The following is a 57,671-nucleotide window of genomic DNA, read 5'->3' on the forward strand; positions in this document are numbered from 1 at the left end:
GCTGGAGGCGCGCCCTACCGCCACACAGTGCATTGATTGCAAAACACTGGACGAAATAAAAGAAAAACAAGTGGGAGGCTAAGTTTACTTACACTCCCCATTTTATTCGCGGCAAGGTCAATAACCCAATGAATTTGCCGCGCTTAATTGTTGGTCTCTCAGCCATTGGATACCCCAAACATACCCAACACTTATCGCGGTCGTTTTGCCCCTTCTCCAACCGGGCCATTGCATTTTGGCTCTCTCGTTTCGGCTATCGCCAGTTATCTTGAAGCTCGCCATCACCACGGTCGTTGGTTGGTGAGAATAGAAGATCTCGACCCCCCCAGAGAACAACCCGGTGCAGCAGAAGCCATTATTTCAACACTCGAAGCCCATGGCCTAGTATCAGACGAAGCCGTTCTTTATCAATCTGAGCGCTATGAAATCTATAACAAGGCGCTTAGTATCCTTGAGCATCAGGGTGCGACCTACCCTTGCACGTGTACACGGCCAAGATTGAAATCGCTGGGCAATGTCTACGATGGTCATTGTGCAATACACCCCCCACAAGACAATGAACCTGCGGCCATTCGCTTAAGTGTCCAACAAGCAGACGCGTTCCTACTCTTCAACGACACCATTCAAGGAGAGCAATCTCAACCCTTAAAGCACGATGGGGATTTCATCATTCATCGCAAAGACGGCTTGTATGCTTATCAACTTGCCGTCGTGGTGGATGATATCGCTCAAAACATTACACACGTATTGCGAGGCAGCGATTTACTTCCTACCACCGCACGTCAATGGTGGGTATACCAACATCTATCTGCCAACGCTCCCCTTTTTGGGCACCTACCGGTTGTCACGAACCCCCTGGGCCAAAAACTCAGCAAACAAAATAAAGCTCCCGCCATTGATAGCAACCAAGCGAGTCTTAACTGGTGGCATGCGCTTACTTTTCTTGGACAAGCCCCACAAGAAAATCTCAAACAAAGCCCTTTAACAGAAATCATGACGTGGGCAAAACAGCATTGGCGAACGGAGCGTATCCCTCAGCAATTGGGATTGGGTTACACAGGGATTGCGACGCTACAAAGCAATTGAGTACCATCAACCTTGCTTGAAGCATGTACTTTGAGACACGGGTTTTGTGGCTCACGTTAGCAACACACAATGGGCAAATTTCAAGGTTAAATAACAACAAACTCATCGGTTATTGCGATTATTACCGCACTGACCGGCCATAGGGAGCTATACACTCCATGCAACCGAAAAATACCGTCAACACACAACGATTACTGATCCTGTTGCTACTCGTGGCCTACGTGTTCTCTCCAACCGTCTTCAACTGGATGGTCAGCCCTAATGGTGTGTGGTATCGCCCCTTTTTGGTGTGGCTATTGGTCATCGTTATCGCCTATTTATTCCAAGGTCGGAGTCAAAACGGACAATGAGTTTTGAAATTACCCACATTGCCTTACTTGTGGTGGGCTACCTATCCATCATGTTCGGCATTGCCTCAGCCACGGATCGTGGCTGGATTCCAAGTCGTATCACACGCCACCCGATTACTTATATTTTATCTCTTGGTGTGTTTGCCAGTACTTGGGCGTACTATGGCGTGGTGGATTTGGCCTTTCAATATGGTTACGGTGCCTTGGCCTATTACATGGGAACCGGCGCACTCTTTTTATTCGCCCCCGTTGCCTTAGCCCCTTTGGCAGAGTTGGTACGTCGCTTTCGCATCCCCTCACTGGCAGATCTACTGGTATTTCGCTATCACAGTCAACCCGTTGGAACAGTAGCCACCCTGTTTTTAGTGGCCGCCGTATTGCCATTATTTGCCATGCAAATACAAGCGGTTGCAGAAACCCTTCGCATTCTCACGATGCATACCAAAGCCGCTAATTCTCTCGTCAGTAGCAATATCAATTTTCGAGAAATACTTGCCATGGGTTTCTGCTGGGTCTTAGCGTTGTTCACTATTTTATTTGGAGCCAACCACGACAAACATCGCGGCCTTGTGACGGCAATGGCCTTCGAGTCACTCGTTAAGTTATCCGCACTTATGATTGTGGGATTGGTTGCCGTTTTTGGTGTGTTTGGTGGAATGGGCGAACTGGACGCTTGGCTGGCAGCTCACCCAGAAAACTTAGAACTCCTTCACAGCCCTATACAAGATACCTCTTCTCATACACTTTTACTGGTATTCATTGCCACGGGTGTGGCGATGCCACACATTTTTCATGCCTCTGTGGTAGATGTGCCCATTGCCCGATCCATGCGCATGGTGTCGTGGGCTTTTCCGTTGTTTTTGATGCTAATGGCCTTGCCGATTTTCCCGATTTTATGGGCTGGGCTAGAACAAGCTATTCCACTACCTGTGCAGTATTTTACGCTTGGCGTTCCCCTTATTTTAGGCAGTCCAACCGTTACGCTCATTGCTTTTATTGGCGGCCTTTCTGCGGCAACCGGCGCATTGGTGTCGATTACTCTTGCCATTACCACCATGATTATTAATCACTGGATATTGCCTCTCTCCCGATTAGGGGCAAAACGGGATTTGCAAACTCAGTTACTTCGCCTCAGACGTTTGGTCATCAGCGCTATTTTCTTAGCCGGTTATCTCTTTTACATCATCCTCGGCCATAACCAAAGTTTGACTGACTTGGCGCTCACGGCCTTTATCGAAACACTGCAATTTTTGCCTGGCATCTTTGCCATTGCCTATTGGTCTAAGGGGAATCGTTTTGGGCTGATTACCGGTATCGTCGCAGGCAGTCTGATTTGGGTAGTGGGATTACTGATTCCCATCATTACAGGGTGGCACGCCATTACATTGCCTTACGTGGGTTCAATAACATTGGGAATGGACGCATGGCATACCATCACACTGCTATCACTGGCTGTGAACAGTGCTGCGTTTGTGATTGTCTCACTGTTAACATCCCAAAATGCGGAAGAACTGTACAGCGCATCACTCTGCGCTGAAGATGAACTCAGTCACCCCATGCGCATGGTGTTAGATGTCCACAGTTGTGAAGAAATTATCGAACGACTCGGCCAAAGTCTCGGAGCTGCCCTCGCAGACCAACAGGTGAATCGAGCATTACAAGAACTGAATTTAAGCGTCTCAGAGCGCAGACCTTACGCCCTAAGACGACTGCGTGATCGATTAGAAGCCAATTTGTCTTCTTTGATGGGCAATGCGGTAGCCAGTGAAGTCATTAACCGACACCTGCCCTATCGTTTACCCGAAACCACACACACCACGGACATCAATTTGATGGAAGCCCGACTGGGCCGCTATCGCAATCGACTTACCGGAATGGCCGCCGAACTCAACAATCTGCGCCTTTATCATCGCAACACACTGGAAGAATTGCCCATGGCAGTGTGCTCATTAGGGCACGACTTGGAAGTACTTATGTGGAACCAAGCCATGGAGCGTTTAACCGGTATTGCCTCTTCTGACGTGACTGGCTCGTACCTCGGCGATGTCCCAGAGCCATGGAACCAACTCCTAAACGATTTCAGTGATAGCCAGTTGAGCCATTTACATTCCCAACAAATTGAACTCGCTGGCAAACCACATTGGGTCAGCTTACATAAATCGTCAATCACCAATCCGACCAGTGAATCTGCCGATGGACAGGTCATTTTGTTGGAAGATGTCACCGAAGTAAAAGTCCTCGAACAAGAACTGATCCACAGCGAACGACTCGCTTCAGTAGGCCGACTTGCTGCTGGAGTAGCACACGAAATTGGCAATCCCGTCACAGGGATCGCCTGCTTAGCCCAAAACTTGAAGTACGACGTCCATCACTCTGAATCGCTGGAAACGGCAGATCAAATTCTGTCACAAACAGATCGAATTAGCCGAATCGTACATTCTCTCGTCAGTTTCTCTCACGCTGGAGCCAAAAATGAGCCCAGCCATGAAACCGTCAACCTCACAACCTGCGTAGACGAAGCGATCCAATTACTTTCGCTGCAAAAAGACAAAACCCAAGTGGAATTTGTGAATTTGGTCGAAGAAGACGCCATTGTGGAAGGGGATAGTCAACGATTAATACAAGTATTTGTTAATCTATTGGCTAACGCACGAGATGCCAGTGAACAAGACGGCCACGTTTTTATTGAGTCACATGTATCTCAAACTTTAGACACCTCATCCAAAGAAGGCATATCAGAGTTAGCCTTCGATGGTTACGAAGTGACGGTCACAGATGAAGGTGAAGGAATAGATCCATCCCATCTTGATCAAATAATCGAGCCATTTTTTACGACAAAAGATCCAGGAGAAGGCACAGGGTTGGGCTTAGCGATGGTTTACAGTATCATCAGTGAGCATGGAGGCAGTATTGATGTTCAAAGTCCTGCTGATCCTGACACCCAAAAAGGTGCTCGTTTTATCATTCGACTACCCAGCCGGCTCAATTCGGATGCATTTCAGTCTCCACAAGAGAATGCTACGGAAACCATTTGAGCCCACAAACAGCTAATCGAGAGCCATGAGCAAAATACTGATTGTTGAAGATGAAGCCATTATTCGTACTGCCTTGCGTAAATTGTTAGAACGCAACAAATACGATGTTAGTGAAGCCACTTCGGTAAAAGACGCGCTATCCCGTTTTCAACTCAGTGATTTTAATCTCATTATTAGCGACCTACGCCTCCCAGGTGCTCCAGGAACAGACCTCATTAAATTATCTGGCGAAGTGCCAGTGCTTATCATGACAAGCTACGCCAGCCTCCGGTCTGCCGTAGATTCCATGCGTATGGGTGCGGTGGATTACATTGCCAAACCTTTTGATCACGATGAAATGGTCGCCGCTGTAAAACGTGTTATCGGTAAAGCAAACCAAGTACACCGAGCACAACAAGAAAGACGCAAAACACGCAGTAACAACAAAGCCATCCCCGGCATGATTGGAACCAGCGTGGTCATGCGGGCGCTCTATGATCGCATTCACAAAGTCTCGCCCACTAATGCCACCGTGCTCATTCACGGTGAAACCGGCACCGGGAAAGAATTGGTCGCCCGCTCTATCCATCAACAAAGCCCTCGCACAAATCAGCCTCTCATCTCAGTCAACTGTGCCGCCATTCCTGAAACATTAATTGAGTCCGAATTATTTGGTCACGAAAAAGGCGCCTTTACCGGTGCAGCCAGCACTCGAGAAGGCCTAGTTGCAGCGGCAGATAAGGGCACACTATTTCTCGACGAGATCGGCGAACTTCCCCTAGAAGCTCAGGCTCGCTTATTAAGGGTGTTACAAGAAGGCGAGGTGAGGCCCATTGGCTCAGTTGAATCCAGAAAAGTTGATGTCCGCCTTGTTGCAGCCACACACAGAGATCTACGCAAACTTTGCCAACAAGGTAAGTTTCGAGAAGACCTCTATTACCGTTTAAATGTTATCCAAATTACATTGCCGCCACTGAGAGAGCGTGGAAAAGACATTATCGCCATCGCAGAAACATTATTGGAGCGCTTCTGCGACCAAATGAATCGCCCTCTATTGAAGCTGAGCCCAGAAGCAATTCAAGCCATCACCACCTACAATTGGCCGGGTAATGTCCGCGAAATGGAAAACGCCATGCAAAGGGCGGTGATTTTGTGTGATGACGATACTGAAATTGATCATGAGTTACTGTCTATCGATTTAGACCTTATCAAGCTCGATCAAGAAATTGAAGAAGACTCCCCCTACAAGCACGCTGAAACCAAAAGCCAAACCCCTAAGAAAACCGCCATCGAACCTCAAGAAGATCTTTCATTGGAAGACTACTTCCAACGTTTCGTGCTAGAGCACCAAGAATCCATGAGTGAAACGGAGTTAGCTCGCAAACTAGGCATTAGTCGTAAATGCCTGTGGGAAAGACGCCAAAAATTAGGAATAGAGAGAAAAAAGACGCTTTCTACTGCAAAGTGAAAGTTAATTACATAACGGCATTATTTGTCATCCATACTAGCCACTCAAACGGCACCGATAATGCCTTCATTTCAATATGCGCACGCAAATTCAGCTCAAAAATCAATCAAGTCAAAATTCTATAGTCATTAAAAGCCTTCATTATTTCGCTTTTTCATCGTTATCTTTTTGGTTTATTCGATTAAAGATCGACCTATTTTAACGATTGTCATATCTGTTACTGCCCATCTCATTTACCGTTACCAGGAGTAAAGTGTTACCTACACGTTTAAAACGTAACATCCACCGGGATAATCGGTAACGAAACTAAATAGCTTTTTTGTATAAGCAAGGTCGGAATTTAATGTAAGCCATTGATTTAAAAAGATTTTTTAATATTGGCATACCACCTGCATTACATAGAGCAACATAACAACAACAAATAATAAAAAGAATAAACTTTCAATAACAACAATAAATAATAATTAAAGCGTAAAAACTAAAACACATAACAACAATAAATAAAAATAAAAGAAAGAAACAAAACTACAAATAATAAATAGCGACAAACTGACTTGGATCTTGGAAAGAATTTGCTGAGTAGCAAATAATAAGCTGCAAGGAAGCCGGCGAAATTTTAAACAGTTGGGAAACACGAGTTCCAACGGGGGAGTATAAATCTACTTCTCCGTTTTGCTTTGCCTGAAATTTGCCCTCCATTTAGTCATCTCAAAATACCCTCTTCCAGTTACTTTGACTGTTAAATCGATGCCCATATCGTATTTTTAGCAATGACTGAAATTCCACCTTTATCTACGCCATGGTAGACTTTGACCTTTACTAATCACAATTTTCTTCTATTTAAGATACTAATGCTTAAACGCCTACTCAAATTCATCTCACCAAAGTCGCCCATACCCCAAGCTACCAAAATGCACATTGTCCCGAGGGATGAGCACAATGTGTCCCGTCGCGATATTAGCCAAAGTGCATTAAAGGTCATGAAACGACTGCATGAGGGGAATTATCAAGCCTATTTGGTTGGCGGAGGCGTACGAGACGTACTGCTTGGAGGGAAGCCCAAAGATTTCGATGTCGCCACCAACGCAACCCCTGAGCAAGTAAAACGGCTTTTTCGTAATTCACGGATTATTGGCCGACGCTTTCGTATTGTGCATGTTCGATTCGGTCGTGAAGTAATTGAAGTGACAACGTTCAGAGCCAGCCACGAAGAGGCCAAAAACCGCAAAGAAGCTCAACAAAACGAAAGCGGCATGTTGCTGCGAGACAATGTGTATGGGGATATTCACAGTGATGCCATGCGACGCGACTTTACGGTGAATGCGCTCTACTACACCAATGAAGATTTTTGTATTTACGATTATACCGGCGGTTTAAAAGACATAGAGCACCGTCAAATTCGTATGATTGGCGAGCCCACAGTCCGTTTTCAAGAAGACCCGGTTCGATTATTACGAGCCGTACGATTTGCGGCAAAACTGGATTTCACAATCGAGCCCAATACCGCTCAACCCATCCCCGAACTTGGCCACCTCCTCAACGATATCCCTTCTGCCCGCCTTTGGGACGAAAGTCTGAAATTGTTCATGTCTGGCCACGCTTTATCCACCTACCTTGGTTTATGTCAGTACAATTTATTCCAATACCTCTTTCCTGGAAGTGCTGAACACATAGACAGCCACCCTATTGCTAAAGAGTTTTTCCGACGGGCAATGGTGAATACCGATAGACGAATTCAGGCAGATAAACGAGTCACTCCGGCGTTCATCTTTGCTGTACTCATGTGGCCAGAGGTCCAACACACTCAAAAACAACTTGAACAAGAAGGGAATACGCCTTCCCAAGCGCTTCAACAGGCTTCTCAGCAAGTCATTAGCCGACAATTGACCCGCATCAGCATTCCTAAACGCTTCACGATGACCGTAAGAGATATTTGGGATTTACAACTGCGCTTACCCAAAAGGGCAGGTCATCGAGCATTACGGACTTTTGAACACCCCAAATTTAGAGCCGCTTACGACTTTTTATTGCTGAGAGAAGAATCTGGAGAAGAAACCAATGGACTCGCTCAATGGTGGACGGAATATCAAAATGCCGATGAAGTGTCTCGTGAGAAAATGGCCAACGACCAACACGGTAAAGGGAAATCTCGGCGAGCGCCACGCCGCCGTTCCCGTAAGCGTAAACCCAGTGGCTCCCACACTCATTCCGAACAATCTTCGGAAAATCCATAACCCGATTGAACAGGGTTTAATGAAGAACAATCGATAAGTAAAAATGTATAGGTATTAAGTGCGTGAAAGCAGATAAGCTCAAGCCGGATAACACTGATGAAGTCCACGCCTATATTGGTATTGGCAGTAACTTAGAAGACCCCCTTGCCCAGGTAACGTCTGCTTGCGACGCATTGAATACACTTCCCAAGTCACGGGTTATTCAGATATCGCACTGGTATGGCAGCAATGCCATCGGCCCCGGCGATCAACCAGATTATGTCAACGGCGTTGCTCAATTGAGTACCTGCCTTTCCCCCATTGAGCTTCTGGATGCACTACAAAACATCGAACATCAGCATGGAAGAGTTCGTTTACAACGTTGGGGGGCCCGCACATTAGATTTAGATATTTTACTTTATGGTGATCACACCATTGATCTTCCCAGGCTATCCATCCCCCATCCGCAACTGGATAAACGAAACTTTGTGGTTTTCCCTCTTTTCGACATAGCCCCCAAATTAGTATTGCCCAATGGTGAACCACTAAACACCCTGACTTCTGAGCTGACCTTGTGCGGACTCTGGAAACTCGACCAACACTAGAGGCTATAATTCACTACAATTAGCGACTGGTTACGATTAAGTACTACACCACAATTACATCCCACAAAAGAATCCAGCTTCATTTTTGGCACACGAATATTAGCAGAGTACAATACTCGCCATTATTGTCACCAATACCTTGTGACATCTAACCCCACACTATACTGAGTTTAACTTTTTCAAAGCTAACCAGCCTGAATTTGACGGAATCACTTATGCCTTACGGAACGCCTTCTACCGAATCAGCTCTGACGAAACCTATCACCATTAATACACTACGCAAAATGAAGCTGGAAAAGCGAAAGTTCGTTACCGTTGCCTTGTATGACGCACCAATGGCCGCAATGGCGCAAAAAACAGGCATAGAATTGCTACTCGTAGGGGACAGTCTTGGTATGACTGTATTGGGTTTCGACAGTACGGTGCCTGTCACCATGGAGCACATGCTCTATCATGTTGAAGCGGTAAGTCGTGGTAACACTATGTCGCTGATTATGGGCGACATGCCCTTTATGAGTTATTCAACACCAGAATTAGCCATGGCAAATGCCACAAAAATCATGCAAGCCGGTGCCCATATGGTGAAACTAGAGGGAGGGGCTTGGCTTGCACCAACCGTAAATATGCTTGCAGACCGAGGGATACCCGTTTGCGCTCATTTAGGGCTCACGCCACAATCTGTGAATAAATTCGGTGGGTTTCGTGTACAAGGAAGAACAAAAAGCCAAGCAGAGTCTATTCTACAAGACGCCAAACTGCTTGACCAATCTGGTGCAGACCTTCTAGTTCTGGAGTGCGTACCGGTAGAACTCGCCAAGAAAATAACCGAATCAGTCTCTATGCCAGTCATCGGTATTGGTGCAGGAAAAGACACAGACGCTCAAGTATTGGTGATCAATGACATTCTGGGCCTGACCGAGCGCCCGCCTAAATTCTCTAAAAACTTTTTGGTGGAAACCGCTTCCATTCCCGGTGCCCTAAAAAAGTATGCAGATGATACTCGAAACGAAATATTCCCAGCTGAAGAGCATATTTTCTGCTAATTACCTTTTGTATTAGGTATTAATTCACCTCATCGGTCTTTTCCACCAAGTCAAACACCTCAAACTTGGTGGTGACTCACTCATGGATCGGTTGTCTTTTTAACGGGATGCGCTTTCTCAATACTCTGCCTCTGCAACGTCAACCGATTCAATATTTCCCCCAAACGCAATCCAGCAGCTAATATCCGTTCATGGACTACAGGGGCAAATCGATCTATGTAAGACTGGTCAATTTGGGGACGGTCACTCTTTTCCACCTCATAAGCCTCTAATAACCACTGGTGAGATTCTTCCGCCCAAGACATTGGGGACAAATCAGCTGTCCACTTATCTTTCTCTTTTCGAGTTACTTTGGACATAAATTCCTTAGAGGTCTTGCGATAATCATGAACTCCCGATTCTTCCAAAAGGCTGACATCCCAAACATAATGAAGCCTCAGGGACTTTCTGCCTTTAAAAGACTGCAGGATGTCATTACCTCCACGGTCTTCTTTATAACCTGTATGTAATGGCTGATGAATATCACCAACGAAATGGCCCAATAATAATAACGCTTCTGCTTGCGACCCCTCTTTTGCAGCTAAATAACCTTGGTAGGTTGAAATCGCCTCTATAACGCAAGACTTGGGGCCACAGAGTACTGTCTCCTCATTAAAATCCGACGCCGCCTTTGAAACATTCACATAATGCATAGGAGACAGGTGTTTATATTGTGGCTCTCGTCGTATTTCATCAGCCCAATTACAAGCGTCCGCCAGAGAATCATAGCCTTTCGATTGCACTATCGGTAAAACCCATTGCTTAGTTGGCTCCGTTAATGTGCTCCACGCAATTTCGCACACTAACGAATGCCCAACAGGGCCCCAAGCAAAAACCGACGGACTAGAACACATCAATATCAGCAAACACCATTTTTTCATTTGACCAAGTACCTACTATCAAAGACTTATCACCAAAAATCCATCACTCATCAACTCAGAGTCATTACGACTAGCCTAGAACAAAAAAACCGCCTTATCGGCGGTTTTTGATGCTCAAAAAGTGCTAACTCAACCATCCATTACGATGGTTCGTTATTCGTATCTTCTTGTGCTGGCTCTTTTGGAGCAGGTTTTTCAAGCGTTTCTTTAATAGAAAGCTTAATACGCCCTCGTTGATCCACATCCAAGCACTTAACGTCAACCTCTTGACCTTCTTTAAGGTAATCAGAAACGTTATTCACTCGCTCATGAGCAATTTGAGAGATATGAACCAAACCATCTTTGCCTGGCAAGAAGTTAACAAACGCACCAAAATCTACGATGCGAACAACCTTACCTTTATAAGTCTCACCGATTTCAGCTTCAGCAGTAATTTCCATTACTCTGTCTACGGCAGCAGTGAGAGAATCACCTTCACCATAGATTTTAACGGTACCGTCATCGTCGATATCAATAGATGCACCCGTTTCTTCTGTAATCGAGCGAATGGTTGCACCACCTTTACCGATAATGTCACGAATCTTATCTGGATGAACTTTCAACGTTTCAATGCGAGGGGCATTGTCCGCCACTGACTCACGGTTGGTCGAAATGACCTTGTTCATTTCAGCCAAGATATGCAAGCGAGCACTTAACGCCTGCTCCAAAGCGATCTCCATGATCTCTTCTGTAATACCCTCAATCTTGATATCCATTTGCAGTGCGGTAATACCAGTGGCTGTACCCGCAACTTTAAAGTCCATATCCCCTAAGTGATCTTCATCACCCAAGATATCAGTCAATACCGCGAAACCACTGTCTTCTTTCACCAAGCCCATTGCAATGCCAGCCACTGGTGCTTTAAGCGGCACGCCGGCATCCATTAAGGCAAGACTGGAACCACAAACGGATGCCATGGAGCTTGAACCATTGGATTCGGTAATCTCGCTGACCACACGCATGGCATAAGGAAAGTCTTCTTCGGTAGGAAGTACCGCTGCAACACCACGACGCGCTAAACGTCCATGACCAATCTCGCGACGGCCAGTGGCTCCCATACGCCCGGCCTCTCCAACGGAATAGGGAGGGAAATTATAGTGAAGCATGAAGTGATCACGACGCTCACCCTCCAATGCATCGATAATTTGTGAGTCACGGCTTGAGCCTAGTGTAGACACCACCAAGGCTTGAGTTTCACCACGGGTAAATAATGCAGAGCCATGAGCTTTAGGTAAAACACCCACTTCAACCGCAATAGGACGCACGGTTTTGTTATCGCGACCATCAATACGTGGCTCGCCAGCAACGACTGCGGCACGAACGGTATTCTTTTCAAGCTTCCCAAATGCTGCTTTTACATCATCACTAGAAAAACCACTTTCTTCCGTTACTAATTTCTCAACGGCTGTACTGCGCAAGACGTCCAACTGGTCGTAACGGGCTTTTTTATCGGTAATTTTATATGCCGATTTAATCTCCTCAGCAAAAGCCGACATTACCGCCTCTTTTACTGCAATATTTTCAGCAGGCGGTGTCCATTCCCAGGCGGGTTTGGCAGCATCTTTCGCAAACTCAGTCACCCCTTGGATAACAGCCTGCAATTCTTGGTGAGCAAACAATACCGCTCCCAACATGATGTCTTCAGGTAGCTCATTGGCTTCTGACTCTACCATCAAAACCGCATCTTGCGTGCCGGCAACCACCATATCGAGCTCTGAACCAGCCGTCGCTTTGTAACCAGGGTTCAATAAATAACCATCCGCTTGAGTATAACCAACACGAGCCGCACCAATAGGACCGGCAAATGGAATACCAGAGATAGCAAGAGCCGCAGATGTACCAATCATTGAAGCGATGTCTGGATCGACATCTTTATCTGAAGAAATAACGGTGCAAACCACTTGCACTTCATTCATGAAGCCATTTGGGAATAATGGGCGAATTGGGCGATCGATTAATCGAGAAGTCAGGGTTTCCTTTTCGCTAGGCCGACCTTCTCGCTTTAAAAATCCACCGGGGATTTTACCCGCTGCATAAGCCTTTTCTTGATAATGTACAGAGAGAGGGAAGAAACTTTGACCTTCTGCCGCCTCTTTTGCTGCTACGACAGTACATAAAACGGAAGTTTCGCCAATATTAACAAGCACCGAGCCTGTAGCTTGCCGAGCGATACGACCGGTTTCTAAAGTAACGGTGTCATTGCCGTATTGGAATGTTTTTATGACAGGATTCACGACAATATCCTTATGTTAAGGTTTTTTTCTACTTTCACGTTATTTGATGCACCATTAGTTTAGCAGCGCACCGCAGACGAAAAAATTCTGAATAAAAATGTGCCCGCATAAGCGGGCACAGAGAGTAAAGCTTATCGACGCAGGCCGAGCTTTTTAATGAGAGCGGCATAGCGGCTTAAATCTTTGCCTTTCAAGTAATCAAGCAATTTACGACGCTGATTAACCATACGGATCAAGCCGCGACGTGAATGGTGGTCTTGCTTGTTGGAAGAAAAGTGACCTTGAAGCTTATTAATATTCGCAGTCAACAAAGCAACTTGAACCTCTGGAGAGCCAGTGTCGCCTTCAGCTTGTGCGTTGTCTTTGATAATTTCAGCTTTTTCTTGTGCACTAAGTGCCATATGTATTTCCTCAAATAAAAATTAATATGCCATAGACACTCTATTGCGTTGACACATATATCGGTCAAATCTTGGAGTGTCGTTAAATTGGCCTGCCCGCGCATATTTACAGACAGGTCTCTCAACCCTTAAGGGCTAATTCATTTAGTTGACGAATAGTATCGACAAATAATAAAAATTTTATCCACAGCCTCTTTGAAGGCTGAATGACTAACCTTATTGAACTACTAGCCTTACTGTACTACTAGCCTTTTTGGTGTAATTTGGCCATCGTTTTTCAAAACGGCAACGCCCAAAAAATCATCACAATGATTAAAGACGCGCACCATACCACCTTCAACAGTTAGACGATAGGCCTTAGAACAGGTTACCGCCTGTCCCTGATGGAAATAGTGAGAAGAAGCAGTATCCAGTGTTACTTTTGGAAAATCAGAAACAGGAGAATCCACTGAGTGTAGTAGTGCGTCCAGAGCCTCTTCACCTTTTTCTTCTGCTAACCGCTCTAAGTCCTCCAATGCCACTGCATCTGCCTCTAGAAATTTGCCCGCGCCAGTGCGGTGTAACTCCGTCACCATACCGCCAACCCCTAATGCAGCTCCTAAATCTGTGGCCAAGGAGCGCACATATGTTCCTTTACTGCAATGAATATCCACAACTAACTCTGGGTATTGACCAGGAATAAATGACAACAGCTCGAATCGATGAATTTCCACATGTCTGGGCTTTCTTTCAATCGTCTCACCTTTACGAGCAAGTTTGTAAAGGGGGACTCCATTGTGCTTCAAAGCAGAGTGCATCGGTGGGACTTGATCAATACCTCCCCGAAAAGACATCATTGCGGACTCAACCGACTCCCTTGTGATATTTGAAGCACCAACTTCATTGATCACTTCGCCATCACAATCACCACTATCAGTCATCCGCCCCAAGACAAAAGTGCTTTTATAGCGCTTATCTGAATCCAGTAAAAATTGAGAAAACTTCGTCGCTTCACCAAAACAGAGAGGTAAAACTCCTGTCGCCAATGGGTCTAACGCCCCGGTATGCCCTGCCTTTGCCGCATTAAACAGACGTTTAACACGCTGAAGCGCCTGATTGGACGATAAACCCAAGGGTTTATTCAGTACAAGAACACCGTTTACCGAACGGCCTTTTGCTCGACGTGGTGCCAAAATAAATCCTACTCACGAGGTTAATAACAGTTTTTAAATAACCTTTGAAAACTGCCTAGCATTTCACTTAATGTACATTAAGTATGTATATTAGTCTTCATCTGAAGATTGATGATTTTTGTCTGCCTTTACCGCCCGATCAATCAAACTTGAAAGTTCTTGACCCCGGATACTGGTTTTATCATATAAAAACTGCAATCGTGGTGTGATGCGCAAATCGAGCTCTTTAGCGACGATACTCCGCAAAAAACCAGAAGCTTTATTCAAAGCTTTTTCCGCTTGATGACATTCAAGATCAGACTCTTTTCCAACAAAGGTAACATAAACCTTCGCAAGGGATAGATCTCGTGTAACCGAGACATCATTAATATTGACCATTCCGATGCGAGGATCACGAATCTCTTGCTGCATCGCTTGGGCCAAAATACGCTGCATCGCATCAGAGATACGATCCGTACGATTAAAATCTTTAGCCATACGCTTAAACTCAAAAAGGCGCACGAATGTGCGCCAACTCTCTAACTTTGAATATTTTGTCAATGAGGCATTTACGCGCTCTCTAGGCTGAATTAGAGCTCGCGAGCTACCTCTTTCACATCATAGACTTCAATTTGATCACCAACTTTAACGTCGTAATCTTTAACACCAATACCACATTCCATACCATTACGAACGTCATTCACATCATCTTTAAAACGGCGAAGTGACTCCAATTCCCCTTCAAAGATCACAACGTTGTCTCGTAAAACACGGATAGGCTTACTACGATAGACAGTTCCTTCGGTCACCATACACCCAGCAACCTGACCGAATTTCGGTGAACGGAAGACTTCTCGAACATCCGCAATACCGACAATCTCTTCAACCCGCTCGGGTGCAAGCATTCCCGCCAGTGCCGATTTAACTTCATCCAGTAATTGATAAATGATGCTGTAATAGCGAATCTCGACCGACTCACCTTCTGCCAATTGACGAGTAGAAGCCGCAGCACGAACATTAAAACCAATAATGATCGCATTCGAAGTCATGGCAAGATTTACATCATTATCAGTAATGCCACCAATACCTGATGAGACAATATTGACTTGAACCTCTTCATTACCAATGTCCATCAAGGCCACAGTAATAGCTTCCAGAGAACCTCGAACATCTGCTTTCAATACTACTGGGAGAATCTTTTGCTCATCCCCTCCGATATTTGCAAACATATTCTCAAGTTTAGCCGCCTGCTGACGTTGCATTCGGTCTTGACGCTCACGATCCGCTCTAAACTCTGCAACCTCACGGGCCTTACGCTCATCCGGTACTACCAAAAAGTCATCACCGGCATTGGGTGGATTATCCAATCCTAAGATTTCAACAGGAGTAGAAGCCCCTGCTTCAGCAACCTGCTTACCAAACTCGTTCGTCATCGCACGAACTCGACCGAAGCTTTGTCCTGCAAGCAAAATATCGCCTTTATTCAACTCACCTTCCTGAACCAGTACGGTAGCAACAACACCTCGACCTTTTTCCATCCGAGATTCAATCACCACACCTCGTGCGGCAACCTTAGCTTGTGCGGTAAGCTCTAGAAGTTCTGCTTGCAGAGAAACAGCCTCTAATAGCTCATCGATACCCTCTCCAGAATGCGCAGAAACATTGACAAACTGAGTATCGCCACCCCAATCTTCTGGAATGACCTCAAGTACACTAAGTTCATTTCTCACGCGATCTGGATCCGCTGACTCTTTATCAATTTTATTCACTGCTACAACTAAAGGAACACCTGCTGCTCTTGCGTGCTCTACTGCTTCTCGAGTTTGTGGCATAACACCATCGTCAGCGGCAACAACTAGGATGACAACGTCCGTACATTGTGCTCCTCGTGCACGCATAGCCGTGAAGGCTGCGTGGCCCGGTGTATCCAAAAAGGTAATTTCACCTTGGCCCGTTTTGACCCGATAAGCACCAATATGCTGAGTAATACCACCAGCTTCACCGGATGCCACTTTTGCTTGACGGATATAATCCAGCAAAGACGTTTTACCATGATCCACATGTCCCATTACGGTGACCACAGGTGCACGAGAGACTGTTTCCCCTTCCTGCTTTGTTGCGGAATCGACCAAATCTTCTTCAATTTGGTTCTCGCTCACAAACTTCACAGTATGCCCCAGATCTTCGACGACCAACTGAGCCGTATCTCGATCTATGGATTGATTGATGGTCACCATCGTTCCCATCTTCATTAAGAGTTTAACGATCTCAACACCTTTGACAGACATTTTCTGTGCGAGATCAGAAACAACTATCGTTTCTCCAATTTCAACTTCGTGCACTATTTTCGCCGTTGGTTTCTTAAAGCCATGTTTATTGGCCATTTTCGCTGAAGATCGAGAGCGACGACGCTGACGAGCTGATTCAGCATCATCTAAATCATCATCTTCGTAGTTAAGCAATACTTTTTTATTGCTCTTTTTGGGACCTGAATTTTTCGCACGTGGTGGTGCTTTGCCTGCTTTTTTAACGTGTTTCTTAGCATCTTCCTCATCATCAAAGTCATCTTGAGATCTATACTTTGACGGCTTGGCCGCTTCTACTTCTGTTGCAACATTATCCGTACTGGCCTTCGAAGATTTCGGTTTTGTGCGAGCCTCCGTTTCTTCTTTTTCCTTTTGCTTCTTCGCTTGAGCTTCTTCTAATTCGCGGGCCTTTCTAGCTTCTTCCTCACGACGAGCCTTCATTGCTGCAATTCTTCGCTCTTCCGCATCATCCACAAAAGTAGAACTGATAGGCTCAGGCGAAGTAGTAACCTCTGTCACACTCTCTGTGTCACTTGATGCGTCATCAGATTGAGCCTCTTCTAGTGAATTAGCACCTTCATCAACTAACTTATCAGTCGAATTCCCTGGATCTCCTTGCTGAATCTCCGAAGTCTCGTTTGCCACTTCAGTTTCATTCAAAGAGGCTTGAACCTCGATTAGTGTATCCGATTCCGACACTACAGAGCCCTCGATAACTGAATCAGGTTGTTCTGTTGTTTCAGAAACGCTATGAACTGCTGCAGCCAGCTCCTCAGACTTCAATTCTTCTTGAGATTCTGGGGCTTGATCAACACCTTCTTGTAAAGCCTCATCTTCGGTCTGAACATCACGTTTGACATAAGTTCGCTTCTTTCGAACCTCTACATTAACCGTTTTTCGACCACTGGTTTTTAGCGTTGTGGTTGTCTTTCGCTTCAACGTGATTTTCTTTGGGGTAACAACTTCCTCCCCATGGCTACTTTTCAAGAAAGCTAGAAGAGCTTGTTTTTCATCATCAGATACAACGGCCTCAGCGGACGTGTGTTCGATACCAGCCTCTTTCATCTGTTTTAAAAGGCGCTCAACCGAGGCGCCTACCGATTTGGCGAGTTCACTTACAGTTACTTCGGCCATTATGTTTCCTCAGTGATTAATCTTGCGCGCCATTTTGATCAGCAAACCAAGGCTCTCGAGCTTTCATAATTAAAGCCGCAGCACGCTCTTCATTCATACCATCAATATCAAGGAGTTCGTCTACTGATAATTCCGCCAAATCATCCATACTGACAACGCCTCGACTTGCCAACTGATAAGCTAGGTGCTTATCCATGCCATCCATGTTCAATAAATCTTCGTTTGGTTCAGAGTTATCGAGTTTTTCCTCCGACGCTAATGCTTGGGTCAATAGCGCATCTTTTGCTCTTGCTCTCAATTCTTCGGCAATATCTTCATCAAACCCTTCAATTGAAAGCATTTCATCCAATGGAACGTAGGCAATTTCTTCTAACGAAGTAAAACCTTCCTCAACGAGCACACTAGAGACCTCTTCATCGACATCCAGTGCCTCCATGAAGACTTCCATGTAGTTACCCGCTTCTTCCTGTTGCTTACTTTGCCAATCTTCCAAGCTCATTACATTGATGTCCCAGCCGGTCAACTCACATGCGAGGCGTACATTTTGACCACCACGACCGATAGCTTGAGCCAAGTTGTCCGTTTGCACAGCGACATCCATTGAGTGAGCATCTTCATCCACTACAATGGACTCAATCTCTGCTGGCGCCATTGCATTGATGACAAACTGCGCTGGGTTATCATCCCAAAGAACGATATCAACGCGTTCATTACCAAGTTCATTGGACACCGCCTGCACTCTAGAGCCCCTCATCCCTACACATGCTCCAACCGGATCGATACGTCCATCATTGGTGCTCACAGCGATTTTGGCTCTTGAACCAGGATCACGAGCCGCTGCGCGCAGCTCAATAACCTGTTCCGCAATCTCTGGGACTTCTATTTTAAAAAGCTCAATTAGCATTTGGGGACAAGAGCGGCTCAATAATAACTGAGGCCCTCTGGACTCTGTTCTAATATCCAGAAGAATTGCTCTAATACGATCACCCATACGGAAAATCTCACGGCCAATCAACTGATCGCGAGGCATTATCGCTTCGGCATTATTACCAAGATCGACAATAATGTTATCTCGAGTGACTTTTTTTACTGTTCCGCTTATAAGTTGGTGGAGTTTATCACGATACTCTTCAACAACTTGAGCTCGCTCCGCCTCACGAACCTTCTGAACAATTACCTGTTTAGCAGTTTGTGCCGCAATACGACCAAACTCAACATTTTCAACTTGCTCCTCATAAATATCACCCGCAACGAGCGATTCGTCTTTCTCGTGGGCTTCTTCAAGGGTGAACTGTGTTCCCAATTCAGCCAAAGTATCGTCATCCACCACCTCCCACTTACGAAAGGTCTCGTAATCACCAGATCGTCTGTCGATGACTACACGGATACTGGAGTCTTCGTCATATCGTTTCTTAGTCGCAGTTGCTAACGCCAATTCAATGGCTTCGAAAATAAGCTCTTTACTCACGCCCTTTTCATTAGAAACCGCATCAGCTACCAGCAAAATTTCTTTATTCATGAGAGTGCCTCGTTTAACTCCACCCTTAAAACCTGGGTACAATATTGGCCTTATCGATCGAGTCTATTGGTAGTAAATACTCCTCATCCCCTACCACCAAAATAACGTCTTCACCTTCCACGCCGGCTAATACACCAGAAAACTTCCTTCGACCTTCAAAAGCAACACGCAACTTGATGGAAACTGTCTCACCAATGAAACGATGATATTGATCAAGGGTAAATAGTGTCCGATCTGCACCAGGGGAAGAAACCTCTAATGTAAACTCTCCGACAATCGGATCCTCTACATCCAAGATACTACTAACTTGACGACTCACCTTTTCACAATCCTCAATACCTACTCCACCATCTTTATCAATGTAAAGGCGAAGGACTGTGTTTTTACCGTGAGTGAAGTACTCCAACCCCCAAAACTCACATGACAAAGCCTCTACCGCTGGACGAAGAAGCTCATTTAGTTTTTGATGTTGTGAGGTCATAGAAATCGTCGAATCCAGATTCCAGATACAAAAAATGGGCCTAAAAGCCCACCAGATCAGCATCTTCTAAACATAGAAGATGGAACATCAGATACGAAAAGACCCCTTAAAAGGGGTCTTTTCGGACAAGCAAAGTATAGCGTGTTTCTTACTTCAATCAAAAACTCAATACACTCTGCTTCTCTATGTTTGGTAGCGGGGGCCGGATTTGAACCGACGACCTTCGGGTTATGAGCCCGACGAGCTACCAGGCTGCTCCACCCCGCATCTGCTCTACTCAAACAACTTAACAGCTGTGCCGCTAAGTGAGGCTGCGCATTATAGGGATGCCCCCTAGCTCGGTCAACCCAATAATAAAAATAAATGCGTAAAATATTTTGATATTAAGTAGCCAACAAATGGCCTGCTCAACATATACACAACCATTATTTTAAACACAAAAAAGCCGAGCTATCGTATGACAGCTCGGCTTTATATTTGGTGCCCAAGGCCGGACTTGAACCGGCACGGCTTACGCCACTACCCCCTCAAGATAGCGTGTCTACCAATTCCACCACTTGGGCAATAAACATCAACAATCTATTCTTTATCTAGAGAAGAGGTCTCTCCATCACCTCCATCAATTAATGATGGGACCTCAGAACCACCATCAACAGACCCTTCAGGGACTATGGGTATTTCTTGAGATTGCTGCTCAATTACAGCAGGTATCATTTCATCAGGAATATCCGACTTTTGCTTTGCATAAACGGACATCACAAAACTGGTTACAAAAAAGGCAAAAGCTAGCCAACCCGTTAAAGTCGCAAAAAAGTTGCCACCACCCTGGCTTCCAAAAACGGTTTGAGAGGCTCCAGCACCAAAAGAAGCTCCGGCATCAGCGCCTTTACCCTGCTGCAATAAGATCAAACCAATGATGGCAACTGCGATGAGTACATGAGCCAACAAAATAATTGTTTCCATGAACAACTCTTCTATTTAAATACAATCAAAACATCGTAATTTAACAAAAAATACACCAACCCAGCATTAAAAACAAAACGCTTTTATTTATTAGCTAGATTACTCTTTTATAGAGGCAGCAATACTTAAAAAACTACCAGCATTTAAAGAGGCACCTCCAACTAAGGCACCGTCAATATCAACTTCCGAAAACAATTCTTTCGCATTTTCAGGTTTTACGCTACCACCATAAATTACAGGAATAGATATACCTTTATTTGGCAGCAAATCACGAATATAGCGATGAACTTGGCTCGCCTGCTCAGGAGTCGCAGTCAAACCAGTTCCAATAGCCCAAATAGGTTCATAGGCAATAACTGAGTTTAAAAGATCATCACCGCAAGCCAAGTCCAAAACTTCTTGAAGCTGACGCTTTACAACACTTAAAGTTTCACCGCGCTCACGTTCCGCTTTATTTTCTCCAACACAAAAAATTGGAGTTAAACCAGATTTTATCGCCGCAATAAACTTCTCTGCGACCAAATTATCATTCTCACCAAAATACTGGCGTCGCTCAGAGTGGCCAATAATAACGTACTGACAACCGAGATCGGACAACATTCTTCCGCTTACTTCACCAGTGTATGCACCATCTGATACATAGTGCGAAAGATCTTGCCCGCCAATTTTGCAGTTATCAAGCACACAATGATTTGCGCCCGATACTTCATTACTTGCAAGCTCTAAGTTAAGGGATTGCAAATAAGCAGTAGGCGGACAAAAGACTAAATCAACATCTGTGATCACATCCGAATCATATTTAGTATGTAAATCAGATACATAGCTTTTGATGTGGTCGGTACTACCGTGCATCTTCCAGTTTGCAACGACAATAGATTTTCGCATACAAAACCTTTCTTCAATTGACGCAGGCGACCCCAGAAAACGGGCGCCAATGGTATATGAGTTATATAGAAGTTACAACAAGATAAAAATTCTACATTCCAGATTAGCTAGATGGAGTTGGCAAACAGCGTCCACATCAAAATACTTATATTAACTTTACGCTTTTATGCAACCGCTTTTTCAACAACATCAGCCAAAGATTGTGCAATCTCACGAACCAAAATTTGATCCTCTCCCTCTACCATAACTCGAATGAGGGGCTCAGTTCCCGAAGGGCGCAATAACACTCTGCCTTTTCGTCCCATCTGTTCTTCAGCGGAATTGACTGCGGCCTGCACTGATTGAAAGGAGTGAATATCTACTCTTTCCTTAATACGAACATTGATCATTGTTTGAGGCATCTTTCGCATGGACTGCTTAGCTCGATGCAAAGACTGGCCATTTTCCACAAGCGCTCTAAGCACTTGCAACGCTGAAACAATACCATCCCCGGTAGTAGAGACTTCACGACAGATGATATGACCTGACGATTCACCACCAATATTCCAATTATTTTTAGACATCGCCTCAATAACGTAACGGTCTCCGACCTTTGCCCTAACCATAGGAATATTGAGTTCACCCAAAGCCAATTCCAGCCCTAAATTAGACATTTGAGTACCAACCACACCCGAACAATCACCCCGCAAAGTCTTATAGAATGCAGCGATGATATAAAGAAGCTCATCACCGTCTACAAGCTCCCCTTTGTGATCAACCATCAATACCCGGTCACCATCTCCATCAAATGCGATACCCAAGCCAGCCCTTTCCTCAATCACCCTCGCCTGCAATCGCGTTGGATGGGTTGAGCCACACTCTTTATTAATATTTAAACCATCAGGCTGATCAGCCATAACAACAACATCAGCCCCCAATTCACGAAAAATAGACGGCGCCACGTGATAAGTCGCCCCATTCGCACAATCGATGACCAATTTCATGCCAGCTAGACTGAATCCGATCGGTAAGGTTCCTTTACAAAACTCGATGTAGCGGCCAGGAGCATCGTTAATACGACGAGCTTTACCTAAACTTTGTACCGTTGTTAACGACTCTTCCAATTTTCTCTCAATCGCGAGTTCCAACTGATCGTCTAATTTGCCACCCATACTATTGAAGAATTTAACCCCATTATCAAAGTAAGGGTTGTGAGAAGCTGAAATGACAATTCCTGCACGAGCCTGAAAAGTTCGCGTGAGGTAAGCAATAGCAGGGGTAGGCATCGGTCCGAGTAATCCAACATCAACCCCCGCACTAATTAACCCAGCCTGCAGGGCAGACTCAAACATATAACCCGAAATGCGTGTGTCTTTTCCAATTAAAATCAACCTAGGGCCGCCTTCACAAACAGCTTCTTCCGCCAATACCTGACCTACAGCCCACCCTAACCGCAACATAAATTCAGGGTTGATGACCTTATCCCCAACCTTTCCTCTGATTCCGTCCGTACCAAAATATACTTTCTTATTGGCCATTCACGCCTCACGCACTTTTCTTTTACTCTGAAACTTATCCATAAAAGCAAATAACAACTAATACGGTTCAACGAGTAACATTAAAGACCTTAACCATATCTACCGTTTCTTTTACGTCATGCACCCGCAAAATTTTAGCGCCTTTATACAAAGCCGACATTCCAACTGCTAAGCTGCCCGGCAACCGTTCTGTCAAACTTTTTCTCTGTGTAATGCCCGCAATCATCGATTTTCGAGAAACTCCCACCAACTGCGGCAAGCCTAACCGATTAAATTCATCCAAACGGCGCAACAACTCGATGTTATGCTCCAAGGACTTTCCAAAGCCAAAACCAACATCAATAACAATTGAATCTCGACCAATTCCCGAAGCCACACATTGATCCACTCTCGTTTTCAAAAATCGATGAACATCTTGAACCACATCGTCGTAAACAGGGTGTGCCTGCATACTAGAGGGCGCCCCTTGCATATGCATCAAACAAACAGGAGTCTGACTATTGGATACAACCTCAATGGCACCATCACGAGATAACGCTCTCACATCATTAATTAAACCGGCACCAACCTGAATACACTCTGACATCACCACAGGGGAACTGGTATCCACCGATATCACAACATCAAACCTCTCTACCAGCGCTTTTACCACAGGCACCACACGTTCTAATTCCTCCTGAGTGGTTACCGGTGAAGCCCCAGGCCGAGTGGACTCCCCCCCCACATCCAATACAAGAGCACCGTCGGCGACCATTTGCTCCGCTTTTCTCAGCACACGATCAACACTCACCTGGCGACCAGCACAATTTATAAGCTGACCACCATCGGAAAACGAGTCGGGTGTGACATTTAAGATCCCCATGACAACAGGGTGCTCAAGATTTAAGCGCTTATTTCCACACTGAAGAAAAGATAGCATCATTAGATAAATAAGATAGGTTTCAAGCGAAACGACACCTTAGAGGTGGCCGCAAATAGGGGTTGTTGCATCAAGATATAGTCAAACTCAAAAACAAAAAGCGCCGAAGAAATAATCTTCGGCGCTTTAAATAAGTATAAAGAGCATGTTTATACTTATCACAGAAGTTGCACAAACCTAAACATCTTTTGCAGGATCACCAATAGAGTCTTGATCACCTTGCGAGGAAGAGCCCTCACCCTTCATATGACTATTAAACCCACCGTCATGCCAATCTCTAGGAGGACGCATCTTTTTACGTGCCATAAGGTCATCCACCTGCTCAGCATCAATGGTTTCATATTCCATTAGTGCATCCTTCATGGCTTCAAGGATATCGCGATTTTCTTCAAGGATAGATTCCGCTTTTTTATAGCAGCGATCTACAATATCACGAACCTCTTCATCAATGGCTTTCGAAGTTTCACCTGAATAATTCGTGTTTCCTGCCCCCGGATAGCCGCTTTCATCTTCACCATAATGAAGTGGACCCAATCGATCAGACAAACCCCACTTAGTTACCATATTACGAGCCAAATCGGTTGCCCGCTCAATATCATTAGAAGCCCCTGTCGTAACGCCTTCCGCACCCAGTGTCATTTCTTCTGCGATTCGCCCCCCAAATAAAGAACAAATCTGAGACTCAAGACCACGCTTACTGATGCTGTACTTGTCGGCTTCAGGTAAAAATTGAGTCACACCTAATGCACGACCACGAGGGATAATCGTTACTTTATGCACTGGGTCATGCTCTGGGACAAGGCGGCCAACAATGGCATGTCCAGCTTCGTGATAAGCCGTATTTTCTTTTTCCTTTTCACTCATCACCATGGTTTTACGTTCGGCACCCATCATTATCTTGTCTCGTGCCTTTTCAAACTCTTCCATGGTAACCACACGCTTGTTCGCTCTTGCCGCGAACAGCGCTGCCTCATTTACTAAATTCGCAAGATCAGCACCGGAAAACCCAGGTGTACCACGAGCAACCACACTCGCCTGGACACTCTCATCCAAAGGGACTTTACGCATATGTACTTTCAATACTTGCTCTCGGCCACGAATATCGGGAAGCCCAACAAAAACTTGGCGATCAAAACGGCCAGGACGCAATAGCGCTTTATCCAATACATCAGGACGGTTGGTTGCGGCAATAACAATGACACCTTCATTGCCTTCGAAACCATCCATCTCGACCAACAGTTGGTTCAGGGTTTGCTCTCGCTCATCATGACCACCACCATGGCCACCACCTCGATGACGACCAACGGCATCGATCTCGTCAATGAAGATAATACATGGGGCTTGTTTCTTCGCCTGATCAAACATGTCTCGCACACGCGAAGCACCGACACCAACAAACATCTCAACGAAGTCAGAACCCGATATGGAAAAAAACGGTACTTTCGCCTCGCCCGCAATGGCTTTAGCAAGCAATGTTTTACCTGTTCCAGGAGGGCCCGCCATCAATACACCACGAGGAATCATTCCGCCCAAACGCTGAAAACGTGTCGGGTCACGCAAGAATTCCACAAGCTCTTGAACATCTTCTTTCGCTTCGTCAACGCCGGCGACATCAGCAAACGTCGTTTTAATTTGATCTTCACCCAGCAAGCGCGCTTTGCTTTTGCCGAAACTCATTGGGCTGCCACGACCACCTGCACCACCCTGCATTTGCCTCATGAAGAACATGAAAACAGCAATAATGATTAAAATTGGGAAGCTCGCCACCAGCAGCTGCTGAAGAAGACTGGGAGACTCAGGCTCAACTCCAACCACAGTTACGTTGTGGTTGTAGAGGTCGTCCATAATCTTACTGTCGTTGAGTGCAGGACGTTTTGTGTAGAACTTCGTACCATCCAGTCGCTCACCTTTAATTGTGATGCCATCCACGACCACCTGCTGGACGCGGTCAGACTTCACCTCAGCGATAAAATCAGAATAAGGAACTTCTGGGGGCGCTGATGGAGAACTAAAGTTTTGAAAAGTAAATAAAAGTACCGCAGCAATCACAAGCCACAGTAATAAATTTTTTGCCATATCGTTCAAGAGGCTACCCTCGAGGTTTTTTGATCCCGGGCACTCCACCCAGGTCCTCACCATTTAATAACTGTCAGTATCAGTATAGAAGCGTTCAATTTAACCGTGACATTAGGATGTCATATTTACGAGGAAGGCTTCTACATTAAATGTCGTTTTCTCATGATAAATTGTTCATTAAAGTGATCATTTATAGCACCAAGAATGAACAGGTTATGCACTCCACCCTAACCACCATATTATTTAAAGCCTTTCGCCACAAGGTAGACTTCTCTGGAGCGAGCACGGGACGAATCTGGCTTACGTGTTACCACTGACTGGAAACTTGCTCGCAAGTCCTGAAAGTACGCATCAAACCCCTCACCTTGAAATACTTTCGCAACAAAATTTCCGTTGCGCTTTAAAACAGATCGCGCCATATCCAAAGCAAGTTCGACCAAATGCATGGCTCTTGGCTGATCAATGTCGGCCATACCACTCATATTGGGTGCCATATCAGAGATTACAAGGTCTGCTCCTTGGTGACTGTACTCACCCATTCGATCCATTAGGCAGTTATAAACAGACTCTTCGGTAAAATCGCCTTGTACAAATTCCACTCCAGCAATGCCGTCCATCAGAAGAATATCTGAGGCGAAGACTACACCAGAGTCACCCACCAACTGCGCCGCCACTTGTGACCAACCGCCCGGAGCAGAACCAAGGTCAACAACACACATTCCAGGCCGAAACAAGCGATCTTTTTCGTGTAATTCAATCAGTTTATAACTTGCTCGAGAACGGTAGCCATCCGACTGAGATTGCTTTACAAATTGATCATTAAAGTGTTCTTGCAACCACCGACCACTGCTTTTGGACCTCGCCATTGATCAAAATACTCCCGCGTTTAAAAGCCCTTAGTGTAGAGCGCTACACTATCAACATAAAATAAGAATATCACCACGATTCAACACAGATTACACAATCAAAAACAAGTAAAAGCTTCATGAGATACTCAAACACCGGTAGAATGGCCTGTTGGCTATATAAACTGAACGACTGGTATCACCCATGGCATTAAGTGCAGATTTACGTAAAAAATATCGCAATATTGGACACAACCTCTCCCCGATCGTCACCATTTCTGGCAATGGACTCAGCGAAGGCGTATTAGCCGAACTGGATCGAGCGCTCAACGATCATGAGCTGATCAAAGTGAAAGTTGCCGTCAATGATCGCGACCTACGAAAAACCGTCATTACCGAGATGGCATCACAGACTCATAGCGAAGTAGTTCAAGAGATTGGAAAAGTAGCTCTATTGCTTCGAAAAGCCGAAAAGCCGAACCCAAAGCTTTCCAATCTATCGCGCTTCTGAAAGGTATCACTATCCCTAACTGGGCATTCAGCGTGAATGGATGCTTAAAACAAAAAACCAGCCAGACGGCTGGTTTTTCTTTTACGGAACTTAGATGTACTTCACTTCGTCAATTTCATATTCAACTTCACCGCCAGGTGTATGAATGACTGCAACATCACCCACTTCTTTACCAATCAAACCCCTGGCAATCGGCGAATTAACAGAAATTTTATTCTGCTTAACATCCGCTTCATCATCACCGACGATTTTGTAGGTAACAGTTTCGTCCGTATCCACATTTACGATGTCTACGGTCACACCGAAAATGACCTTGTCAGATTCTGGCATTTTCGTCACATCAATTACCTGAGCATTAGAGAGCTTGCCTTCAATTTCTTGAATACGACCTTCGCAAAAGCTCTGTTGTTCACGCGCCGCGTGATATTCGGCATTTTCTTTCAAGTCGCCGTGTTCACGAGCCTCTGCAATGGCTTCAACGATACGAGGGCGCTCTACTTTTTTTAATTTCTCCAGTTCAGCTTCTAGCGCTTGTGCGCCTTCCACTGTCATTGGGTATTTAGTCATTCAGTCACTACTCCTATTGGTTTCTGACGCGTTCATGCAAATTTTGCAAACGACGTACTTCCACCTCTTTTCCAAAGCGTAATGCCATACAAACCGCCTCACCACCGGCCAATGTGGTGGTGTAATACACCGAATGCGCCTCTGCGCTGCGACGTATATCAGCCGAGTCTTGAATGGCTTTTTTTCCTTCAGTGGTATTAATGATTAAGTCGACACCATCGTTTTTAATCAAATCAACGATATTTGGGCGAGCTTGGTTAACCTTGTTCACACTCTCAACCGACACACCCGCCTCTTGTATCACAGCAGCTGTACCTGGGGTGGCAACCACTTTAAACCCAAGGTCTGTCAACTCTCTCGCAACACACACCACTTTCGGTTTATCAAAATCACGGACACTCAAAAAGGCCGTGCCCTCTGTAGGAATACCTGAGCCAGATCCCAACTGGGCTTTTGCGTAGGCTTCAGCGAAGGTATCGCCAACGCCCATGACCTCACCTGTAGACTTCATTTCTGGCCCAAGGATAGGATCCACCGCAGGGAATTTATTGAAGGGGAATACCGCTTCTTTCACGCTGTAATAGCTGGGTACCACTTCTTCCGTAAATTCTTGGGAAATCAGGGACTGTCCAGCTTGGCAGCGCGCTGCCACTTTAGCAAGCGAAACCCCAATACATTTGGATACAAATGGCACTGTTCGCGATGCGCGAGGATTCACCTCAATGACATAAATCTCATTATCTTGATAGGCAAGCTGTACATTCATCAATCCCACCACTCCCAACTCAACGGCCATCCGCTTGACCTGCTCACGCATTTCATCCTGAACTTCGTTTGGCAGAGAGTAAGGAGGCAATGAACATGCAGAATCCCCCGAATGCACACCACACTGCTCAATGTGCTGCATGATGGCTCCAATAACGACCTTCTCACCATCGGAAACCGCATCGATATCCACTTCCACCGCCGAATTTAGGAAATGATCCAGTAACACCGGTGCATCCTCAGAAACCTGCACCGCCTCACGCATATACGTACGCAGTTCGGACTCTTTGTGGACAATCTCCATTGCTCTCCCCCCCAAAACATACGAAGGGCGAACAACTAATGGGTAGCCAACTTCTTCAGCTCGGCGAACCGCCTCTTCAGTGGAGCGAACAATGGCATTGGAAGGCTGTTTAAGCCCCAAGCGCTCAATCATTTGCTGGAAACGCTCACGATCTTCAGCCCGGTCAATTGCTTCCGGGCTGGTGCCAATAATGGGGACACCCTCTGCCTCTAAAGCACGGGAAAGTTTTAACGGTGTTTGACCACCAAACTGCACGATCACCCCTTTTGGTTTTTCCTTATGCACAATTTCAAGTACATCTTCTAGGGTAACCGGTTCAAAATACAAGCGATCAGAGGTATCGTAATCGGTAGAGACCGTCTCAGGGTTACAGTTGACCATGATGGTCTCAAACCCGTCTTCACGCATTGCCAACGCCGCGTGAACACAGCAGTAGTCAAACTCAATTCCCTGTCCAATACGGTTTGGGCCACCGCCAATAACCATAATTTTGTCACGACCGCTTGGATTCGACTCACACTCTTCTTCATAGGTAGAATAAAGATAAGCTGTGTCGGTGCTAAACTCTGCTGCACAGGTATCCACACGCTTATACGTCGGATAAATATTGAGCTTGCGGCGATGATCGCGAACTGTTTTTTCGCTGACTCCCAATAATTGACCCAAACGCTGATCAGAAAAGCCCTTACGCTTAAGTTGAAACATGTTAGATGCGTCAATATCAGTCAATGGCATCGACGAAAGAGATTGCTCTATTTTTACCAACTCTTCGATTTGAACCAGGAACCAACGATCAATTTTCGATGCCTGAAACACATCTTCCACACTCATGCCTGCACGGAAAGCATCTGCCACATACCAGGCGCGATTAGCACCGGGGGTAGTCAAATCACGATGAATATTATCGATGGCCTCATCCGAGGTCAGGTCTACCTTTGGCTCAAAACCGCAAGAACCCACCTCCAAACCACGTAAAGCTTTTTGCATAGATTCTTGGAAGGTACGGCCAATCGCCATTACCTCACCAACCGACTTCATTTGTGTAGTGAGACGAGCATCCGCATCCCCGAATTTCTCGAAGGTAAAGCGAGGAATCTTTGTCACTACATAATCGATACTTGGCTCAAATGAAGCAGGCGTTGCACCGCCTGTGATGTCATTTTGCAATTCGTCCAGCGTGTAACCCACTGCCAACTTAGCGGCCACTTTAGCAATAGGGAAGCCTGTTGCTTTTGATGCCAGTGCGGACGAGCGCGATACACGGGGGTTCATTTCAATCACCACCAAACGCCCATTATCTGGGTTGACCGCAAACTGAACGTTAGAGCCACCGGTCTCAACACCAATCTCACGCAAAACGGCCAATGAGGCATCGCGCATAATTTGCAGTTCTTTATCCGTTAACGTTTGCGCAGGGGCAACGGTAATGGAGTCACCGGTATGGACACCCATCGGGTCAAAGTTTTCGATAGAGCAAACAATGATGCAGTTGTCGTTTTTGTCTCGCACCACCTCCATCTCGTACTCTTTCCAGCCCAGCAACGATTCATCAATTAACAACTCATTGGTAGGGGAGAGGTCTAAACCACGAAGGCAAATCTCTTCAAATTCTTCCCAGTTGTACGCGACACCACCACCGGAGCCACCCATAGTAAAAGATGGACGAATGATGACCGGAAAGCCGAATTTCTTCGGCACTTCCATAGCCTCTTCTAAGGAATGGACAATATCGGCACGGGCGCACTCAAGGCCGATACGTTTCATCGCTTGGTCAAACTTATAGCGATCTTCAGCCTTATGAATTGCCTCGTAATTTGCACCAATTAATTCAACACCAAACTGCTCAAGGACGCCGTTCTCATGTAGCGCCAACGCACAATTCAATGCGGTTTGTCCACCCATGGTTGGCAAAATGGCATCCGGGCGTTCCTTTTCTACAATCTTGGCAACGGTTTGCCATTCGATAGGCTCGATATAAGTAGCATCGGCCATCGAGGGGTCAGTCATAATGGTGGCTGGATTCGAGTTTACCAAAATCACTCGGTACCCCTCCTCACGGAGGGATTTACAAGCTTGTGCACCGGAATAATCAAATTCGCAGGCCTGACCAATCACAATAGGGCCTGCACCGATAATTAGAATACTTTGAATGTCTGTTCTTTTTGGCATAGCGGTTTCTTGTTGTCGAATTCGTGAATCTCACACTTCAACCGGGCTTTTTGAATTCATTAAACCCGATCGCCAAAGAGGGCTTTGCGTTATCAGCCCCGTCGCGCTTCCATCAAGCTAATAAAGCGATCAAACAGTGGGGCCGCATCGTGTGGACCCGGACTGGCCTCAGGGTGCCCCTGAAAACTGAACGCCGGCTTATCCGTGCGACAAATTCCTTGAAGAGAACCATCAAACAGCGATACATGAGTCGCTTCCAAATTAGCAGGTAACGCCTCTGCATCCACCGCAAACCCATGATTCTGAGCGGTAATCATGACCGTTTTATCCGCCAAATCTTGCACGGGGTGATTGCCACCATGATGTCCAAACTTCATTTTTAGGGTTTTTGCCCCACTGGCTAAAGCCAAAAGCTGATGCCCCAAACAAATTCCAAATACCGGGATATCAGTGGTCAAAATCTCTTTAATCGCTGAAATCGCATAATCACATGGCTCTGGGTCTCCAGGGCCGTTCGATAGGAAAATCCCGTCAGGATTCATTGCCAACACTTCAGAAGCTGGAGTCTGAGCAGGAACCACCGTAAGATCACAGCCTCGATCCGCCAACATACGCAAAATATTACGCTTCACTCCAAAGTCATAGGCAACAACTTTAAAAGATTCGCCTTCTTTCAGCTCTGGCTTTTTAAAGCCACTGTCTAATACCCAACTGCCCTCTTGCCAGGGGTACGCAGATTCCGTACTAACGACTTTGGCCAGATCCATACCTTTGAGGCCATCAAAACCTTTAGCCGCTTCTAAGGCACTTTGCTCATTGACTTCACCAGCCATAATGCAGCCATTCTGAGCGCCTTTATCTCTTAGAATTCGGGTCAGTCGTCGAGTGTCGATATCCGCAATCCCCAGGATGTTATGCTGAGTTAGGTACTCGTCCAAAGATTGCTGGTTGCGAAAATTGCTGGCAAGGAGGGGTAAGTCTCGGATCACAAGGCCAGCAGCCCAAATGCGATCACATTCTTCATCTTCTGAATTGGTACCGGTGTTGCCGATATGAGGATAAGTTAAGGTAACGATTTGTTTTGCGTAAGATGGGTCAGTGAGGATTTCCTGATAGCCAGTCATAGAAGTGTTGAACACCACCTCACCAACCGAAATACCCTCCGCCCCGATAGCAGAGCCACGAAATACACTACCATCTTCCAGAACCAAAATTGCGGGTCTTTTATGCCCAGTAATCAAGTCGACCTCCTCATAACCTCTGGCTGAATTTAAGCAATCCGACAATTGCTCAAATGAAAACTTGCGAAAATTAGATAAAACATTACCGCACACAATTTCCGGTATAGCAGCTTTCTCAGTAGCTTCACCAAATTGTGGCAAGTGAGCAGTGACGTCCTCATCTCTTGTCGAGTCGTCCATGAGGCTTCCTACACAAGGTTCCCAAATAGGGGTTACTAACGCATACCCTTATTTATGAAGCTGCACCTTCAAAGGCATCTTTTATTAGTGCCTACTCTTATTAGTATCTACCCTTATTAGCACCTGCCCTTAATTGGTACCTACCTTTTATTAGTACCTACTTATTAGCATCTACTTATTAGTACCTACTCCGATTCAATACTTACTCTTATTGGCTACCAATAAAATTAAGGTTCGAGTTAGCCCTCCGCACCACAAGCAGTGTCGTGCGAGGAGTGTAGATCACAGATTAAAGGGTAAACAGGTAAAGAATTTGTTCAAAAAAAGCGAGACAAGGCTAACCCTATCTCGCTTTCTATCAACAACAGCATTCTGTATTTGCGTGGCTTGCATCTATTCGACACGGTAGGAGCGACCTGACAGTAATCTCTTAAACTGACATTTCAACACCCTAATTGCCACGAATGTCAGGCAGGTTACTCAGCCAACCTGAACTCGGCGTGAGATTCTACTGTAACTGTCTGTCAAGTGTCCACGACTCAGTATAAACCAACGAATTTTAATGGCTTTTTTCGAATAAAACGCAACTGTTTGCCGCTTTTCTCGACGTTAATGGGAAGGCCTCCCCTGTTGAAACTTAAAAATTACTCTAATCCCAATACATCCTTCATGGAATAGACCTCTGGAGACTGCCCCACCAACCAAGCTGCCGCACGAACCGCACCGCGAGCAAAAGACATCCGACTAGAAGCTTTATGGGTAATTTCAAGTCGCTCACCCTCAGCCATAAACATTACGGTGTGATCCCCGACCACATCACCACCACGAACCGTCGCGAAACCAATCGTTTCACGATCGCGGGCACCAACAATACCCTCTCGCCCATACACAGCCACATCCTGAAGATTACGACCAATCGCGTCAGCAACCGCCTCCCCCATCGCCAATGCCGTACCAGAAGGCGAATCAACCTTATGACGATGGTGCGCTTCGACGATCTCAATATCCACATCATCCCCCATGGCTTTTGCCGCAAGTTCAAGCAATTTCAAGCTCACATTCACCCCGGTGGAATAATTCGCGGCAATACACATACCTGACTTTATGCCTACGCTCAGCAATTCCGCTTTCTCATCCTCGGTAAAACCGGTAGTGCCGACAACTAATGACTTACCTGAAGCGGCACACACATAGGCATTGGCTAACGTCGCCTGCGGAACAGTGAAATCAATCAATACATCAAACTGGTCAACCACCTCTTGCAGACTACCCACTACAGCAACCCCTGCATGGCCAACTCCTGCCAGTTCACCTGCATCCACACCGATCAATGTTGACTCCGGGCGCTCAATGGCGGCCGCCAATTCTGTGCTTGGGTTTAACGTCACTGCCTCAATTAAAATTTTGCCCATGCGCCCAGCGGCACCAGTGACTGCTACTCGAACTGACATACCTCAACCCTTTTAAATTTGTTTGAACTTGTTAACTTAAGATTACGCCAACATAGAGGCGTACAGACATACAACACAACGAAGAAAAGCAGCGAATTAGAACGGTTTCGCCGATAGGGAGCCAATCAGACACCGGGATCATTGAGATACCAGTGCCCAACAGGTTTAGATTTTCATATCACCGAAAAAATTTTTCATGCCCTCAAACCATGTGTTTTGTTTTGGGCTGTTTTTCTCGCCTTTCATCAACCCCTGGAAGTCTCTGAGCAATTCTTTCTGTTTGCTCGTCAGATTCACCGGAGTCTCCAAAACGACTCGACACATCAAATCCCCAGTCGCCCCACCTCGTACAGGCACAACACCCTTGCCTCGCAAGCGGAACAACTTGCCAGACTGAGTACCTTCCGGCACTTTCAACTTGACTCGGCCATCCAGTGTCGGAACTTCTATTTCACCACCCAGGGCTGCGTCAACGAAACTAATGGGCACTTCACAATACAAATTATTACCTTCTCGCTCGAAGATTGAGTGCTGCCTTACCGCAATTTGTACATACAAATCACCACTTGGGCCGCCCTCCGGCCCCGCTTCACCCTCACCGGCAAGACGAATACGGTCACCACTGTCTACACCTGCTGGGACTTTAACAGAAAGGGTTTTCGTTTCTTCTACACGACCACGACCACCACAGCTTCCACAAGGGTCTGAAATGATAGTACCGCGACCATGACATTTGGGGCATGTTTGTTGAACAGAGAAAAAACCCTGTTGCATTCTGACCTGGCCATGGCCTCCACACGTACCACAAGTAATAGGTTTTGATCCCGGCTTCGCACCCGAACCATCACAGGTCTTACAGGTAACCATCGTGGGCACTTTGATTTTAACCGTGGTGCCACGAACGGCGTCCTCTAGATCAAGATCGAGGGTATAACGTAGATCCGAACCTCGCGCAGGACCACCTCGACCACCGCCAGCACGGCCACCGCCAAAAATATCCCCAAAAACATCGCCAAAGATATCGCTGAAGTTACCAAAACCTTGTGCGCCTGCACCGCCAGCCTGCCCTTCCACACCGGCATGACCAAACTGGTCGTATGCCGCACGCTTTTGCGCATCCGACAACACTTCGTAGGCTTCACTGGCTTCCTTAAACTTATCTTCAGCCGCCTTATCATCCGGGTTACGATCCGGGTGGTATTTCATTGCTACTCGACGATAAGCTTTTTTCAGCTCTTTCTCGTCTACGCCACGGTCAACGCCGAGCACTTCATAATAATCACGTTTAGACATGGGCTAGATTTCTGATTTGCGATTGTTTTTCCCAACGGGGGCTTATTCCAGATAGACCAAACGCGGGCAATGCCCGCGTTATGGCGCGTTGTACCCAAATTCGGCATCTGAGCACAAAGTCGGGAGAGCGATTGCTCCCACCAACTCACTCAATCAAATTACTTTTGATCGTCTTTGACTTCTTCAAATTCAGCGTCAACAACACCGTCATCTTTCTTTGGCTGCTCAGCGCCTTGAGACGCTTGCTCTGGGCCACCTTCCTGCTGCTGTTGTGCTGCTTGCTCCGCGTACATCTTTTGAGCAAGAGAACTAGACGCTTCGGTCAATTTAGTGGTTGCTGCGTCCATAGCTGCTTTGTCATCACCTTTAACAGCCTCTTCCGCTTCAGCAATCGCCGCTTCGATGGCAGATTTCTCTTCCTCGGTTGCTTTATCGCCTGCTTCAGTTAAGGTTTTCTTGGTCGCACTGACTAAGCCATCAAGGGTATTGCGCGCAGAAACCAACTCTTCAAACTTCTTATCCGCTTCAGCATTTGCTTCGGCGTCACGTACCATCTTATCGATTTCGTCATCACTCAAACCAGAAGACGCTTTAATCACGATGGATTGCTCTTTACCCGTGGCCTTGTCTTTTGCGCTAACGTTCAAAATACCGTTGGCGTCGATGTCAAAAGTCACTTCAATTTGAGGCATACCGCGCGGCGCAGGTGGAATATCCGCCAAGTCGAAACGACCCAAAGATTTGTTTTGTGCCGCTTGCTTACGCTCACCTTGAACAACGTGAATAGTTACCGCTGTTTGATTGTCTTCGGCGGTTGAGAATACTTGCGATTTCTTGGTAGGAATCGTGGTGTTTTTCTCAATCAACGGGGTTGCAACACCACCCATGGTTTCGATACCGAGCGTCAATGGACTGACATCAAGCAACAAGACATCTTTAACGTCACCAGCCAATACCGCACCCTGGATGGCAGCACCCATGGCAACCGCTTCGTCTGGGTTAACATCACGACGCGCTTCTTTTCCGAAGAATTCAGCCACTTTTTGCTGAACCATTGGCATACGGGTTTGACCACCGACCAAGATAACATCGTCAATGTCAGATACAGAAAGATCGGCATCTTTCAATGCCGTTTGCACCGGCACGATGGAGCGAGTTACCAATTCTTCTACCAACGATTCCAACTTGGCGCGAGTCAATTTAACCACCAAATGTTTTGGCCCCGTTGCATCTGCAGTGATGTATGGCAGATTCACTTCGGTTTGCTGGCTAGAAGACAATTCAATCTTGGCTTTTTCTGCCGCTTCTTTTAAACGCTGCAGAGCCAATGGATCGTTATGAAGGTCGATGCCATTTTCTTTTTTGAATTCGTCGGCCAAGTATTCGATCAAACGCAAATCGAAATCTTCACCACCTAAGAAGGTATCGCCGTTCGTGGCTAACACTTCGAACTGATGCTCACCATCAACGTCTGCGATTTCAATAATGGAAATATCGAAAGTACCGCCACCTAAATCGTAAACCGCAATGGTGCGATCACCTTTGGCTTTGTCCATACCATAGGCCAATGCCGCAGCGGTTGGCTCGTTGATGATACGCTTTACATCCAAGCCCGCGATACGCCCAGCATCTTTAGTGGCTTGACGCTGTGAATCATTAAAATACGCAGGAACCGTAATAACTGCTTCGCTTACGGTTTCGCCAAGATAGTCCTCGGCGGTTTTCTTCATTTTTTTCAATACTTCGGCGGAAACTTGAGGCGGCGCTTTTTTATCGCCTTTCACTTCTACCCATGCATCGCCGTTGTCTGCACCTACAATGGTATAAGGCACCATTGAAATGTCTTTTTGCACAACATCGTCGGTAAATTTACGTCCAATCAAACGCTTAACGGCGAATAACGTATTTATTGGGTTGGTAACTGACTGGCGCTTGGCACTTTGCCCAACCAAAATTTCACTGTCATCGGTGAACGCAACAATTGATGGGGTAGTGCGATCACCTTCGGCGTTTTCGATTACCTTGGCTGCATCGCCTTCAAGGACAGACACACAAGAGTTCGTTGTGCCCAAGTCGATACCGATAATTTTGCCCATTTCCTATCTCCGAAAATCTTAACTTTTGAAAACTGAGTCGGTGTTATCGAGCGGTATCACTGGATGTCCCGCTCTCGTTCTCACTGTCTTGCTGTGTATATTGGCCCGTGGGGTTTGATTTCAAGGCCATTCAACAAGAAATTTACTGATTTTTAACCAGCGGATTTACTCACTACCACCATGGCAGGACGCACTAATCGACCATTTAATGTGTAGCCTTTTTGGAAAACTTCAATCACGGTGCTCGGCTCAACATCTGGATTTTCGATCATGCTCATAGCCTGATGAAGTTGCGGATCAAACGGCTCTCCAGCAGGGTCCACTTGCTCAACGCTATGGCGCTTCAATGCATCCACTAACGTTTTGTACGTTAGCTCAACCCCTTCCAAAACAGGCTTGAGAGACTCATCGTCTTTATTGATAGAGGCTGTCGCACGCTCTAGGTTATCCGCAACACTCAACATGTCGCCGGCAAACTTTTCTAACGCAAATTTATGCGCTTTCTCTACATCCTGTTGAGCGCGACGACGGATATTTTGTGCCTCAGCCTGAGTACGCAAAAGCTGGTCTTTCAATTCAGCAACTTCATCTTGTAAAGCCTGAACATCAACTGCCTCTTCCACACCAAGCTCTTGCTCTACTTCCACATCTTCTACGGATTCGACCGCTTCTTGTGGGTCTTGTGCTTTTGCATCCAATTCTTCTTGAGGTTTTTGCTCTTCGTTAGACACCTTTCACTCCGATTATCTAAACCATAATTCATCATCAGTTGGCAGGAAAAATGCGTCAATTTCTCCGCATTAGCCCCCCAAAATTCTGCCTGTTATATGGGGACATCGATATTACATTCAAGAGTCTCTCTTCCTCATTTTGCTGAAACAACAACCAACCTTACTCCATAAATATACCGACAAACGGTGGAACAACAGCAAAAATTACTGTATAAAAAGACATGCATTGATCTAAAAATAGACTCAACATCACACACGGAGCGCCCACTGTGCTAACCCACTTGAGCATTCACAACTTCACATTAGTGAAATCACTGGAACTCGAAATCCAACCCGGTATGACAGCGGTAACGGGGGAGACAGGTGCAGGAAAATCCGTTTTACTAGAAGCCATTGGCTTAACCCTTGGAGATCGGGCTGATGCAGACCGCATTCGAGCTGGAGAGCAACGTGCCGATATCAGCGCCCAATTTGATGTGTCTCAACGCCCAGCGGTACAGCAATGGCTTAACGATAATGATCTTTCTGTCGATAATGAGTACGCGGATAAAGAATGTTTAGTGCGCCGAATCATTACTCAGGAGGGGCGATCTCGAGCCTATATCAACGGTCAACCTGTGACCGCCTCTCAACTCAAGGCCCTTGGCAGCCAGCTGATCGACTTACACAGCCAACATGCTCACCAGGGCCTTCTACGCAAAGAAACCCATGTAACCTTACTGGATGAATTTGGACAGCACACTGCCCTTGCACACAGCGTGGCCAAAACCTGGGCCACATGGAAAGATCTAAACTCAAAATGCAAGATCATCGACCAAACCCAAGCAGAGAATCAAGAACGACTAACACTGTTGGAAGAACAGCTTCATGAATTGGAACTACTCAACTTACAGGAGAATGAATTAGAAGCGTTAGAAGAGGAACAAAAGCGCCTCACGACCATAGAGTCGACGTTGCACAGCAGTTATCAGCTTGCCAACCTCTGTGCAGGGGAAGACCACAGCATATCCGGAGCACTTCATAACGCATTACACATTCTCTCAAATATCCCTTACAAAGATACTCATCTGTCCGAAGCAGAAAGCCTCCTCCTTAACGCGCAAATTCAAGTACAAGAAGCTCACCAAGAAATAGAGCGCCATATCAACTTCTGCGACCTAAGCCCGGAACGCTTAGACTTTGTCGAAGAGCGATTGTCCACAATCTATGAGTGCGCGCGAAAACACCGCGTGCAACCTCATCAACTGGACCAACTAACCCAGGAGCTGGCCCAAGAAGCCACCCAGCTTCGAGACAGTGATGTCAATTTAGAATCACTGACAAAAAAAACCCAACTCTGCTACGAAGAGCTCACTCTACAAGCCTCAAAGCTGAGCAAGAAGCGCGAAGCAGCACAAAAGCACCTGTCTAAGTCCGTCAATCAACTCCTTAAAGAGATGAACATGATGAACGCCCAGTTTGAGATCACCCTAAATCACCAAGACACTCCCGGAAAAGAAGGGTTAGAAGAAATTGAATTTTTAGTCAGCACCAACCCTGGGGCCGCCGCAAGACCATTGGCCAAAGTGGCTTCTGGCGGTGAGCTTTCTCGTATTAGCCTTGCCATTCAGGTGGTGACCGCCAATGCAGTGCAAGTACCGACGATCATTTTTGATGAAGTGGATGTGGGGATCGGTGGCGCCACGGCTCATGTGGTAGGACATTTACTACGGCGCCTTGGAGATCGTACCCAAGTACTGTGCGTCACCCATCTTGGACAGGTAGCCGCCAAAGCTCATCACCACCTTCGAGTCAGCAAACACCAAGTTCGCCAGAGCACAACCAGCACGTTAGAGTCTTTACAGGGCGACACAAAAGTAACCGAAATTGCCCGTATGCTCAGCGGCAATGAAACAGAGCAGTCACTGGCTCACGCGAGGGAGATGCTCGAATTGGCCGAATATCAATCTCGGCCTAATTAACTTAAAACGAGCTAACGTTGAACAAATTATCCAATACGCTATTTTTTCGAACGAACATAAAGTACCAAACTGTGGCCTTCCAAATTAAAACCGTGGCTTGCAGCAATTTCTTCCTGTAAACGCTCAATTTCCTCGTTGTGGAACTCAATCACTTCGCCAGTGTCCACATTTACCATATGGTCATGATGGTCGCCACGGTCTAATTCAAATACGGAATGCCCACCATCGAAGTTATGTCGCTCAACCAAACCTGCGGTTTCAAATTGAGTTAAAACTCGATAGACCGTTGCCAAGCCGACATCTTCACCCGCATCCATTAATGACTTAAATACATCTTCAGCGCTTAAATGGCGCTGCTCAGAGGTCTCCAAGATTTGCAAAATTTTTACTCTCGGCAGGGTAACTTTAAGACCCGCCTTTCTAAGCTCTTGATTTTCCACCCTAATACTCCCCAGAATCTGTGCAGTGCGATAAAAGATCAGGTATTATCGCGATTTGATTTGTGATGTGGAACCCCTGCTATGCGAAAACCGAATCGACCTTATTTAACACTCTTCGCCGCAGCCGCTTTGTTAGCGTTAGGCACAGGTTGTTCCTATTTGAAGTTCCCTGGCGTGTATCGAATCACCATTCAACAAGGCAACGTGGTTACCCAAGAAATGGTAGACCAACTTGAGATGGGAATGACTAAGCGACAAGTGCGCTATGTACTAGGAACGCCACTGATTGATGACCCCTTTAATCATGACCGCTGGGATTACTACTACAGTTTCGTTAACCCAAGAGGGAAAACCTATCAGCGCAGCTTATATGCACTGTTTGAAAATGATCAACTAACACACGTTCACGTTAGCGATGAGTACACTCTGCCTGAAAATTTACAACCAAAACTTAAGACGCCACCGAGTAATAAACCTAATGAAATGAAAGAAATGGGTGAAGAAGCTCAAGATTCAATCGCCGCCGGTAAATAACATCCACAACCAAAGAAGCTCATTCACCTAAATAACAAGCAAGTCACTTTAAATGGCTTGCTCGCCCCATTAAAACAAAAAAGAAAGCGAAAAAGCAGAATAAGTAACAAAAAATCTGTGAAGTTACTGCTTAGAAGCCGCCTCAGCCTTCGCTGCTCGCCTACGCCGAACCTCTTTCGGATCTGAAATCAACGGACGATAAATCTCTACCCTGTCACCGTGGTGAAGAATATGCTCTTTGGCTGTTTTTAAACCCTTCGTACCCAATGCCTGTCCAAATATACCCATTTTCGCTGTCGCTAGATCAATTCCAGGAAATTCTTTTTCTATGCCCGAACGCTCAACAGCTTGCAGTGCGGTTGTACCGGGGTCTACTAATAATGAGATAATTCTCTGCTTGTCTGGCAGAGCATAAGCAACCTCCACCGTAATCATTTCTATATCTGACATCGTCGCTTACCGATTCATCCTCTGTTTGTCACTTTCTTATATGCGTAGCTTATGAGTGTCGCTTTCTATCTACTTACCACTCCCTCTATTTTACCACCCCAGGTGTATTTTATAGGCACCACCTAGCCATAAACTTGCTTAGCACGTTTACACAGAGCGTCAACTTGCTTATTCGCCATCAACTCAAACCATTTTCCCGCTGCCATTGCCAATAAACGGCTTTTGAATTCAAACGACAATACTAAAGACACCTTACACGCCTCTTCGCTCAGTGCATGAAATTGCCATTGTCCCACCAGTTTTTTAAATGGCCCCTCTACCAACGTCATGGTCATCTCATACGGACCCCTCAGTTGATTACGGGTGATAAAACTGTGCTGAATACCCGCCTTGGCCAAGGTTAATCGTGCCTCCAGCCAATTTTCACCCAATTGAAGTACTTTTGCCTCGATACATCCATCCATAAATTGCGGGTATTTCTCAATATCATTGATCAATGCAAACATTTTTTCGCACGAATAATGAACAAGCGCACTGCGATTAATTTGAGTCACATGAATTCCAATACGTCTATCTACAAAAGCCATACACTGCACGGCCATTTAAGACATCGATTTTAAAAGCCCAATAAAGTGATGCCAAGTAATAGTGCAGGACAGAAAAGGACAGCATTCTGCAAAACTGATAGTATCCGGGCCAAATTATTATGATATTAACGAGGTAGTTGTGACAGCAAATCGTGAACAATTCGGCTCGCGCTTAGGGTTTATTCTCGCCGCCGCAGGCTCTGCCGTCGGTATTGGTAACTTAGTCGGCTTCCCAGTTAATGCCGCTAAAAATGGGGGCGCCGCATTTTTATTGCTTTATGCCATCTTTGTGTTTTTTATCTGTTTGCCGGTTATGATGGCTGAGCTAGCCGCAGGGCGAAATAGCCAAAAGACGCCTCTGGGAGCATATCGACATTTTTCCAATAACCATAAGGGCTGGTCCATCGCCGGATGGCTTTCTCTGATCACCCCTTACATGATTGCTGTATTTTATTCCGTCATTACCGTCTGGATACTCGGGTATTTTGTTGCGATCTGTATGGGTAATCTACAAGCGCTCACTTCACCGGAATATTTCGGTACATTTATCAATAGCGGAAATATTTTTGTTTATCTTATCGTCATCACTCTGTTTGTTGGCGTGATTCTGTACTCAGGCGTTCAAGATGGTATTGAGCGAGGCGCTAAAATTATGATGCCGTCTCTATTCATCATGTTGATACTATTAGTTTTCTTTGTATTAACCCGCGAAAATGCCATGGCTGGGGTGAAATACTATTTGATTCCTGATGTTTCCAAGATCACACCTCAAGTAATCAATAGCGCAATGGGGCAAGCGTTTTTCTCCCTATCCCTTGGAATGGGTATTTTAATTACCTACGGTTCGTATATGGATCGAAAAGCAAACATTTCTGGCTCCGCAAAAATGATTGCGCTTGCCGATACCGGCGTAGCCTTCACTGCAGGTTTAATGGTATTGCCAGCCATTTTTTCTTTTAATCCCAACACCAATACCGCCGAATTGTCTGACTCATCTGTATCTCTGATTTTTACTTTCTTACCGAAAATTTTTCTCTCAATGCAAGCATCCGTCGGCTATGTTGGCGCAAGCATTGTGGCTGCCGTCTTTTTCTTATTGGTGTTTTTCGCCGCACTTACCTCACTGGTTTCCATCATTGAAGTCCCTGTTTCCGGGCTGATGGATCAAAAGTGCTACCCCCGCAATAAAGCATTGGCTATTGTAGGGGCAACCATGGTTATTGTTTCCATTGCCTGTGCCGTATCATTTGGCATGGTGGATTTCTTCACCAATTTTATCCCCTACGGCGGCCAAAACAAATCCTTTTTCGATTTAGTCATTGATGTGTTTTACGACACAATTTTACCTCTTAACGGGTTCCTAATCTGTTTATTGGTGGTATACCGGTGGAAAAAACAACAGCTTAATGCCGAGCTAGAGACAGGAAACACCCAATATCGCAACTCACTATTAGAGCGATACACCAATTTCGCCTTGGGTACATTTATACCAGCCATCCTATTGCTGGTGTTCATTAATACGGTATTGAATAAATTCTTCAGTATCTCTCTGATTTAACAGACCAGCATGACTGCGTTGTATTTTTTAATTACCCGAGCGTATCGGTACATCAATACAACGCCAAGTGCACTTTCACCCCATTTTTATTACAACAATTTTTATTACAACAAAAAGAGCTACTGACTCATGGCCTCCAGAGAACAATTTTCGTCTAAAACAGGGTTTGTTATGGCTGCGGCGGGGTCCGCTATTGGACTTGGAAATATTTGGGGGTTCCCTACCCAAACCGCCAGTAATGGTGGCGCAGCCTTTGTAATGATGTACTTCTTGTTAGCCTTTTGCCTGGCCTACCCAGCCCTGATGGCTGAATTAGTGATTGGTCGTCATGCACGCGCTAACATTGTTACCGCTTTACGCCATGTCGCCCCAAGCAAACCCACCCGCTTCCTCGGAACCTTTATCGGTGTTTATGGGGTGATCGTTGCCAGTCTGATTTTGGCGTTCTACGGTATCGTTGCAGGGTGGATGATGACCTACCTTGGCGCCTCAATAACAGACCTTTTCCAATGGAACGAAGCCAGCCAGTGGCTAACCAGCTTTGGCTTTACCCGTAATATCATTGCCATGGGTATTTTTATGGTGCTGACCATCGCCATCATAGCCAGCGGTATACAAGGAGGCATCGAGCGCTGGTCGACACGCCTAATGCCAATGCTTATGCTGATCTTAGTCGCCCTTATTCTCTATGTATTAACACAAGATGGCGCTAAAGAAGGGTTGAAGGTGTATCTCATCCCTGATTTCAGTCAGATCAAACCAAGCTTGATTTTGGATGCCATGGGGCAAGCCTTTTTCTCATTGTCACTTGGGGTGGGAACCATGTTGGTGTACGGCTCCTACTTAAGTGACAAAGAAGACCTACCCAAACTTGGGGCCATTGTCACACTAACAGACTCAGGAATCGCCTTTATTGCTGGCTTGCTGATCATACCCGCCATTTACGTAGCTCAAGCCCATGGCACTTCCATCTTCTCTGAAAGCGGCACTCTCATCGCGGGGCCAGATTTAATATTCCAGGTACTTCCTTCCCTCTTTAACTCTATGGGGGGAATCGGCCCTTATGTAGCCCTGGCTTTCTTCATACTGATGACCATTGCCTCACTCACCTCCTCCATTTCTATGCTGGAAGTACCGGTATCTCTGGCCAGCGAAGAAACCAACGCCACACGTCGCCAAGCAACCTGGTTAATTGGCGGAGTTATTTTTGTATGCTCCGCCCTAATTTTACTTAACTTCGAATTGCTGTTTACACTGGTGATTGATTTCACTACGGTTTATAGCCAACCCTTGCTCGGCGTCTTACTGTGTGTCTTTGTAGGTTGGATCTGGCATCGCAATAGCTTGCTGAATGCATTAAAAGCAGGCTCACCTCACCTAGAACAATCCCTGTTTTGGAAGATCTGGCCTGTGTATGTGAAATTCTTTTGTCCGCTCCTGATCTTAGCGACCTTTATTCAAAGCATTATTGGCTAAAAAACAAACTAATCGGGCAGCATTGTGTTGCCCACCCTTTCACAGCCCTAACCAACCGCCCGCATAAATTATAACCCTGTGCATTTTCTCATACCCATTCAGCAGCTTACTCGCTATAATCCGCCGCCATGGCTAAGAAACCGAAAAAAATCAGCAGTAACACCATTGTCCAAAATAAACGCGCACGCTTTGACTATCATATTCATGAAAAGATCGAGGCGGGCTTAGAGCTGCAAGGCTGGGAAGTCAAAAGCTTACGGGCAGGGAAGGGCCAATTAGTCGACAGTTATGTCATCTTTAAAAATAGTGAAGCTTGGTTATTAGGGGCACTCATTCAACCACTTCAATCAGCCTCAACTCATTTTGTTACTGATCCAACCCGAACACGCCGCCTACTCTTGCATCGTAAAGAGCTCAGCCGACTTCAAGACGCCATCTCACAAAAAGGTCACACTGTTGTCGCTTTATCACTATATTGGAAGAAGCACATGGTAAAATGCGAGATCGCAGTTGCCAAAGGGAAGCAGCTTCACGATAAACGTGATACTGAGAAAGAACGTGACTGGAATCGCCAGAAACAACGTCTCATGCGGAACGATTAAGGCAAACTTGCGGTCTTTACTGTGCTCATAAGTAGATTCAGTAAAAGAGACTCAGGCGACTCAGCATCATGAAATCTGATTTTTGGAACCAAAAATGGCAGACGAACGATATTGGTTTCCATCAAGACCACGTTCACCCTGCTCTCATCGACCACTGGCCGGAACTCCCCGCCCAATCGGAAGTTCTCGTTCCTCTATGCGGAAAAAGCAAAGACATGATCTGGCTTGCCGACCAAGGGTTACGAGTAACAGGAATTGAACTTTCTGAAATTGCTGCGACCGACTTTTTTAAAGAAAACACACTCACCTTTGTCAGTAACACCCACGACGGATTCACCGAATACCGTTGCGTCGAAAAATCGATCACATTATTTGTGGGAAATTTCTTCAATTTTCGTCATACCATCAAATTTGATGCCTTGTATGACCGTGCCTCTTTAATTGCCCTCCCCGAAGAAATGCGTGAAGACTATCTCAATACCTGTAAATCGTTACTGCATGACAGTGCCTTCAAAATGGTAATCACCTACCATTACGATACACGAGACATGACGGGGCCTCCGTTCTCCATCTCTAACTTGAGTATGAAGCGCTACTGGCCCTCATTGCAACTCTGCAACTCATACAATATGTTGACGCAATCTTCTCCATTTCCGCAAAAAGCTTTTGCTTATTTTAATGAAGAGGTGTGGCGGTCAGCTTAAACAGTATTATTACAAAATGACCGCTTGCCGATACTCTTCCCATCAACAACCTCGAATGACCAAGCGACTCCTTTTTATCGCTTTTTTATTCAGCCTGTACGCAACACCCACACTCGCCTGCAAACCCCAAACTGAATTAGAAAAAACCTACTGTAACATCCAGGCCAAAAGCCCCAACTCATTACCTAACCTGCAAGACTTTCGCAATAACAATCCCAAGATGCAAAGGCTTCTCTTGAAACGACATGCAGAGCGACTTGGAATAGCACTTCCCAAAGCCCCACTCCCAAAAAGTAAAACCCGCAATAATAGCCAAAAACCCAAAGCCGCCCCCTCAATCAACTTTACACCACAAGCTAATAAAATTACTCCGCCAAAAACAAACGCATTAAAAACAAGTGCATCAAAAACAAAGACAAGAAAAAACGAACACAATCTCACAGACTGTGTATTGAAAAAAAGGGCAATTCACTGTCAAAGGGGCAGCATATTTAAACGCTACCCGCTAACAACAAACCTGCAAAATAAGGCACTCAATAGCGGTGCGCTTGGAAAACAAAATCAGCTCACTTTAAAACCCGCCCCAATCAATAAAGACGAACAACGCCAATATTTACAAGACGCTTACACAATTTACATTCAAAAAATGTTATCGATTGGATTGGGAGCCTCGACAATGAGTTTCACCAAATTTACACACACATTTTTGCAAAGCGAAAGAAACTCAGGAAAAAAAAACACCCCTTTTCATGAACGCACTCAGCAAATGTTTGAGTTTTTAAAAAAGGATAAAGCCAACATTGGCGTTAAGAGCACTTACACATCCGCACTGCCGAAAAATATTGACCAATGCTTTCCACTAAACAGCAATATCATTGTTTGCGATAACATCACCACCAACTGGGTTTTCTTTGCCCAGAACAAATAAAATCCCACACCAGCGCACGAAGCCCTTGCATTCCAAAAAATACTCGCTAACATTGTTGGCTTAGGTTAGTTGTGCTGAGTATTTCTCAGCTCCGGGGGCGATTAGGATTCGACGCCGGTGACAAAACCTTAAGTGCATGTGGTGATGGCAGCCAATCACCTTAATCCAAAGCTGCATCTGAATAGTCGCAAACGACGATTCTTACGCTTTAGCCGCTTAAGGCTAACGGTCGATAACAAGGTGCCTGTACCGCGTTTTCGCCCGTCATACAGAACAGGATCGCAGCAAAATCTGCCTGGGGTGGAGCTGTTAAACTCTTATCAGGATCGCTCTTTTCGCCCTGCCCGTTGGGCCGCTAAGAGTTAAATCAATAAACGGATCTAAACATGTAGATCTTAAGGCGGAGCGCTGACGGACGCGGGTTCAAATCCCGCCGCCTCCACCAAATTCCGGGGTAGTCACCGACCACCTCAGACCGCTACAGGCCACGGATGACGAGGCCTGCAGCGAAAACCCCTCTCATGAATATCTGGTCAGTGGCGGTCAGAATAAGTCCCTTTTGGGTCATTTTTCCGTCCAAATTGGCACGGATTCGTCACAAGCTTTTGAGCTTGCCTCCCAAAAAACCTCCCATTTCGGAACCCCAGATTGCCATCGCTTTCGAAAGAAGATTTTCGAACGTAACAATCTCTTTGCGCTTCCACTTGCTAGCGCCTACAAACGCATTGCTGAAGACAGCGATCACGTTCAAGCCAATATCAATTTGCGCCAGTGGGATGAGCGCCTCAACATTCATGATTTCAACGTTTCCATGGATGATGACGCCCTTCAAACCTTCGCCGAAAAACGCGCCAAACAATGTGAGGACGTAAAAACGTTTCTCAATAACGATTGGTATGAAATTTATGGGCGATGCGCTGAATTAGTCGAGCTGTATACTCTACAACCATCCACACCGGAACAACATCAAGACTGCATCAGTGCCTGCGTTAACCGTATGTGCTGTAAAAAATGGTGGTCACGACAATTACGCTGTTTGCGCAAACACACTATTGAATCTTTTTCACGAGATATTGGCATCGTTCGTTCAGGAAAACACTGCTATGCCAGCCCCTATGCCAAACACAGCTATTTACAGCAACGTGCAAAAACCGAGCAGTATTTAAATTCGCAACATTTAGTGAATGAAAATGGCGAACGGTTTTCATTAAAAGAGCTTCACGACAGATCCGTTTCCAACCCGGATATGCGTCGGGCTGAACTCATGACGCGAATTAAAGGCATTGAAATATTGGCTCAAAAAACCATATTCCGAAAATTTACAATGGAAGCCTTTAGAAAAGCAGCCATTCTTTGTCTTTCTCTAGAGTCTCTTACAGGGCTCCCTAGCAATAATCATATATCGCTAAAAATCTTGACTATCGCTTTGAGCATTTTCGGTACTAGTTATTAGAATTTCGCAAAACGCAAGAAAGATTTCTTTATCTATCAACTCCATGAACTTGGAGATTTTAAGTACGTAAATACGATTTAATTGCTAGGAAAGTATCAATGGCAAAACAATTTGAAAACTTAATGGAAAAGCTCGCCAAACATTTGGGTGTTACCACAGAGGTAAACTTAACAAGTCCTGTTGAGCTAAATATTGAGGGAATCATATTCACAATATACTACGAAAATGGCTCAGGTCATGACGGTATTATTCTCAGCGCCTCACTCGGCTCAATCGAGAAACATGCCGAATTGTTTATCTATCGCGCATTACTTGAGGGTAATCTTTTTTGGTCCGCGACGGGTGATGCAACGCTGGGAGTTAACTCCGATACCCAAGAGGCGTTCCTGGCTTACAAAATGCCAATGGATGATTTTGATGGTGAGGAGTTGGCGACCATCAGTGCACATTTTTTACAAATTGCCGAGAATTGGAAAAGTTTTATTGCTGAGGCCAATATGCAAACAGAACCCACGACCACGATCAACACAGACAACGATTTCCTTCGCGTGTAAAGCCCGAGGGATATAACACACTAAGAAATCAGAAGATTGAGTAAGAAATTATGACAATCCCTATCCCAGCACATAGAGCAAGAGCCTCAGAAGCCCAGAAACAAGGGCTTATTGATATCACCCGTAATAACCCTAAACCTCCGCAAGCGAAAGGCCTAGAACGATTGAGCGACCGGATTAAAGACATAGGCTATATTTCGGGGAAGGTAACTCTCGGTTTGGCTTTGGCTCCTCCCGCGTTAACACTGATCGCAGGCGCTTATGTTGGCAGCAAGGCCTTGATGCTGCCCGTTTTAGGAATGGCCAAACTCGCAGATGCTTTCCGTGATCTTGGTAGTAAGCAAGCGCAAGTCAAAAACTTGCATAGTCAGCTTGGAGCGCCGATGGAGAATGGAATCTTGAGCAAAAACGTTGACACACCAAGCGGCCAAAAGTCGATTGCAGATATAATGGAGAAATACAGAACCGACCTGAACAGCAAGGTCTCAGCGAACGAAATGAAGACGTATATCAATATGGGGGAAAGAATTGTATCCAGGTTAAATCAACTCAAAGATTATAATGGTGGACCCTTGGTAATGTCTGAAGTCGGTGTAGATGAAACCGTTTCACCAAATCTGGATAGTGCACGCGCAATTTCATGGTTTCTACAAGCGAAGGCCGTTAAGGATAACGCAGATAACAGTCATGAGGCTATTCTACTCAATCGCGGTAGTATGCTAATGGAAGACCCTGATGGAAAGTTATTTAAGTTTCTTAAAAGTGCTCCCAATACTTACGGCAGGGCGTCAACACACTTTAACGAACGATCAGAAGAAAAAGCGTACTTTCGTAACACAGGGTTAGCAGGTGGCGTAATTAATCTACCAAATCGCATTAAAAATGCTTTATCTAATTCTGGAAAACCACTCCAAGCCGCTCAGCTCGGCATCGAAGATTTTAGTAGCAAGTTTCCCTCAGGCAAAGGGTGCTTGCTCTTCAATAAACTAGAAGATCAGGACAATAACAATCAGCAGCAGCTTTTTATGAAATGGGAAACGGCTGGCATGCCCAATTTCATCAATCCAACAGGCACTCATGCCGACCCAGAGTCCGGCTTCACCGGTAAGATTTACAATCGCTTCGGGGCATTTGATCGATGTATCCAACATACGTTTAATTTTTTGAAGTTAGGTCGCTCAGGAGGAAGATGGGGTATACACCGAGAAAATGTGCATAAAGGAGAGCCTAAGGATTTGTACAAACGTTTCGGAGATGTCATGAAATCGATCGAAACTAGTCAAGGTAAACATAAAAACTGGTCAATGAATTTAATCGCAGAAGCAAAAATCAAGGGTATAGATTTTATCTTAGATGTGCTGGAAGGGCTAAGAGACATTGACATAAATAAAGGACTGCCTATCGATCGTTTAATTAAAGAGATTATAGGTTTCAAGGATCGACAGGGTAAGGATTTAGGCATTCGGCGCAAAGGTGCAGAGGTTCATGTTCAGCTAGATGATGCCGACCCTCAACAAAAGCAGCTTCAAAGAGTAATGCAAGACCATGAGTCGTTCGTCACCGAAGTCAACGAACATCTAAGTCAAGGAATTCAGCAAAATGAAGCAGATAATTTTATTAAAATTATTGGCGAGCGTATAAAACACTGGGTAGATTTTTATGAAAACAGTGAAAACCCTGAAACCTTTGAAACGATAATCACACAAACTAATGAGTTGAACGAACTAAAAGGCGCACTTAAAGCAAGTGAGTTACAAAAGCAGTCAACTGTAGAGCCAGTTAAAGAAAAACGCCAAGGAGCCGCTGAGGAATTCCTTAAAACCGCAATTTCGGAGATAGATGAACGCCAAAGTAAATGGTCAAATTTTGGGTTAGATATTTGATACTTCCAGTGAAGGTCTAGAACACTGACATTTTTTGTAAGGATGACCTCAGTTGACACACAATAAACATATTAAATGTGTCAATTAAGGTCTAGAGAATCCCAAATAAGAGTACCCATATGCCATACCATAAAAATGGTAGTGTCATATTATGAAGATGAAAATTCGTAACTTATACCCACAATATCGAACTATCCATAAAAGTTTCCCGTATTTCCCCTTGCTTTGCATTACTATCACTTATTAATGTGTTAAGCCTAGATTTAGCACTTTCACAATCCAATAAAAAATCATTAATTAATGACTCAAATGTATCAATGTTAAGTTCAGCCTCACCCAAGTCCCTCACAAGATACACGATATCTTCGTCTGAGACATAACTCCACTTTAAATGTGGAGCATGAAAACCAGTAATATTCTCAGACAGTAGAGAGCAAATCACAGTCATTTTATCTTCCTTAATGTTTACGCCAAGATCGGATATTTGCCCATACATCCTCACATAGCCGTACTCATCAAATGTACTGAAACCAAAGTCTACTTTCCCGTCTACCGATAGAAATACATTTCCTTTTTCGTTTAGCACGAGATCCCTAATTGAATATTTTTCACCTATTGCACTTAACAATAGGTTTAGTTCGTATCTTATTTCCATTAAATTAGCTCTTAAAATTAATAACAACTCATTAGCTAGAGGTGCGTCTCTATAATATTTTCGATGTAGTCATAGAGATCGCAATACAGGTGTAAAGCTTGAGTTACTTGGGGTAACCAATCGTGTCATAACACTTCTATTAGTGTCTGAAATCGGTAAATCACTATGCTATCAGCGCTAACTAACTAATTGAGCATACTGGTAAACGAATTCATCTCTACCACCTTCTTTTGCATTTTAGATGAGCGGGCTACACATTCACTCTCCATGTTTTTTGGATTACCCATCTACCCCACAACTTTAATGTCAAATTCTTCGCTCCAAAAAATGAATGAACGACTGTCTGAAACCAAGCACCAACTGCAAAAAATTTTCTTTGAAGGCATGCTTACTGCATGGCATTCAAAAAATTTCTGTTCAAGAGGGTAAAATACGCACCTCTTATTCTCCAGCTTACACATTACTACCAAGATGCCGGAATAATTAGCTCTTTCACCCTTTCAAAGCTTTTTCTAAAGCATGAATCTCATTGCTTAAGTCTATAACTGTCTCAGTTTTAGAACTATTTGGTGAACCTTGCTGTACACTTTGATTCTGCATAAAACCTATCAGGCCATCGGTATAATCATATATAAATTTTTCCGGTTGCGAAGCCGACCAATTTTTATCTGATTCTGCCTGTGGTTTTGCCTTTGATTTTAATATATCAAGCGCCATTATTAGAACATCATTGCAATTTTTATCACGCTTCTGTTTATGTTTAATAACGTTTAATACATCAATCCCTTCAGCACCATTAAACAATAATTTAATCACATTATTTTTAACCTTATTGCCAAATTTTTTTAAGCTATCATCGTTTAATATGTCCCTAAAAATCTCAAGTCTGTATTCGACCGGCATTTCTCCTACTTTTTTATAAAACAAGTTGATTTCTTTATTATCTACATACTCATCATCTTGATCTGAATCAAGAATTCCTTTACTCCATTCCTTAATTATAGTTCTTTCAATTTCAGTCGCCTTACCATCCCTAATTCCGGAAATTGCTTCCATAACAACATTCTTTAACAAGAGATAATCTTCTACAACAGTTCTATATCCAATAACTTCAAGAGCCAATTTCGCATAAGAAACTACAATGTTATGTCTATTTATATGAATAAAATCTAGATATTCTTTTGCTTTGTTGCTATCACTGCCTTTGTAAAACGCACTAAAGTGCTCAGCAAATTGTACGAGATCTTTTTTTTCATTAGGCTTTAAATTTTCATCACTATTAATGCAATGTTTTATTTTCTCAATTGGGAGGCTGAATCCTTCAGTTGGAATAATATTAAGTATTTTTGCCAAATGCCTTTTAGAGCAGTCAATATCTTCAGTGACTTCTAAAAATGCCTCTGTCTGTTTCATAATATCCGGACCTTGCTCATCACAATCACTAATGTTATCACCAAACTCACCATATAGGTGCCCTACAGCAAAAAACTGCTGAAGAATATCTGCCTCGCTTTCATTACCTAGGTTGATTCTCACATAGTAATTGTCTTTGTAATCCTGAGCCTCTAAGAAGGAAGATTGTAAAAAACCAAAACTATCACGACGCTCAACAATTTTGTTAAACTTGAGATAGTTTAAAAGCATGTCGGATTTATCTGCTAACAATACAAAAGGTAAACCGTTGATATAAATTGAACCTTCCCCAAGTGTATTAGCACAATATTTATGCATAAATTCAGAATTTTTACTCGCATGTTTAATTAATTCAAATTCACTATCCGCTGCGGTTTTTAAAAAATGTGTCATCAGTTGTGATTCTGGCTTCTCCATTTTTGCTAGAGATTTACTACCAACATCAACAATATCTTCTAGTTCAGTCCACTTATCAGTTCCGTTATTAATAATAGTAATAGCTCCAGCTTTTACTTTTCCAGTGCCCAGAGAAGGGTATTTTTGATAGCTCTGGCACAAAATAATATTAAGCTTTCCTTCGCTGATTTCATCCTTCATCTTGCTCAGGAGATCGTCTAGATCATTAATGTTTTTCTGTATTGTCGAATCTAATATTAAGGTAACACTCTCTTGACTCTTGCATTTTTTCTTTACCTCACTTATTAGTTTGTCATCGTCTCTTTCTTCAATAGGTGTACTGGAGTTTAAACATGAAATAATTATTGGGCTATCTATATCAGGGTTTGCCATTTTTTCCAAAAGCATATTTACTTCAAAATAATTTACGTTATAAAATGACTGCGGTGCTTCCTCACTAGAATTATGAAACTTGTTTGCATAGTAAATTGCTGAACTTAATGCATCCATTCCACTTGCACGCATTTTTGTCGACATTTTACAGCCCGCCATAGATGGCAGCCTCACTCTATTTAGTTCAGCAGAAGCATTATCAAAATCTTCATCTGTATATGGCTTATCAACTGTTAATAACATATCAATCTCTTCAATTAATATGCCAACACCTCTTGCGAACTCCTGAGGGGATTGCACGCAAGTGGCCAAATAATCTACCATAACCTTAATACCTGAAAGAGCCTCATTAATCAATGGATTTTTATTTCTATTTATATCCGGAAGCCCGGTCACAATATTTAAAACCATATTGGCCATAGGCTTTAAAGGTGAATCATTATCAACTGAATTCAATTTTTGAATATTTTCTGATTCTTTTATAGCTTTCATTGAATTGTTATTATTAATTTCTTCAATATCTGGAAGTTCAAGTGCTGAATTTTTCGATAGGTATTTAGTCGCTTGACGAATAGAAGGTGTTAGTCCAAAGAGGGGAATGATTTCTTTTTTGAATACCTCCGACGGTTGTTTTTTTGAATCACCATCATCTATCTTTCCTTTTCCTTTATCGAAGCAAAGAATACATAGTCCAGGCTCAATCTCAAAACAACTCTTAATTTTAATTTTGGATAAAAATCCACCTTTTTTTGACATTACCTCTAATTTATCTTTTGCCTCTTTTGAATTTACAAATACATAATCCTCGCCGAAAGAAACTTCAGAGCTTTTTCCGTAATCTTTGCGTACTTTGTCGTATAGTTTACCATAGACATCCTCAACTGCTTCTGTCTTCTTATCACGCAAGTAAGGCGTTGATAAGTTATTTGTTAATCTTAACCCAATCCTTTCCATCTTATTCGATGTTCCATTTTCAGGAGAAGAGGTTAGCCTGCCATAATGATCAATCTCTGAAATAAGATTACCATCGTCTTCTTTGCTACCTTTAAATACTTTATCTGCCATCCGAGTGAGCATCACTCGCCTTTGGTCAGAAAAGGTTTCTCCATCCTCATCATTTAAAGCTTCTTTTCCTATTTTATCTCTAACCCTAGATGTATCTCCAGGATTCAATGTTGGCCCAATTTTAAAATTAGTTACTATCGTACTAGATCCGTTAATTGATGGTGATACGGCTGTGCCTTTGCCTAATCTCGGGCCTTCAGTATTAGTTGGATTTGACATCAATCGGGGTTTTTCCACGTTCGCGCTCTTAATGTCACTGCCGCTTTGAACTTTTGCCCCCTCTAAAGGCGTCGTTTTTTCAGTTGCTTGCGTTTGGTTAACATCTGATCCTGAATTTGATGGCCTTGGTGATTTTTTAGCTGATGGATCGATTCCTGACATTGGAGTTACTCCTTTTTATTAACTTGATAATGAATATTTGTTACCTCTACCGGCCATTTTGCGATTTCAGCTCTTGGCACGCTTCACTAAGCTCTTCTAAGCAAATGGTTTTAGCCTTAACCGCGATTTTTATAGCGAAATCCGAATTATTTAGAATATGCTATGCACCGTAGAAGTTAATTGCTCGTTTCAAGATAACCAATATATAAACTAGTTCTGGGTAGCAATTTCTTCTGTGCTCTTAACCGTTTGTTTGTATAATTCTGCAATTTTTTCTACATCATCTTTGTAATAGCCATTCGCATCAAAGCGTAGAAGATCCGCACCGATATTCAAAACTTGAATCATCGCAGCCGGGAAACTTTTTGTTTCTGCAATTATTTCTTCTTGTGTCGCTTCACGTACACCACCATTAGAATCCACCCTTACACTTGCAGAACCAAACATCCAAAGTTCGTTCGTTGAATTATTCGATACCCCATCCATTCCACTTCCCCTCTCATTTCGCAGAAAATAAAGTCGGTACCCCACATTCTGAGCACCTCCTCTATGAATACCGAAAGCTAAGGAGAAGTCTGTCACTTAAGTCATTGATTAACGATCACACAAAAACGTGCTATTAATTGGTCTTTTACTTCTAATGAGTTTCACAAGAAAGTGATAACAGATCGAGTGACATCTATGAATAAACTGCTCACTAAAGGATGGCCTTTCTCATACCCACAAGTGGTAAACCGACTCAGAGTGAGAACGATAAGGAGGGTGACGAGGTATAGGAAGTATAAACCACCTTTTTGCACTTCTTGTGAAGCACCATACCCGAAATCCCTTCTCTCGTTTACCGTTCAAATCCCAATTTTCGCCGTCGGAACAACCCAAATCGCTCTAATGAGGTGCGGCTTGGCAGCAAAGTCTCTAGCTGATGGTTCGCTGGATGTAAGTTGCCCCACCGGCCGCTGTGAAAGCTGGCAGTGTAGGCTTTGAAGTCGTTAATAAAATAGACGGCTCTGAGATGGGTCGAACAGGTTGGGGACCAGCGGTGGCGCTCGCTCTCGCGGCAATTCGTGCTGCTTGGCAGCATCCGTCTTGGCTGCTTTCTGCTTAAGATGCTTGAGAATCTGTTCAATCACCTTCGGGTCTTCAATGCTGGCAATCACTTTGACCTGACCGCCGCAGTGTTCGCAGACTTCGATGTCGATGTTGAAAACTCGTTTGAGACACTGCATCCAAGTCATGGCACGATGTCGCTCTGCAAGGCTTTTGTCATGCCAGTCGGTATCGAACGGTTCTGGGTCGGGCTTCTTGCCGCGCTTGGCCGGTATGATTTGAACACGGTGTTTGCTGTTCGGTGCGAAGACTCCGTGGAATCGTGTGAGGTTGACTCGCAGCTTGGGTACTAGCGCGGCCAACTTGGCAAAAAGCCCAGCGGCTCAAAGATCACATGGGTCGTGCCATTGCGATACGGTGTTTTTAGTTCGTAACGCACTTGTCCATTGGCGGTCAGTGATGCGGCTACCCAACTTGTTTATTCAATAGAAACACTGAACAATCTACACGACTATATCTAGAGCTTATTCTGCACTTGCATAGATGCCATTAAAACATTATGGAATAGAATCATCATAGTTGAAGGGTTTATTATCGCTGAGGGTGGTATAGCAATATACATCTGCACCTCCCAGGTTTTTTGTATAAATTGGTTGATCGAGTTTCTCATGGTGAGGCTCCCAATTGGGTTTTAATTTTTCCAAATGCGCTGCT

47 protein-coding genes, 2 tRNA genes, 1 other RNA gene and 1 pseudogene (2 of these 51 cut by a window edge) are annotated in these 57,671 nt (G+C 44.7%); 20 read left to right on the top strand and 31 right to left on the bottom strand.

All coding sequences use genetic code 11. From position 1 onward, the window contains the following. The 8 genes from dksA to panB form a co-directional block, all read left to right on the top strand. Positions 1-82: the 3' portion of an RNA polymerase-binding protein DksA gene (gene dksA / locus LU351_RS08185; protein WP_232593579.1), read on the top strand. The gene continues 359 nt to the left of window position 1, outside the view; 82 of the gene's 441 nt are visible here — the last part of the coding sequence; its start codon lies beyond the left edge, outside the window; it ends in the stop codon at positions 80-82. An 83-nt stretch (positions 83-165) separates the two neighbouring features. Continuing rightward, positions 166-1,086: a tRNA glutamyl-Q(34) synthetase GluQRS gene (gene gluQRS / locus LU351_RS08190; RefSeq protein WP_232593580.1), complete on the top strand. Its 921-nt coding sequence runs from the start codon at positions 166-168 to the stop codon at positions 1,084-1,086. A gap of 158 nt (positions 1,087-1,244) precedes the next feature. Then, complete coding sequence (locus LU351_RS08195; protein ID WP_232593581.1) at positions 1,245-1,436, top strand: hypothetical protein; 192 nt, start codon at positions 1,245-1,247, stop codon at positions 1,434-1,436. Then, complete coding sequence (locus tag LU351_RS08200) at positions 1,433-4,471, top strand: ATP-binding protein (protein WP_232593582.1); 3,039 nt, start codon at positions 1,433-1,435, stop codon at positions 4,469-4,471. The genes LU351_RS08195 and LU351_RS08200 overlap by 4 nt, the downstream gene beginning before the upstream one ends. Before the next feature lie 25 nt (positions 4,472-4,496). Further along, positions 4,497-5,918, top strand: coding sequence for a sigma-54-dependent transcriptional regulator (locus tag LU351_RS08205; protein WP_232593583.1), 1,422 nt, complete (start codon positions 4,497-4,499; stop codon positions 5,916-5,918). A 911-nt stretch (positions 5,919-6,829) separates the two neighbouring features. Continuing rightward, positions 6,830-8,152: a polynucleotide adenylyltransferase PcnB gene (gene pcnB / locus LU351_RS08210; protein WP_232593584.1), complete on the top strand. Its 1,323-nt coding sequence runs from the start codon at positions 6,830-6,832 to the stop codon at positions 8,150-8,152. A gap of 62 nt (positions 8,153-8,214) precedes the next feature. Next, positions 8,215-8,736 (top strand): 2-amino-4-hydroxy-6-hydroxymethyldihydropteridine diphosphokinase, encoded by a 522-nt coding sequence (gene folK / locus LU351_RS08215; RefSeq protein WP_232593585.1) that lies wholly within the window; start codon positions 8,215-8,217, stop codon positions 8,734-8,736. A 215-nt stretch (positions 8,737-8,951) separates the two neighbouring features. After that, the gene (gene panB / locus LU351_RS08220; RefSeq protein ID WP_232593586.1) at positions 8,952-9,779 is read left to right on the top strand and encodes a 3-methyl-2-oxobutanoate hydroxymethyltransferase; all 828 of its coding nucleotides are present in this window, start codon (positions 8,952-8,954) and stop codon (positions 9,777-9,779) included. A gap of 80 nt (positions 9,780-9,859) precedes the next feature. Here the strand turns inward: panB and LU351_RS08225 are convergent, their stop codons facing one another. The 16 genes from LU351_RS08225 to rlmE all read right to left on the bottom strand — a co-directional run bounded on the left by LU351_RS08225 (position 9,860) and on the right by rlmE (position 27,190). Next, positions 9,860-10,699, bottom strand: a complete 840-nt coding sequence (locus tag LU351_RS08225) for a S1/P1 nuclease (protein ID WP_232593587.1) — start codon at positions 10,697-10,699, stop codon at positions 9,860-9,862. 140 nt (positions 10,700-10,839) lie between these two features. Continuing rightward, complete coding sequence (gene pnp / locus LU351_RS08230; RefSeq protein ID WP_232593588.1) at positions 10,840-12,972, bottom strand: polyribonucleotide nucleotidyltransferase; 2,133 nt, start codon at positions 12,970-12,972, stop codon at positions 10,840-10,842. A gap of 131 nt (positions 12,973-13,103) precedes the next feature. Further along, the gene (gene rpsO, locus LU351_RS08235; protein ID WP_232593589.1) at positions 13,104-13,373 is read right to left on the bottom strand and encodes a 30S ribosomal protein S15; all 270 of its coding nucleotides are present in this window, start codon (positions 13,371-13,373) and stop codon (positions 13,104-13,106) included. Positions 13,374-13,606: 233 nt separating this feature from the next. Continuing rightward, positions 13,607-14,545, bottom strand: a complete 939-nt coding sequence (gene truB / locus LU351_RS08240) for a tRNA pseudouridine(55) synthase TruB (protein WP_232593590.1) — start codon at positions 14,543-14,545, stop codon at positions 13,607-13,609. A 90-nt stretch (positions 14,546-14,635) separates the two neighbouring features. Then, entirely contained in the window at positions 14,636-15,022 is a 387-nt protein-coding gene (gene rbfA, locus LU351_RS08245; RefSeq protein ID WP_232593591.1) for a 30S ribosome-binding factor RbfA, read from the bottom strand. Between the two features lie 92 nt (positions 15,023-15,114). After that, positions 15,115-17,964, bottom strand: coding sequence for a translation initiation factor IF-2 (gene infB / locus LU351_RS08250; RefSeq protein WP_232593592.1), 2,850 nt, complete (start codon positions 17,962-17,964; stop codon positions 15,115-15,117). Positions 17,965-17,980: 16 nt separating this feature from the next. Beyond that, positions 17,981-19,483 carry a transcription termination factor NusA gene (nusA, locus tag LU351_RS08255; RefSeq protein ID WP_232593593.1) on the bottom strand — a complete coding sequence of 501 codons (1,503 nt, stop codon included), beginning with the start codon at positions 19,481-19,483 and terminating at the stop codon, positions 17,981-17,983. A gap of 25 nt (positions 19,484-19,508) precedes the next feature. Further along, the gene (rimP, locus tag LU351_RS08260; protein ID WP_232593594.1) at positions 19,509-19,964 is read right to left on the bottom strand and encodes a ribosome maturation factor RimP; all 456 of its coding nucleotides are present in this window, start codon (positions 19,962-19,964) and stop codon (positions 19,509-19,511) included. 190 nt (positions 19,965-20,154) lie between these two features. Next, positions 20,155-20,231, bottom strand: a tRNA-Met gene (locus LU351_RS08265). A gap of 211 nt (positions 20,232-20,442) precedes the next feature. Continuing rightward, positions 20,443-20,527: transfer RNA gene (locus LU351_RS08270), tRNA-Leu, on the bottom strand. Positions 20,528-20,543: 16 nt separating this feature from the next. Then, entirely contained in the window at positions 20,544-20,927 is a 384-nt protein-coding gene (gene secG, locus LU351_RS08275) for a preprotein translocase subunit SecG (RefSeq protein ID WP_232593595.1), read from the bottom strand. Between the two features lie 99 nt (positions 20,928-21,026). Continuing rightward, positions 21,027-21,812 (bottom strand): triose-phosphate isomerase, encoded by a 786-nt coding sequence (gene tpiA / locus LU351_RS08280; RefSeq protein ID WP_232593596.1) that lies wholly within the window; start codon positions 21,810-21,812, stop codon positions 21,027-21,029. A gap of 164 nt (positions 21,813-21,976) precedes the next feature. Beyond that, on the bottom strand, positions 21,977-23,329 hold the full coding sequence (gene glmM / locus LU351_RS08285) for a phosphoglucosamine mutase (RefSeq protein ID WP_232593597.1): 1,353 nt from the start codon (positions 23,327-23,329) through the stop codon (positions 21,977-21,979). 67 nt (positions 23,330-23,396) lie between these two features. Beyond that, a complete protein-coding gene (folP, locus tag LU351_RS08290; RefSeq protein WP_232593598.1) occupies positions 23,397-24,251 on the bottom strand; it encodes a dihydropteroate synthase in 855 nt (284 codons plus the stop codon). Positions 24,252-24,425: 174 nt separating this feature from the next. Beyond that, on the bottom strand, positions 24,426-26,333 hold the full coding sequence (gene ftsH, locus LU351_RS08295; RefSeq protein WP_463352383.1) for an ATP-dependent metallopeptidase FtsH/Yme1/Tma family protein: 1,908 nt from the start codon (positions 26,331-26,333) through the stop codon (positions 24,426-24,428). Positions 26,334-26,563: 230 nt separating this feature from the next. Further along, positions 26,564-27,190, bottom strand: coding sequence for a 23S rRNA (uridine(2552)-2'-O)-methyltransferase RlmE (gene rlmE, locus LU351_RS08300; RefSeq protein WP_232593600.1), 627 nt, complete (start codon positions 27,188-27,190; stop codon positions 26,564-26,566). Positions 27,191-27,374: 184 nt separating this feature from the next. On the opposite strand from rlmE, the gene LU351_RS08305 reads away from it, so the two are divergent. Beyond that, positions 27,375-27,680 (top strand): YhbY family RNA-binding protein, encoded by a 306-nt coding sequence (locus tag LU351_RS08305; RefSeq protein ID WP_232593601.1) that lies wholly within the window; start codon positions 27,375-27,377, stop codon positions 27,678-27,680. A gap of 90 nt (positions 27,681-27,770) precedes the next feature. Here LU351_RS08305 and greA read toward each other — a convergent pair whose 3' ends face one another. The 7 genes from greA to grpE form a co-directional block, all read right to left on the bottom strand. Then, entirely contained in the window at positions 27,771-28,247 is a 477-nt protein-coding gene (gene greA, locus LU351_RS08310) for a transcription elongation factor GreA (protein WP_232593602.1), read from the bottom strand. Between the two features lie 13 nt (positions 28,248-28,260). Continuing rightward, a complete protein-coding gene (gene carB, locus LU351_RS08315; protein ID WP_232593603.1) occupies positions 28,261-31,485 on the bottom strand; it encodes a carbamoyl-phosphate synthase large subunit in 3,225 nt (1,074 codons plus the stop codon). 92 nt (positions 31,486-31,577) lie between these two features. After that, complete coding sequence (gene carA / locus LU351_RS08320) at positions 31,578-32,726, bottom strand: glutamine-hydrolyzing carbamoyl-phosphate synthase small subunit (RefSeq protein WP_232593642.1); 1,149 nt, start codon at positions 32,724-32,726, stop codon at positions 31,578-31,580. Positions 32,727-33,550: 824 nt separating this feature from the next. Beyond that, positions 33,551-34,357, bottom strand: coding sequence for a 4-hydroxy-tetrahydrodipicolinate reductase (gene dapB / locus LU351_RS08325; protein WP_232593604.1), 807 nt, complete (start codon positions 34,355-34,357; stop codon positions 33,551-33,553). A gap of 165 nt (positions 34,358-34,522) precedes the next feature. Continuing rightward, positions 34,523-35,650, bottom strand: a complete 1,128-nt coding sequence (dnaJ, locus tag LU351_RS08330; RefSeq protein WP_232593605.1) for a molecular chaperone DnaJ — start codon at positions 35,648-35,650, stop codon at positions 34,523-34,525. A 158-nt stretch (positions 35,651-35,808) separates the two neighbouring features. Beyond that, positions 35,809-37,746, bottom strand: a complete 1,938-nt coding sequence (dnaK, locus tag LU351_RS08335) for a molecular chaperone DnaK (RefSeq protein ID WP_232593606.1) — start codon at positions 37,744-37,746, stop codon at positions 35,809-35,811. A 152-nt stretch (positions 37,747-37,898) separates the two neighbouring features. Continuing rightward, entirely contained in the window at positions 37,899-38,477 is a 579-nt protein-coding gene (gene grpE / locus LU351_RS08340; RefSeq protein WP_232593607.1) for a nucleotide exchange factor GrpE, read from the bottom strand. Between the two features lie 269 nt (positions 38,478-38,746). Between grpE and recN the strand changes: the two genes are divergently transcribed. Next, positions 38,747-40,438 (top strand): DNA repair protein RecN, encoded by a 1,692-nt coding sequence (recN, locus tag LU351_RS08345; protein ID WP_232593608.1) that lies wholly within the window; start codon positions 38,747-38,749, stop codon positions 40,436-40,438. Positions 40,439-40,476: 38 nt separating this feature from the next. On the opposite strand, the gene fur is transcribed toward recN, so the two are convergent. Then, entirely contained in the window at positions 40,477-40,884 is a 408-nt protein-coding gene (gene fur, locus LU351_RS08350; protein WP_232593643.1) for a ferric iron uptake transcriptional regulator, read from the bottom strand. A 75-nt stretch (positions 40,885-40,959) separates the two neighbouring features. Here fur and LU351_RS08355 point away from each other — a divergent pair, with 75 nt between their 5' ends. Beyond that, the gene (locus LU351_RS08355) at positions 40,960-41,412 is read left to right on the top strand and encodes an outer membrane protein assembly factor BamE (RefSeq protein WP_232593609.1); all 453 of its coding nucleotides are present in this window, start codon (positions 40,960-40,962) and stop codon (positions 41,410-41,412) included. Between the two features lie 123 nt (positions 41,413-41,535). Here LU351_RS08355 and LU351_RS08360 read toward each other — a convergent pair whose 3' ends face one another. Together LU351_RS08360 and LU351_RS08365 are read right to left on the bottom strand one after the other, a co-directional pair. Next, on the bottom strand, positions 41,536-41,862 hold the full coding sequence (locus tag LU351_RS08360; RefSeq protein ID WP_232593610.1) for an RnfH family protein: 327 nt from the start codon (positions 41,860-41,862) through the stop codon (positions 41,536-41,538). Positions 41,863-41,984: 122 nt separating this feature from the next. After that, on the bottom strand, positions 41,985-42,449 hold the full coding sequence (locus LU351_RS08365; protein ID WP_232593611.1) for a type II toxin-antitoxin system RatA family toxin: 465 nt from the start codon (positions 42,447-42,449) through the stop codon (positions 41,985-41,987). A 139-nt stretch (positions 42,450-42,588) separates the two neighbouring features. Between LU351_RS08365 and LU351_RS08370 the strand changes: the two genes are divergently transcribed. The 9 genes from LU351_RS08370 (at position 42,589) to LU351_RS08410 (ending at position 51,607) form a co-directional block, all read left to right on the top strand. Continuing rightward, entirely contained in the window at positions 42,589-44,007 is a 1,419-nt protein-coding gene (locus LU351_RS08370) for a sodium-dependent transporter (protein WP_232593612.1), read from the top strand. Positions 44,008-44,136: 129 nt separating this feature from the next. Continuing rightward, on the top strand, positions 44,137-45,483 hold the full coding sequence (locus tag LU351_RS08375; protein WP_232593613.1) for a sodium-dependent transporter: 1,347 nt from the start codon (positions 44,137-44,139) through the stop codon (positions 45,481-45,483). A 128-nt stretch (positions 45,484-45,611) separates the two neighbouring features. Next, positions 45,612-46,085, top strand: coding sequence for an SsrA-binding protein SmpB (gene smpB, locus LU351_RS08380; RefSeq protein ID WP_232593614.1), 474 nt, complete (start codon positions 45,612-45,614; stop codon positions 46,083-46,085). A 68-nt stretch (positions 46,086-46,153) separates the two neighbouring features. Further along, entirely contained in the window at positions 46,154-46,789 is a 636-nt protein-coding gene (locus tag LU351_RS08385; protein WP_232593615.1) for a class I SAM-dependent methyltransferase, read from the top strand. 55 nt (positions 46,790-46,844) lie between these two features. Beyond that, positions 46,845-47,717 (top strand): hypothetical protein, encoded by an 873-nt coding sequence (locus tag LU351_RS08390; RefSeq protein ID WP_232593616.1) that lies wholly within the window; start codon positions 46,845-46,847, stop codon positions 47,715-47,717. Positions 47,718-47,810: 93 nt separating this feature from the next. Further along, positions 47,811-48,162, top strand: a transfer-messenger RNA (tmRNA) gene (gene ssrA / locus LU351_RS08395). A 114-nt stretch (positions 48,163-48,276) separates the two neighbouring features. Beyond that, positions 48,277-49,170 (top strand): replication endonuclease, encoded by an 894-nt coding sequence (locus LU351_RS08400; RefSeq protein ID WP_232593617.1) that lies wholly within the window; start codon positions 48,277-48,279, stop codon positions 49,168-49,170. A 98-nt stretch (positions 49,171-49,268) separates the two neighbouring features. Then, positions 49,269-49,724: a type III secretion system chaperone gene (locus LU351_RS08405; protein ID WP_232593618.1), complete on the top strand. Its 456-nt coding sequence runs from the start codon at positions 49,269-49,271 to the stop codon at positions 49,722-49,724. A gap of 50 nt (positions 49,725-49,774) precedes the next feature. Further along, the gene (locus LU351_RS08410; protein WP_232593619.1) at positions 49,775-51,607 is read left to right on the top strand and encodes a hypothetical protein; all 1,833 of its coding nucleotides are present in this window, start codon (positions 49,775-49,777) and stop codon (positions 51,605-51,607) included. Between the two features lie 172 nt (positions 51,608-51,779). Here LU351_RS08410 and LU351_RS08415 read toward each other — a convergent pair whose 3' ends face one another. The 5 genes and pseudogenes from LU351_RS08415 to LU351_RS08435 all read right to left on the bottom strand — a co-directional run. Beyond that, a complete protein-coding gene (locus LU351_RS08415) occupies positions 51,780-52,262 on the bottom strand; it encodes a hypothetical protein (RefSeq protein ID WP_232593620.1) in 483 nt (160 codons plus the stop codon). 492 nt (positions 52,263-52,754) lie between these two features. Continuing rightward, the gene (locus tag LU351_RS08420; protein WP_232593621.1) at positions 52,755-55,910 is read right to left on the bottom strand and encodes a hypothetical protein; all 3,156 of its coding nucleotides are present in this window, start codon (positions 55,908-55,910) and stop codon (positions 52,755-52,757) included. A 210-nt stretch (positions 55,911-56,120) separates the two neighbouring features. Beyond that, entirely contained in the window at positions 56,121-56,396 is a 276-nt protein-coding gene (locus LU351_RS08425; protein WP_232593622.1) for a hypothetical protein, read from the bottom strand. 503 nt (positions 56,397-56,899) lie between these two features. After that, a pseudogene (locus LU351_RS08430) lies at positions 56,900-57,417 on the bottom strand (transposase); the annotation flags it as partial. Between the two features lie 97 nt (positions 57,418-57,514). Continuing rightward, positions 57,515-57,671, bottom strand: the final stretch of a protein-coding gene (locus LU351_RS08435) for a hypothetical protein (protein WP_232593623.1). 191 nt of this gene lie beyond the right edge of the window; 157 of the gene's 348 nt are visible here — the last part of the coding sequence; its start codon lies beyond the right edge, outside the window; it ends in the stop codon at positions 57,515-57,517.

The sequence above is a fragment of the Marinibactrum halimedae genome, assembly GCF_021234875.1.
Taxonomy (GTDB): domain Bacteria; phylum Pseudomonadota; class Gammaproteobacteria; order Pseudomonadales; family Cellvibrionaceae; genus Marinibactrum; species Marinibactrum halimedae.

What these genes read in the sequence shown, in the direction of transcription:
- rimP (WP_232593594.1), bottom strand. Translation starts at nt 19,964, where the DNA reads ATGACCTCACAACATCAAAAACTAAATGAGCTTCTTCGTCCAGCGGTA.
- smpB (WP_232593614.1), top strand. Translation starts at nt 45,612, where the DNA reads ATGGCTAAGAAACCGAAAAAAATCAGCAGTAACACCATTGTCCAAAAT.
- infB (WP_232593592.1), bottom strand. Translation starts at nt 17,964, where the DNA reads ATGGCCGAAGTAACTGTAAGTGAACTCGCCAAATCGGTAGGCGCCTCG.
- dnaJ (WP_232593605.1), bottom strand. Translation starts at nt 35,650, where the DNA reads ATGTCTAAACGTGATTATTATGAAGTGCTCGGCGTTGACCGTGGCGTA.
- LU351_RS08415 (WP_232593620.1), bottom strand. Translation starts at nt 52,262, where the DNA reads ATGGAAATAAGATACGAACTAAACCTATTGTTAAGTGCAATAGGTGAA.
- LU351_RS08195 (WP_232593581.1), top strand. Translation starts at nt 1,245, where the DNA reads ATGCAACCGAAAAATACCGTCAACACACAACGATTACTGATCCTGTTG.
- LU351_RS08390 (WP_232593616.1), top strand. Translation starts at nt 46,845, where the DNA reads ATGACCAAGCGACTCCTTTTTATCGCTTTTTTATTCAGCCTGTACGCA.
- nusA (WP_232593593.1), bottom strand. Translation starts at nt 19,483, where the DNA reads ATGAATAAAGAAATTTTGCTGGTAGCTGATGCGGTTTCTAATGAAAAG.
- rlmE (WP_232593600.1), bottom strand. Translation starts at nt 27,190, where the DNA reads ATGGCGAGGTCCAAAAGCAGTGGTCGGTGGTTGCAAGAACACTTTAAT.
- LU351_RS08225 (WP_232593587.1), bottom strand. Translation starts at nt 10,699, where the DNA reads ATGAAAAAATGGTGTTTGCTGATATTGATGTGTTCTAGTCCGTCGGTT.
- LU351_RS08385 (WP_232593615.1), top strand. Translation starts at nt 46,154, where the DNA reads ATGAAATCTGATTTTTGGAACCAAAAATGGCAGACGAACGATATTGGT.
- LU351_RS08405 (WP_232593618.1), top strand. Translation starts at nt 49,269, where the DNA reads ATGGCAAAACAATTTGAAAACTTAATGGAAAAGCTCGCCAAACATTTG.
- panB (WP_232593586.1), top strand. Translation starts at nt 8,952, where the DNA reads ATGCCTTACGGAACGCCTTCTACCGAATCAGCTCTGACGAAACCTATC.
- LU351_RS08410 (WP_232593619.1), top strand. Translation starts at nt 49,775, where the DNA reads ATGACAATCCCTATCCCAGCACATAGAGCAAGAGCCTCAGAAGCCCAG.
- dnaK (WP_232593606.1), bottom strand. Translation starts at nt 37,746, where the DNA reads ATGGGCAAAATTATCGGTATCGACTTGGGCACAACGAACTCTTGTGTG.
- pcnB (WP_232593584.1), top strand. Translation starts at nt 6,830, where the DNA reads ATGCACATTGTCCCGAGGGATGAGCACAATGTGTCCCGTCGCGATATT.
- LU351_RS08375 (WP_232593613.1), top strand. Translation starts at nt 44,137, where the DNA reads ATGGCCTCCAGAGAACAATTTTCGTCTAAAACAGGGTTTGTTATGGCT.
- secG (WP_232593595.1), bottom strand. Translation starts at nt 20,927, where the DNA reads ATGGAAACAATTATTTTGTTGGCTCATGTACTCATCGCAGTTGCCATC.
- greA (WP_232593602.1), bottom strand. Translation starts at nt 28,247, where the DNA reads ATGACTAAATACCCAATGACAGTGGAAGGCGCACAAGCGCTAGAAGCT.
- LU351_RS08365 (WP_232593611.1), bottom strand. Translation starts at nt 42,449, where the DNA reads ATGGCTTTTGTAGATAGACGTATTGGAATTCATGTGACTCAAATTAAT.
- LU351_RS08205 (WP_232593583.1), top strand. Translation starts at nt 4,497, where the DNA reads ATGAGCAAAATACTGATTGTTGAAGATGAAGCCATTATTCGTACTGCC.
- LU351_RS08425 (WP_232593622.1), bottom strand. Translation starts at nt 56,396, where the DNA reads ATGGATGGGGTATCGAATAATTCAACGAACGAACTTTGGATGTTTGGT.
- folP (WP_232593598.1), bottom strand. Translation starts at nt 24,251, where the DNA reads ATGATGCTATCTTTTCTTCAGTGTGGAAATAAGCGCTTAAATCTTGAG.
- tpiA (WP_232593596.1), bottom strand. Translation starts at nt 21,812, where the DNA reads ATGCGAAAATCTATTGTCGTTGCAAACTGGAAGATGCACGGTAGTACC.
- LU351_RS08200 (WP_232593582.1), top strand. Translation starts at nt 1,433, where the DNA reads ATGAGTTTTGAAATTACCCACATTGCCTTACTTGTGGTGGGCTACCTA.
- LU351_RS08360 (WP_232593610.1), bottom strand. Translation starts at nt 41,862, where the DNA reads ATGTCAGATATAGAAATGATTACGGTGGAGGTTGCTTATGCTCTGCCA.
- carB (WP_232593603.1), bottom strand. Translation starts at nt 31,485, where the DNA reads ATGCCAAAAAGAACAGACATTCAAAGTATTCTAATTATCGGTGCAGGC.
- dapB (WP_232593604.1), bottom strand. Translation starts at nt 34,357, where the DNA reads ATGTCAGTTCGAGTAGCAGTCACTGGTGCCGCTGGGCGCATGGGCAAA.
- LU351_RS08305 (WP_232593601.1), top strand. Translation starts at nt 27,375, where the DNA reads ATGGCATTAAGTGCAGATTTACGTAAAAAATATCGCAATATTGGACAC.
- LU351_RS08420 (WP_232593621.1), bottom strand. Translation starts at nt 55,910, where the DNA reads ATGTCAGGAATCGATCCATCAGCTAAAAAATCACCAAGGCCATCAAAT.
- glmM (WP_232593597.1), bottom strand. Translation starts at nt 23,329, where the DNA reads ATGGCCAATAAGAAAGTATATTTTGGTACGGACGGAATCAGAGGAAAG.
- LU351_RS08355 (WP_232593609.1), top strand. Translation starts at nt 40,960, where the DNA reads ATGCGAAAACCGAATCGACCTTATTTAACACTCTTCGCCGCAGCCGCT.
- rbfA (WP_232593591.1), bottom strand. Translation starts at nt 15,022, where the DNA reads ATGGCTAAAGATTTTAATCGTACGGATCGTATCTCTGATGCGATGCAG.
- rpsO (WP_232593589.1), bottom strand. Translation starts at nt 13,373, where the DNA reads ATGGCACTTAGTGCACAAGAAAAAGCTGAAATTATCAAAGACAACGCA.